Raw genomic sequence first — 57671 nt, 5'->3', positions numbered from 1 at the left:
AAAATAGGTGCATAGGCCGCTAGTGGAGTATACTTACTTGCTAAGTGTATTGCTTTGAAATTATCATCATCAGGCAGTTCTTCTGCAAACTTCATGATGGCATCATTATTTATACCGCAGTAATAACATCCATATGACATAACCTCAATAATACTGTTATTTTCTTTTATTGGGCTCGACAATACTTTTTCGGCAGAAATTTCAAAAAATGTTTGCTGACTTTGACTATTATCTTTAAAGGTCTCAAAAATAAAAACATGATAAAACATGACTGTTGTAAGCACAGAAATCATAATGACAAACAAGGTATATATGATAATCGTTAATTTAGATATTTTTCTATTATTCATTACAGTTTTACCATTGGATTGAAAGCAAAGCATGCAAAGAATCCCTCCTCAGCATGCTTTATAATTATTACATAACAACTAGATTATAAAGGGCATTTACCTGTTGCAGGTTGTGCTTTATAACTTACTTCACCGTGCTTATCAGTACATTTTGTGATCTGTTGGCAGGTTGTCAGGCCAGCGCCTACTGTTACAGTATCAAATGATGTTTCACACACTGGCGCTGTTCCACCAATAACTTTTGATGCATCTACTGTATTTAACAATTTCATATAATTTCCTTATTTATTTTTAGCTATTAACTATTAGCTATTAGATAAAATCAATTTAAATATTTCGCCTTAATAATTTTGACTAAGTAGCCAATAAGGCGGTTTGGATTATATGCATAACAATAATATAAGTTCAATTTAATGGGTAGCTATTCAATCCTAAACCCTGCCTATATTCATGTTATAATTATCCTTATTAGGGATTAACCAGTTTTTCGGTTATTACTTAACTCCACCCCATCATTTATCACAGATTAAATATTGGAATAATGACAGCATTGGAGTAAAATCAGATAATTGTATTTATTTTTATTTTTCACTAATTTCATGAGTGATATATATAAATATTAACAATTAGAAATATTGTTTTACTGATTTAACACATCTAAAAATTTAAATATTTAGGTCAATACAATCTATTACCCCTCATAAGAGTAATAATTTAAAAAGGAGTATTCTAAGGGTTAATAAAAACACCAGTTAAAATTTCACTTACATACTATCAGATACTTTTCACCAAGTTGTCATATTGATAAACATAACCTTAATAATATTAACTTGCATTAATAACATTAATTACAAAGGTAATTGATTTCATTATTTTCTAATGTGTATAAATAATAATACACTGAAAATTAACATGAGGGAGCCATAAAGACTAATGTTGAAATAGTAAAAAAATGGAGGCAATAAACTGCCTCCTAATTAGCGAATCATGAAAATGAAAGTTAAACTTTACTTACCTAATAAATATAGCTTAACAGAATAAACATAACAATAATTAATTTCCCACATCTTCATTTAAAACAATGTCACTTGAATTTTATTTATTAACTAAAAAAATTAATTATATACTTAAATATATCATATCCATATACACAAAAAATCATAATAATATAGATTCAATTTTGGTTATATATCTATTATTAAAACGCCCCAAACAACCTCGCATGAAATAAAATCATGCTTTATAAATGAGAAAACTAAAATGGCACATGACAAAACTATAATATTACAAAATAATAAATCATTAGGTTACTTCAATAAACTTATTGTTTCTAAAGGAAATAACTCTCATTTTAATAATAACAAATATAAAAGTGATACAAGCGGTACATTGGCAGGTTCAGTTCATTATGTACAGAATTGTATAATCCCAGCGGGAAAGCATATTGCTGATGATATTCAACCAAGAATAATATCTAATCGAAAAACTATGTTTCTATTCCAACCTAGAGAATTCATAGCGCATAATGATGACGTCAAGTTATTTGTTTTTGATAAACAAAAACGTATTATATTTGAAGCTAAGATGAAAAATCCAAATGAGCTAACGTCAACTTGTGAACCAATCTATGCCAATATTAGTCCTCCCCAACCCCATCCTAATGAAGTTACTATCATTGTTAGTAATGATAAACAATTGCATCAGTTAGATGACCCCGATTATTTTAATGATATTATTCTTAATCATGATACGGTTAAAATAATCACCAGCGATGGTCACTATAATTCATCATTCAAAGTTGAGTCAGATGAAAAATATTCGCGAAAAAAAATCATATTTCAATGTAAATCAACTTATCGATTTTCAGTATTTTTCAATGGTAGAAATGTTGAGTTAGCTACAGGTGACGAACTTACACTCGTTAATGTAGATGGCACTTGGTTCGAAATAAATACAGAAAATAACTGTGACCAATTCCTATCAAAAATAGACTATATTGGTAATTGTTGGTCAATTATAGTGCCAAGCCAATTTATTAAGCCTAATATTACCTTACAATTTACACATCAAGATAAAAAAGGAGATATTGAATATATAGATATTGGTGCACCTAATGAGTTACTTCTCCATACTATTGCTATTGGTATGTTAACACCCTATAGGGACAAATTCGAATTTCAACAAATGCATGAATATCATCAGCAATATTTTCAACAAGTCCCCTTATCTCGCTTAACGGTAACAACCTACGATCCTATTTATTTAACCGAACTTATGTTGCATGATGGCCGGCTACTGGTAGGTATTGCTCCTGGTGATGGGGGTTGGCACACCGGCATTATGCGGGAATACATAGCAAAATCGTTAATTGCATCTGGAATTAATTTTGCCAACTACGGCTTTTTCAATGCAGGAAGAGACAAAGCGAGTAACATGGTAACACCACAAATAACCGTACACACCTCTATAGGAAAATATGAAAATGGGTTACAAGTGCACGGCGGTTCTGGTGGTGCAGGTATGGCGACATTAGATGACACTATTCGTAATGAATTTAGTCATGAAATTGGACATAATTATGGCTTAGGGCACTACCCCGGTGGATTTTATGGTTCTGTCAACGCCGTTCCTAGCCAGCGAAATTCAACATGGGGATGGGATAGCCACAATAATTTTTTTATTCCCAATTTTGAAAGCGCAACACGAAATAAACCCACGTATTTAGAAAATGAAGGTGAAGGGTTATTCGCACTCCCTTATAAGGAACACTCTCTCGGCCATGATGCAATGGCTGGGGGGTCACCTATGTATGAAAAATACAATGCATTTACCTTACATACTCCTCATTCCCTTAACCAAATTCAACATTTTCTTGAAAGTAAAGCTGTTTTTAATGTTAACTCGGCCACAGGGTTTTCTCGCTGGGATGAAGAATTACAACAAATGAGAGAGTACCGTCATACCACATCAAAATATATTTATAGTGATGTCCCCATAGAAAATGGTAAAGATATCACCGAAGAGCAATTAATAAATATTTTCCAGTTTAATAAAGAAGCTATGATCCACTGTTATAATGGTAGACACGCACCTAATATTATTTTCCCTACCCCCAATAATTACCCGGATTATTTAATTACTATTGATACTTCAGCAAGTTATAGTATTACTCTTCATCTAAATGATACTCAGAAAATTATACATAATAATGAAGTACTACATTATATCTCTGATGGCCGCGAATGGATTATGCATGATGATGATGCACTTCTTAAGGATTTGGTCCCTTACAAGCAAGGTGTTAAGGTGATAACCTTATTAGGGTTACATGACCCCGAAAATAAATTGCCAAGTTATATTTACCCTGCCCTTAATGGTTCTTATGGGATGGTCTATCCTGATGATAGTAATAAACTCGATACAGATTTAGATTACCTCGAAGTCAGCCTTATAACTGGAAGATGTTTACAATTTCAGTTAGCCCCCATTCAAATTAATAGAAATGAAATGAACCAATTTCACGTGAATATCGAAAGAAGTTTACACCCCGTAGAAGCTAGGGTCATTCATAATGGCTCAGTGATTACAAGCCGTAAGATTAATTTAGGTAATGATGACCTAACCTTTACTATCAATTCTAATTAGTTGATAAACTCCTCGTTTATATAAACGAGGAGTTTATGTGGAGAATCACATCATTATATGGAAATAAAAAACTAATACCATTATAGCTAAACAAATAGCAGGTCCAAATGGAATGTAACTTTTTTCATCAATATCATAGTACTCAGCAAACTCTCCTCGATCCGGTCTATAATTAACAGACCTAACAACTAAATAAGTTAATAAACCAAATAATACCGATAACAAAATAAGCCAAGGGATCGCAAATAACCCAATAAAAGTGGCGCCTGCAGCAAACAGTTTGGCATCACCATCACCGAGCCCATCTTTACCTGTCGACAATTTGAACCCCCAAATAACTATTTTAATCACTGACCATACGAGCATACAGCTTGTGACAGATTGCAAAGGAGTTATATTTGTCCAGCTCATTACAGAACTTAATAACCCGAGCCAAATTAACAAATAGTTTAGTTCATCTGGAATAATTAACCATTTAAGATCAATGAAAAATATAACATAGCAAACGGAACATAACCCTAAAAACATCACCAATGTAGCGAGTTCCCTATCAAAATAATAGTAGAAAATAACCAAACCAAAAAAAAAGCCAAAAATAAATTCTGAAAGAGGATAAAGTTTCGATATAGGGCAATGACAATGTCGACATTTCCCTTTTAAAATTAACCAGCTTAATATAGGAATATTGTCCCGTTTATATACTTTATTTTTGCAAGTTGGGCATCGAGAGCCAGGAAAACTTAATGAAAAATTCCCCACCTCTCCCCGTGTAAATATTATAATAGGCAAACGATATATTACTACATTGATAAAACTACCAACACAACAGCCTATAATAATGGCAATCACAGTATAATAATAATGAATAAACTCTAACATACTAGTCACAAATCTTCATTATTGAACCGTCTTTTTCATATTTTTTTTGATCAATATATACATTATTATAAGCGTTGATACTGCCTCTAAAATAGGTTATTTTATATTTTCCTCCATGCCCCCATCCCAGATCTCTATCTATTGCATCAATATTGGTATAAATAAAATCTGTTTTTTTAAGGTTAATATCATAAGCACTTAATTTTTTATTTTGACTTATCGCATTGACTAATTGAGCAAAATCCAGATCTCCCGCTTTAAATGCATCCCGTTCTAATTGGTATGCTCTAGAATAAAATGGGTTAGTCGCAAGGTCTCTAATAATAGGGCTTCGGTTCCAGTCCATTGCTAATGTGTATTTTTCCCCTAATGTTATGCTACTTAATACACTTGCATTACCATATAGCGTCTTGTCAATATCATTATCTGATGCAGATTCCGACCCCCAAGAACTATTACCTTGTCCAGAATAAGTCACACTTGTTAATTCCAGTATAGGCGGAACAGATGATTTTGGGTTATAACCTGTTTTGGCTTTCCACTCAAATGTAACTGTAGGTGCCGGTCTCCCTTTTAGTTCGGGTGGAGATGCTGGTGGGTTTGAATCATAAATATGAATTGTCAGTTTTTTTATTGCGCGTCCGGGTAACCAAATAATATCGTCAGGTTGTCGAAAGTATTCACCACCGCCATAAGTAGTTGGTGCAGCTTGCTGCCTTGGAAAATAGTTAGCGTTGTAAACACCTCGATTTTTGATATAGAGTATTTGGCTATTATAAGACTCAAAAGTACGTTTCCGATCAGTTTTTGTCGGTTTTCCCAAACCTGCATCCGAGATTGACATACCACTGTACTCTCTTGCGCTCATCGGTATGGGCGAAACCTCTTTTTTTGTAGAATAATTCCCAAGTAACGGCGTTCTACCATCAGGTTTCCGTATCGTATCCATTGCAAAAAAGTTAGCAATTTTTATAGGAATACCCCGTTCTTCTTCAGTCCAATATTCTGCAGTAACCGATACATTTACTCGATTACTAAATTTAGATGTTAAACCAAAATCACGTAATGTAGAAATAAATATAGGTAATGGCGTCGATGTATTAGCACAAACCGACATTATTGGATTAGAAGCAGTGTTATTAATATAATTAACACCTTTTGTTGTTTTAGCAACCGCTATTATGGGCAGCAGCAACACGGTACAAAAAATTACTTTTTTCATTATTAACCTCTCACTTACATTTGGGACATCTTAGATAACTGATCTGATAACGAAAATAGTGCAATAAACACCCAGATGACACAACCGCCTAATATTAATGTTGAAAATGATTTTAATAATCCTGCAAGCTTATCCATTTTGTCATTAATATTAATTTTTGACTTTTCAGATACTGATGTTAATACATCATGAAATGATGGTAATGCGGAATACAAACTAATATTCAAAAGCTCATGTACATTTAATAACCCTGTATTCAGCGCTTCTCCGTAGTTTTGACCTTTGGCCATATTAACTTTCATAATATTAATATGACTTTTTAACCATCTATTGGCATTTAAACTCAATATTGTCAATGCATCATTAATAGGGATTTTATTTTTTAACATCCCTGACAAACTATTTAATATAATAGAAGCATTTAATTGTTTGAAAGTAGAAAATGGTACTACTCTGTCCATAAACCTATCCCTAAATAACCCAGTTACATTTGCCATAATAACCCTAGTTATTATCGTTAATAGGATGACTGCTACTAAAATATAAACCCATAACCCATTATATAAAGCCAAGCCAAATTCATATAATGAACTGGTCACAACAGGCCAACGCGTAACCGGTAGTACTCGTTCAAAGGCAGGGAAAACTTTGACCGCATAACCTGCTATCACAATTAAAGATAAAGCCAACATAATCAAAGGAAATGTTATTGATTTGATGACTTTTGACATTAATTGGTCTTTATATTTAATAACCTCAACGATACTGGTAAAGCCATTGGCAAGTGCCCCACTTTTCTCTGAAGAATAGATTAAACTTAATTCACTCTTTGGTACCATCCCATCAAAAACGGATGCAATAGATTCTTTATTCGCCATTTTGTCTAATAAATAATTCAATTTATTGACAAACCCTTTGCCTATAACCGTTTCCCCTTCTTTTTTTAGTTTTATGATTGAATCATAAATCGGAAGGTTAGAGTTAATCATATCAGCACAAAATTGATATAAATATAATCGCTGAGATTTAGTGAATTTTTTCAAAAATTACCTCCATATCTTCTGCTGGAATAGCGCCAAATTCATGAGTAAACCAGTGGTAACAAACTTTATTTTCAATTACTAATAACAGCGTTTTTTCTTTAATTTGAAACCCCTCACCAATTCCTTTTCCAATTAGCCTTTTTTTACGCCAGTGCATATACGCTTCAAGCCAATTATTTTTCGCTATTGCAGATAATTCATCAATTGATGGCCGCATATATTCGATAACGAGTTTACGTCCTTTGATACCCGTATATTTGCAATGCTGGCAGCCATCTTGGTTAAGCACTGATATTTCAATTTCCCGGGAACCGAAAATGGCAAGCTCTGATTTTTTACAGTGCGAACATAGTACTGGCATTAACTTTTGACACTGTAGGCCCGCAATAAAACCAGGTGTACACAGTTTGTCTCCTGTAATACCGAGTGCCGATAGCCGCTGTAATAATGTTACAATGCTCCCTGCGTGAACGGTTGTGAAACAATAATGGCCACTTTCAACTGCACCAGATAATGCATTAGCTGAAATTTTATCTCGTATTTCACCTATCATAAGTACATCTGGATCACGACGTAATGCGGATTTAATCGCGGAATGAAACCCTCCACCATCGACATCTAATACTGAACTTTGTTTGGTACCATAGATATAATATTCAACGGGGTCTTCCACCGTTAAAAAACAACCTTTGTTGTTAAACCGATTTATTTGTAGCCATTCAATAACTGTCTTTAATGTTGTTGATTTCCCCGACCCCGTTGTTCCTGCAATAAAATAAGCACCATATGGATTACTTAGTATTGATTTAATATCTTCAATTTCTACCTCAGATAACCCTGTACTCTCCAATTGAGGGTTAGGGTTAGTATCTATAGAAGCAGGTATAATTCTCAATACACAATGATAACAATCACTTGTCTCTCCAAATATTGGGAAATGTGCATAACGAAACCGGTATTTTTTACCTTTCAAATCATACAAAATATTGGCACTTTGCGGTTGTTGGCGATTCCATGTTGTCTCTTTAGTCGTCGCTTCAACGTTATACAATACAAACACCAATTCATCACAACTAGCAGATGTTAACTGAGAATATAAAATTAAAGAGCCATTAACCCTAAACTCTACTTTTGAAATAACATCCCCACGAGTAATATGTAAATCACTCGCCCCAGTATCAACGGCAACCTGCAATAAACTTTCTAGTTCTTTTTGGACATCACTGGTTTCATATAATAGGTTACTGCTCTTGTCTCGAGTTGCTTTTTCAATAATTTGGTAATATTGAGATTCAGTACTCAACATAAACCCACAAATATTTTTCTTATAAACTGAACGCGTATAATATAAATCCATATATATACTCTCTAGTTTATCAATCTTAATTTTATTGATAACTAAATACTTGGATTTATTATAATCAACAATGATTAAATTTTTTTCAAGCAACTCAAAGTGGCATTTTTCTAATGCCTTTACCCCACCTTCAATACAATTTATGTTAATAAAATCAATTGATTGGAACATTATTAATCTACAACTTTATATTGATTGTTTTTTAGAATAACTCGATATCGCATTCCATTCATACTAAATGGTTTATTCTCACTAACAAAAGAAATGCGGCTATTCTCACTATTCACCACCCCTATTTTTTTTATACCCGCAACATAAGAAATCATAATAACTTTTGGCTTATCCATTGGTTTAACGGGAGTATCCATCAGTTCATTAATTCGTTGTTCCTCGACATCATTATCCATTTCCTTGGTTGCTACAGTTTCTTGACTAGGAGACTCATTTAAAATTTCATTGACCTCTTTTAGTTCTTTTTTTAACTTAGCTAGCGTAATTTGATTTTCAATATGTAATTTTTCTGATTCAAATTGAAGATTTCGTTGCATTAAGTCAACAATATTTTTTTGTTCAACTGATACTTCTTTATTTTCAATGCTTGGTAATTCCATACTTTCTGCTTGCGGATCTGCATAAGCGAACTGTAGGCTTATACCTAATGTTAAAATAGAAAACATTATCTTTTGCATGCAAAAACTCCTGTAACTTTAATATTGTTAACATCTAATTTCTCTATTGATTTAAAAACATAATAATCAATATAAGGTTGACCGTTTAATAAGTAACTAATTTCCAATGGGTTATTTTTAAAAGTCATTTCAAATTTTGCAAATAACAAATTATGGCTATCTGGATACCCTGAATATTTACTTTCTATATTTGACACAGAGGAAGATGGTAATTCATTTAATTTTATCTTTTTTTTCTCGTTATCTTTTGATGAATTGTATGCATAAACATAGTTTATATAATCATTACAAGTAGGTACATGCAATTTTGCCTCAGGAGAAGTTATTTTATTTTCCAATCTATTATCAGTATATTTCAATTGTAAATTAGAAAAATCCAAGCTATCTGGGCTAATAATCCCTTCGTAGCGTTCATTGAAAAAAAATTTATCTTGAACATTAAAAATAGCACCAGGCTTTAATTTGTATGAAAATTGACAGTTATCTTCATTACAAGTAAACATATCCTCATTGAAGCCACTTGCTGTAAATGCATAACTACTGAGTAAAATTTGTTTTAATATAATGATAAGATCATCAGCTTGATACCCATGAAACTGAGATAAATAAAAATTTGTAATTTTCTTTTTATCATTGAGAACTAACTGCTGCTGTTGTTTTTCTAATGCCTCTTTTTCTGTTTTTTTATAATGTAAATAATACATTACACCAGAAATGGTTATAATTAATACTATTACAATACTAATGATTAGCATATACTTACTTTTCAATAAGCCATGCTCACGCCAGCCAGAAAGAATATCTTTCATACTAATAACCCTAATATAAGGATAGAATATAAATAATGATTGTGAATATGCTTATCCCACAAGCAATTGCCGCTGAAACTTTAATGATTGTATTACGATACTTTTTTTCCTGATTCAAATACTCTTCATAAATTGCATCAAATATATCATTATTAATAACCGTCACATCTAAAGAGCCATATATTGATGTATCTTTTTGACTCAAAATATAGGAGAGCATTCCCTCCGTTATGATTGTATCTATTGGAGAGATTACACAATCATCTTTAATGCATATTAAATAATAATGTGTAATATCACCCTCAACTATAGGAGCATAAAACATGCCATCGCCATAAAGTTCTTTAATATATAAAGCTAATATTTCGTGTAATTTCACTTGCTTAGGAAATAACACTTCCTTCATACCATTACGAGTTTTATACCTAATTTTCCTACATTTTTTTTTGGTTGACTCAAGCCAAAATCGATGCCGATGCTCTTCTGTTTGGCTCGAATCAATCCATATACCACCAATAGTCAGCTTATTCTTTAGTAACTCTGCTAATGTCATGGCTTACTCATTAATTGAAAAGTAATTGTCTATCCCTACAATCATAATAATAGTTGAATTCGCATCTTCACTTTTTAAGATAGCTGATAAAATACCTGCCTTTTGTCCATCAGATTCTGTATTTTCATCATATTTACCAACGATCAGTAAATCACCCGGTTTAATTACAGAAGTATTAAACATTTCCGTTGTTGTATAATTAGGCAGTTGAACATTATCAAATTTTTCTATGCCAATCAGATTTTTACGTGTAAATCCACTAGCAACTTCAATTTTCCCATCAGATAAGGCTCTCGGAGTAATAATAAAACTGCTCCCTGTCACAATTTGATCGGTTGTTAACTGATTCTCAGTAATATCCATATTGGCATTTTTAGTTGAAGTCATGCCAGATACATAATGTTGAGTCTTAGTTAAATTTAGCGGGATTGGCATATTATTACGAGTAATAAAAGACCCACTTTGCAAAATTTTACTTCCAGTTAAATTATAAACAGCGTCAAGTTGTGCGGCTAAGCGAAATTTGGCATTTTCACCACCATGAAAATTTGAATTAGCATTAAGACTTCCAGTTAACTTAGTCAGCAAACTTTGATTAAACCCGACTTGCGTACCACCACTGTTGTAAGAAAAACCCAACTCTGCTTCTAAGTTTTTAGATTTTGACTTGTCGAGTATATAAATTTTATAGCTAACAACAAATTGACGGCTATTTGCTTGTTTGTATTGCTCTAGAACCTTATTGACATGATTGTATTCTGATTGCCTTCCAACAAACGTCAAAATAGATGAGTCTTGAAATATATTATATACCCCTGAAGAGATATATTTATCCATCATATCTTTCACATCTGCCCAGAACGAGGATTTAAATGAGGTTGTTGATTTACCTTTTAATCCGCTAGATGAGGCTGCCTCATTACTTGATATATCTAAACTAGCTTCATAGTTATTATCTGTCCCATAATAATCAAGGTTGATCGCAAAGTTTGAATATAATTTAACCTCTAGTAAATTATTCTTCTTCAGTTGAATACTTACATCATACAAATTTGATAAATAACCAATAAATTCGTCTAGATTACCTTTAAAATTAATAGTATATACTGTGTTTTTTAATATATCCTCACCAGCCGTAGCTTTCTCAGCCAACTCTTGAGGAGTACTCGCATCAACTTTATAGGTAATTTCCATTTGTTCACCTAACATTTCTAATACGGTATAAATGTTAACAGGTGCATAAGTTGTCAAATTAATTTCTTTATCGAGTACTTTTTTCTGCTGACGATCGTAACTGACTTCTTTTCCTAAATATGATGTACCTAGAGATAAAAATGTCTCTTGTTTGCTACTATCAATATCTTGAAGGTCAGTTACTCTATCAAATAATTCTTTGTCATTATATTTTTCTTCAAAAAAACTACTACATCCTTGAAGTAGTAATGGCAATAGAATATAAACCAATTTACACATTTTCATTTTATTTTCTACTTATCAATTATCAATCACGAGAACATTGTTTTCTTCATAAAACTTCAAATAAAACCCTGCTTTTTGGTAAGACAGTTGTTTACCTAATTTTTCTAAAACTTGTATCCTATCTGTACCATCAATTGTGATCTCATTAAAAATGACAATATCTTTTGGGCTATTCCAAATAAAATCAATGCCATTAAATTTTGTCCACTCTTCAATACTTTGGCTTAAAAGCTCATTTTTCTTAAGTATTAAATGACTCATAACCTCCCGTTGCTCTTCACCCTCTTTTTTATCACCAGTCATTTGTTCTATATTGATATTTTGCTGTTCAGTTTTTGATGAATCAGAAACCGATTTAATTTCTTTCATCGGTTTTAAATTAACCCATCCTTGTTGACCTATTGTTGAGTTAGCAATAGAAGAGAAAGCTAAACTACATAAAATAAACACGCTCATTTTATATTTCATTATATGAATACCTTATTACTAATCATATGAAGTAGAATAATCCCCTTTAATTGAACTGCACCATTCAACTGCCATAATTGATAATGATTTAGGGTTAACATAAGTACTGGAATCCCCGTTCTCTGGATTATTTACACCTAATGAAGCACTTATAATCCAAGTCGGTTGAAATGGTGTCGTTGCTGTGCCAGCAATGCTGCCATGTCTAGCCTGTAATACGACGCCTGCAGATAACCCTACGTTTTTTATTTTGTTTATTCTTGTACTCGACTCGTGAGAGAGGTCAACATCTAAAATATTTTTTTCATCATCAAATACAACTGGCGTCATTGATGAAACTGCGACTGTCAACCTTGGCCATAACCTTACGTCATTAACTACCGGACATAACTTTCTTGGTATAGTAATGACCCCATCCTCTTTGAGATCATCTCCAACATAATTCTCACCAACAATCATGCTCTTATTATTGCCTGTAAAACTGTGATAACTTACTTCAGGGACGGTACGATATTCTTTGACTAATTTAGAGCCTTCATAATGACTATCTTCAATAACTACATTAGCGACCAATGTTCCTGCTATTTGATTGCCTTTATTATCTTCTTTGGTGAGTATAAAATTACTGTCATCTAAATATTGAGCATCCGTTATACTGAAGTCTCCGGGTAATTCTTTCAATTCTAAACAAACAGATTTTGCTTTATTTTGAGTATCCCAACATAAAGCAGGCATTTTTTCATTTTTATCTGGAGCGCCACTCGTTAATACAAGTTTATTCTCATCTTTTGCTGTCAAACAAGGACCATATTGACTATTTTTTGTATTCCAACATAATTTATCGGTATTAACAGAACCATCGGATTTTAAATATTTCCCTGCTTTACTATTGAAGCTAAAACGTATTCCATAATTATAATTATCATTACTTAAAGTATCAGCATTTAGTGCTAATTCTCCAAACTTGATATTTTGATCATTTTTCTTTAATAATTTCCAGTTAGTATTTTCATTATGTTTTTTTTCTTTAAAAACTATATCAGCTTGAATTAAATATAGGGACTTATCTTTAAATGATTGCATAAAGTTATTATATAAATTGTCAATGTATAAATTTTCTTCTTCTTTTTGTGGGTGGTACATTGCGATAAAATCAGTTCGCTCAATTGTTTTTCTTTTGGTGTCACCAATAAGATCAATTCTTTCTATAGATAAAACAGGCTGTTGGCTAATTAAAGGGTCAATTGTACATTTCAAAAATTCTTTTTTTAGTGATAATTCAAGTAGGCTTCCTTGACAAGTTTCATCGGTAAAGTAATTACGTTCACTTCCAATGCCACTTCCCCAATTAAAGTGTAAATTATCATGAGTTAATTCATCTTCAATTTTATAGTTACTCACACGCTTACTGTATTCTGGCTTTTTATTTCCTATTTGAAATAAAGGATTTCGCTTGAGGTTCCCATCTATTGTTTCTAGTTCGTCACTATTAACAAAGTCTATAAAACGATACATTTCATCAACGATTGTATCTGAAATTTGTTGGCGACGGTTATCTTCAATTCTATTAATAATAAAGCGGCTCAATGGAACCATTATCACACCAATTATTCCAAGGACGATAATAACTTCAAGTAATGAATAACCTGCTATTTTACTTTTTTTCATCTTTATTTCTCAAAACCTCTCTAATTAAAGAGAGGTTTTATTAGCGAGTTATTAGTCTCTATTTATTAACGACTACCTAAAATAACTGCGTTAGTTGGCGAATCGACACAAACTGTTGCGATGTCATCTGGCTTAATGTTTTTATTACCATCGGCATGCAATGAGCGCAGGATAGGTGAATCATCTGTTATTTCTACAGCGAGATTTTTTGCTGTTGCAGTCAAGCTACTTGCTCCAGCTGCTGCTACACCGACTTCAACGTAATCCCATAAATTTCCTGATTGGGAAATAACCGCACGGCACTGCTCTTGATTAAGTCCATTTAATTCCACAACAAACCCACGCAGCCCCGTTGCTGGCTGCCCCGTTACTGTCATGGCTCCAGAGATCGCAATAAAGTTATTAGAAATATTATTACGCGCTTCGTCTGTCGAAACTTTGCCTAACTGAACTAAGCGTGCCACAATTGCTGTAGATTCTTTTGCGTCTTTAATTGACTCAAATGTATAGTTCGCAGAATCTGTTCCTGCCTCTGCTGGGTAACCTGGAGCGCGTTGATAAGCTTCTTTAGCTGCAATACGTATTGAGTTTGTATTGCTCACTAAGTCTGAGATTGCACGGCTATCGAATGCACGTTGTGCTAATACGACGACACCTGCTGCAATTGTTCCGACAATGCCTAATACAATGATAATTTCGAGTAATGTCATACCACGCTGATTTTTTACTTCGTGATATTTAGATACTTTTTTTAGGAGTTTCATTTTTAAATTTTGAGTCTGCTGATACACTTTGAACATAGTTATTCCTCAAATATTGATTTGATATATTTTTATAAATTCAATAACATTGATAAATTATATATTATTTAAATTAGTTACTCTCTTTATTAATAGTAACTCTATTTATTACCTTTCAAGATTTTATTTTGTTTATATTAAATGTTTATTGGCCGTATCCTTTTATCACTACCTCTCATTGCAATAATTATTAGTTCAAATTATTTTTCAGTCAACATGGTTTTATTATTATAAATTTAATTGTCGTAATCACCTTGTAATCTTTATTAACTTTTATTTAATATCTTATACATAAAGCATATTTAATATGTATGCACCATTTATCTATTCAGTATATAAACACCCACCGATTAGGATTATTCCTAATCTATTTTAATTTAATAAGAAATATTCAGTTACATTATTTATGAAAATACTACCGATTAAATATATACAATTAAATAATATTAATATATTTTACTCTTTATTCGGCTAAATACTCCTATTCGGGATAATAAACGTGCTTTGTATATTGCTTATTTATTATCACTTGAGTAATTCTGTTTTTTAGTCGAAACACTACTTTTACTACCAATTACCGCTATTACTATCGTTAGTTGTATGGTAAATAGCCCTGATATGAGACTATAAACATGACATATCCAAAATTATCCTTTACTGGCACTTCATTTAGCTCTAATCATGAGTCTACTATTAATTCAAAACCTGCACCAATTGCTAAACAAGATTTGAAAAAGGCAAAATTAATACAAGTTCCTATGATATATATTGATGCATTTGAAAATATTAAAAATGAAGGGTATACCTCCCTCTCCTTCTCTTCATATCTAATCGAAGCGTTAAAAGAAAAAATCATTTGTGATGTCTCTCGATTAGATTCATAGAATTATATTTAACGTTTTAACCTAATAAAAAATCGCGTATTTATTCATGTTCAAATACGCGATTTTTTATTTTTAACTACACTAACAAATAAAATAACCTACTAACTATTCTTACTAATAATTAGTTATCGATAACCTTTTTTATGGTTTGCCGAAGACCAACTGTAAGTTTGGTCACTTGGTATTAATTTATCTTTTTTCTTTTGTGCTCGAAGTTTCTTTGCTTGCTTATCAACTTCAATAGATATTTCGGTAATGATTTGCTTTTTGACTTTATTTTGCTCAGAGTTGGTTAATTCACGGCCAAGTTTTTTTCTTTCTTGCGCCAACTTACTACGAACTTGCATCTTTTGAGTTTCGGTCATCTCTTGGATGGTTAACATCTTCATTGTCTCGCCCCTTACTCATATTGAAATACCCAACATCAATATAGCATCATTATACGCCAAAGTACTATTAAGCCTTTTTAATCTTAACATTAAGTGCCAAGTGATAAGATTAGGAGTATAGTTAGCCTTATTGCAACTTTAATGAATACCACAGTTATTATGGAATTAACTCCCTCTTCAAAAAATATTCGGCAATTACTGGCGACTGACAGCACGTTAATTGATGTCAGGGCTCCTATCGAATTTCAACAAGGTTCGATGCCAAGTGCGATTAATATCCCTTTAATGAATGATGATGAACGCAAAGCAGTTGGCACTTGCTATAAACAAGAAGGGTCTCATCAAGCACTCACATTAGGGCATCAGCTTGTGAGTGGTGAGATAAAAGAAGCACGCTTAGCTGCTTGGAAAGAAGCCTGTCTCAGCCATAAAAGTGGCTATATTTGCTGTGCTAGGGGGGGAATGCGGTCGCATATCGTTCAATCATGGTTAAAAGACATTGGTATTGAATACCCTCTCGTTGCAGGAGGCTACAAAGTATTACGGCAAGCCGCAATTGATGCAATCAATGAATTAACACTACGGCCTATAATTTTAATTGGTGGCTGTACTGGTAATGGCAAAACAACGCTTGTTCATAACTTAGCAAATGGGATTGATTTAGAAGGAATTGCTCATCATCGCGGGTCGTCTTTTGGTCGCACATTACAACCCCAATTTCCTCAAGCCACATTTGAAAATCATTTGGCAGTTATGCTACTAAAAAAAGCAGAACATCATAACCGCTGGGTTTTAGAGGATGAAGGTCGTGCAATTGGTTCTAATAGCCTACCCAGTGTACTCAAAAGTCAAATGGACTCTGCTACTATTGCGGTGGTTGAAGACCCCTTTGATGTACGGCTCGAACGCCTTAAACAGGAATACTTCGACCGTATGACACATGAATTTCTTAATGTATTTGGGGAGGAAAAAGGCTGGCAAGAATACAGCGAATATTTACACCACGGTCTCTTTGCTATTCGTAAGCGTTTAGGTTCACAGCGTGCAATTGAATTAACTCGCTTATTAGATCTTGCTCTTGCAGAACAAAAAGTGACAGGTGACACTCAAGCACACTATTCTTGGCTATGCCCTTTACTCAATGAATATTATGACCCTATGTATCTCTACCAATTAAGTAAAAAACAACAGCGGATTATTTTTCGTGGAACTTATGAAGAAGTTGAATATTGGCTAACGTCTCAGCACTGATTTTAGATCCATATCATACAAATCCCATGCTCAAAACGGTGAAACTGTATAGTTGTCATCTGCTATCTTTTAACAACAAGTTCAGTTACACCTTGGTAAATGAGCCTTGATGCTAGCGTACCTAGTACTATACCAACCGCTTTTCTTACTATTTTATGAATGCGTGAATACATTCTTCTGACTGACGTCATCGAGAAAGTTTGGCATAAAATAATTCGCCATATTAATGATGCGATGATAATGCCGAACCAAATGACGAGCTTGGTCCATAAAGGAGTAGAAGGTGAAATAGTTGTTGAGAAAATACTCATGAAAAACAAAACTGTTTGCGGATTAGATAAATCAGAAATCACCCCCCGCCTGAAATAAACACCGGAAGGAAAGCTTTCGACAATGTTTTCTGTAGATAAATTAAGCTGCGTCCTATTTTTAAAAACGGTTATGGCATAGTAAAACAGGTATAAACCACCAAGAATTTTGATCAATGAAAATAATGAGCCAAATTCAGACATTAGGGTAACTAAACCAAATAGACCTAACCCGGAATAAATCGCATTACCCAATACAACACCATAACCACAAGTTAACCCCGCTTTTTTACCCGAACTTAATGTTGTTTGCACAACAATAAACAGGTTTGCGCCAGGGTTAAAAAAAGTTAAGACAAACAAAAATAGAGTGATAATAATGCTGTGCAAAGGGTCCATAATTTTGTATTCAAAAATTTAGGGATAACCATTATAGACATAAGATTATTAGCAACTCTATTTTAATTTGCATGTTTTCTGAGCTAAATCAGCAAATTTATTTCCTATTATAGACTTAATGACTTTTTACGGTGTAATAACCATTTGTCTAACTCATTTGCAAATTGCTGCCTATCACGTTGATTTAAACTTGCAGGCCCCCCTGTTTGAACGCCACTTGCCCGCATGGTATCCATAAAATCACGTATATTAAGGCGTTCACGGATCGTCGCCTCACTATAACGCTCCCCACGCGGATTCAAGGCAGAAGCTCCTTTTTCCATCACCTCTGCGGCTAACGGTATATCCGCCGTAACAACAAGGTCGCCTACTTGTGCACGTAAGACAATTTCATTATCCGCAACGTCAAAACCTGCAGAAACTTGCAACGTTTTTAAAAACGGTGATGGTGGAACTGTTAAGCGCTGATTGGCAACAAACGTTATTTGCACATTTTCCCTATCCGCCGCACGGTATAAAATTTCCTTAATTACTTTAGGACAGGCATCCGCATCAACCCAAATTACCATTATTGTATCCAGAATAGTCAAAAAATAGGGCTCATGATTATAACAGAGAATAGAAACAACGAGTGTGGATTTATAAGCGAGTCAACTAGAACAGATGAAAACAGGATACAATATTGACAATTTCATCACTATTTTATGTCAGGTTACCCCACCATACTCAGGGTTTTAAAAATAAACGTATTTATTTTCTGTATTGGTGTCTACGCCATCATAATTTTGTTGCGGCCAGTCACAGTGGCCTCTTCTTTTAAGTCTCAGATAGTATATCGACAACAGATAACACCAACCGATAACATTAACTAAAGTAGCTCATTGAACAGCCCGTTACACGTAAAAATAACAGGATAGAGCAACCAATAAATAAGGTTATCGACTGGTTTACTGACTGTATTTTTAACTTAATGTATGAAAAACTTGTTTAAATTTATCGATATCTTGCTGGGTTGTTGACCAAGCCGTACAAAACCGTACGCACGTTGTTTCCGTTGTGGGGTTACCAATTTTGCTCAGTTGGTAATGCTTTAATAAATTATCAGCAAGGCTGTTTGGTAAAATAACGAAAACTTGGTTTGATTCAACGGGAGCTAAAAACTCAAATCCTTGTTCCTCAAAAAATAAGGCTAACTGAGATGCCATCTCATTAAGGTGATGACCAAGCTCAAAATATAGCTCATTATTAAACAGTGGCTCAAACTGTGCGGCCAATAACCAACCTTTAGCTTGTAACCCCCCTTTTTGCTTGATGCTATAACGAAAATCAGATTTTAATGCTGGGTTCAAAATAACCAGTATTTCCCCCGTTAAAGCCCCTATTTTTGTACCGCCAATGTAGAAAACATCTGTGACTGCAGCAATATCTTCAATGGTTAAATCACTTGCTTTAGACATTAACCCCGATGCAAGACGTGCGCCATCTAAAAAAAGGAGTAACCCATGCTTATCGCAAACCTCACGTAATGCAAGTAACTCATGTTTACGGTAAACGGTGCCTATTTCTGTCGAATTACTGATATACACTAATTTTGGCTGCACACTGTGTTCATCATTATGCTCAGCCAGCACATTCGCAACCAGTGTTGGCGTTAATTTCCCTGATGGTGAGCTCACCGTAATCACCTTATGCCCCGTTGCTTCGATCGCACCAGTTTCATGCGTAGCTACATGCCCACTATCAACAGCGATCACCGCTTGGTGCGGGCGTAAAGCATGGGAGATCACGGTTAAATTGGTAACAGTGCCGCCATTAAAAAAATGAATATCCGCATCAGGTTGTCCAATACGTGCTTTAACTTGCTCAGTGACCCGAGAACAAGTTTCATCTGTGCCGTAACCTTTAAAACGTTTTCCTGCTAAGTCATTCAGGGTTTTCATCACTGCTGGATGGGCTATTTCATTGTAATCATTTAAGAAGCTATACATTCATTCACCTATTAATACTGGACAAAACCATTTTATAGCCACTATTTATAGGTGTATCTTATTAATTATTCAACAAAATTTTTATTGGGATGCGTTTCAAGTTGCTTACGTAGCTTTCAATTTTCTGAAGCTAAATATGCAGCTATTTATCACCTATTTCCCCCCTTTAGTTGGAATACAACCGACACTAGTTTTGGGTACGGCGAAAAGTTAAATTAAAGCGATAAGGGCCAAGTAGTGGGTGAGTCCCTGCTTTAATACGCCTTATACCATGGTAATTTAACCGTGATTGTCCTCCCCAAACCACCACATCGCCATGTTCTAAATGGATAGCTTGTTTAGCGGCATCCCTTGTTATCCCTCCAAAGTCAAATAGCGCAGGTAGCCCCAAAGAAAAAGAGACAATTGGATGAGAATAATCGGCTTCATCTTTATCTTGGTGCAAAGATAATTTTGCCCCGATAGCATAACGATTAACTAGGCAAGCATCAGGTTTAAACCCATCAAAACCGACGCTATTTGCAGCTGAAGTCGCTAACTGACGGAAAATAGCTGGCATTGATAACCAAGGTAAATTAGTGACAGGGTCACGCTGACTATAACGATACCCTTGTTCATCCGTTACCCATCCCCAATCCCCACAATTAGTCATCGCAACTGACATGTGATAACCACTTGGTGTTTTCATGTGCCTTAAAGGATTCGCCTTGAGTACAAGGTTCAAATCCTTCAATAACCCTTGGCTATGCCCTAATAAAAAGCCTTTTAATAAATAAGCATCAGGGGCAATCTGAATGGTGTTTTCTTCTTCGGAAAATAGCATATCGACCACTTCTCATTATTAGCTGCTAATAAAAATAATACTGCTGCCCGCTATACTACCCCAAAGCTTTCGTTAACACCGGATAGTGTCGCTTTTGCTAACCATGTTACTGAAAGATGTTCTTTACATTACTCGAATAGCTTTGCTCACGTTTAAACGCAGACCTCATGTTATTTAGATGGAAAACATTGACTAAACATATAATCTAATATTAGACTAAAATTCCAATGCAAGACCACCGTTGTGATAGATAACAAGGTAAATATGAACCAATCAATTAAATATGCGAATGCCTCTACATTAATTCCCCCTAAAGGGCATTATTCTCATTGTGTTAGCGCTAATGGGTTTGTTTTTATATCGGGGCAATTACCTATTGATGCTTTGGGTAATGCCGCCACAAACATATCTTTTACCGAGCAAACCAAGCTTGTGCTCAATAATTTGCAAGCCTGCCTAGATACCGTCAATTGTACTAAAGCCAACTTGGTGCAAGTCCGTATTTATATTACCGATATGAATAACTGGAATAGTTTTAACCAAATTTATGCTGAGTGGATCGGTAATTACCGCCCCGCTCGTGCTGTTGCTGGGGTTGCAGAGCTCCACTTTGGCGCCGCATTAGAAATCGAAGCCACCGCTGTATACGCTTAAAATTTGATAATTTATTGAGGTAATATCATGACTGAGTTAACTTTGCCAAGCTATCAAGATATTGAAGATGCCGCCCAACGTATTTTAGGTTTTGCCCATAAAACGCCTGTATTAACATCAACCACTGCAAATAAACAATTTGGGGCTGAATTATTTTTTAAGTGTGAAAATTTCCAGCGTATGGGTGCATTTAAATTTAGAGGCGCATTCAATGCGTTAGCACAATTAAGTCCAGAACAAAAAAAAGCAGGTGTTATTGCTTTTTCATCAGGTAATCATGCTCAAGGTGTTGCTTTGGCCGCACAGTTACTCGATATCCCAGCAACAATTCTAATGCCAAATGATTCCCCTGCAGTCAAAGTAGCTGCCACCCAAGGCTACGGGGCTAAAGTTATACACTTTGATAGATATACCGAAAACCGCGAGCTACTTTGCCAACAACTCGCTAAGCAACATGGGTTTACCATTATCCCGCCCTATGACCATCCACATATTATTGCTGGCCAAGGTACTACTGCTAAAGAACTCATAGACGAAGTTGGGCCATTAGATGCCCTTTTTGTGTGCTTAGGTGGTGGTGGTTTGCTCTCAGGCTGTGCTATTGCCACAAAGCAACTACTCCCTGATTGCCAAATATATGGTGTCGAACCACTTGCGGGTAATGATGCACAACAGTCATTTTATCGCGGTGAAATTGTACATATTGATCCCCCAAAAACCATTGCAGATGGTGCCCAAACCCAACATTTAGGCCATTATACTTTTGAAATTATTAAAAATATTGTCAATGATATTTTTACCGTTACTGACCCGCAATTAATCGACTGTATGAAGTTTTATGCTGAACGCATGAAAATTATCGTTGAACCAACGGGTTGCTTATCTTATGCAGCAGCTCTGGCTAACAAAGAACGACTGCAAGGTAAACGAGTGGGGATTATTGTCAGTGGAGGGAATGTGGATATTCATCACTTTGCTCAGTTAATATCCTAACCCCATAATTGCCTATCACCTATTAGATACATTAAAAATAGTTTAAAATTAGGGTTTCGATACAAGATAATAAGGGGGAATAATGTCAGACCTAAAAGAAAATTCATTACTTGCGCAAATAGATATTATAGCAAAAGGATTAAGTGAAACATTTGCCCCTTTTTGTGAAGTAGTGGTTCATGATCTTAAAAAACCTGAACATTCTATTCTCTCTATTCATAACAATTTATCTGGTCGCCAAATTGGTGAACCTACAACAGAGTTAGGCCTTGCAAGAATTGAGTCTCCTGATTTCCCAAATATCATAGCCAATTATACCAACCAGTTTACGGATGGACGCCCAGTAAAAAGTACCTCGATTGGTATAAAGGATGATTCTGGGCAATATGTCGCTGCGCTTTGTCTTAATTTAGATATGACGCTATTCAGGGGAATGCAAAGTATGTTGTCTCAATTTATCGAAGTGGGAAATAGCCCTATAAAAGAACATATTGAACCCAATGGCACAGAGGCAATTCGCATCCGTATTGACCAATATGCAGCTTCGTTAGCTACCACAGCGCGTACTTTAAAAGTTGAGGAACGGAAAAATTTAATTGAGATATTACGAAATGAAGGCTTACTGGATGTAAAAAAAGCAATGGAGACTGTTGCTCAACACCTTGGGATTTCAAGAGCCTCGGTGTATTTATACGCTAAGAAAGCAAGTTAGTTTTGCTTCCTTAGCCATTTACTTTTTTTAAAATACTTTTAATGCTTATTGGGTAAAAATCATTTACATCAACACCCACATTGATTGCACGTGAACCCAATATTTCTAAGCGTTTACGTTGCTCAGGGTCTTTACCTGAATTATGTACATGCCCATATAAATGAATAGCGTCACGGAAAAAACCTTGCCATTCTAAAATTGGGTAGTGAAATAACACAAATTTTTGCTTTTGGTATTCCAATTCATAGTAGCTTCGTACCCATTCAAATAAGGTCGTGTCAAACTCTGGATCATCCAAAAATTTATCATGGTTGCCCCGTATGAGATATTTCTTCCCAGCTAAACGACGTAATATTTTATTTGCATCACTGCCGTTCCCTTTATATAAAAAATCACCCAATATGTAGATCTCATCATAGTCCGTAACATAAGCATTCCAGTTATGAATTAAAGTATCATTCATGTGGTTAGTGCTTCGAAAAGGTCGATCACAAAGATTAATTATATTAGAGTGACAAAAGTGCGTATCTGAAATAAAGTAAATCATATAAAACCCGAAAAAAGATATTAATTGTCATTATGTTAAAAATGATAGTATTCAAATAAATATGCGCTATCCCCTACATCATAACGTACTTGTAATTAATAACCTTACAGAATTGACCTAAAAATCCAATTCCTCCTACATAGAGGTTAGCGTTAATTGTTGATAGTTTTTATCTGTTTTTATCACTCGCATTGGACGCGAAATTGCGGCATAAATAATACAACATTCAAAATATCGGAAACAAAATGACCAATCCTTCCTCAATTTCTCTTTTCTATGATTCATTTGGTGTAGCGAAAAACCCTGCTGTTGTGTTGATCCCAGGTTTGGGTGGCCATAATATCAGCTGGACTTCGGCGTTTTGCCAACAAATTGCAGATGCAGGCTTTTATGTTATACGTGTTGATAACCGTGATTCAGGATTGTCTTCCCACATCGAACATTTTCCACCAATCGTTTTAAGTGAATTGATTGGAAAAATGCAAACTGGGGAACAATTTGTTATTCCTTACACTTTATTAGATATGGCTGAGGATATAATTCGCCTACTCGACTTATTATCTATTGATAAAGCACACATAATTGGCCGCTCAATGGGGGGGATGATTGCACAGTTGGTTGCTGCGAATTACCCGCAACGTATACTATCCCTTTGCCCAATTATGTCTTCATCAGGGAACCCCGACCTGCCACAAAGCGAACCCGATGTAATGCAAATGCTGATGAGCCCAAGCCCCAACCCTAAAGAAAATTTAGAGGGGTACTTAAGCGGTCAATTAGCATTTTACCAACGCATTAGTTCCTCTATTTGCCCATTTGATGAAAATTATTATCGGGATTATGTACTGCAAGCGCTTGCTCGAAATTATTCCCCAGAAGGAACTAAACGGCAAATGGTTGCTGTGGCTATGACGGGTGATCTTCGGCCTTATATCAAAAGTATAGATGTACCAACATTAGTTATTCATGGTTCCATTGACCCTTTGTTCCCATTAGCTGCAGGTCAGGATATCGCAGAGAATATAGTGAATGCAAAATTAGAAATCATTGAGGGTATGGGGCATGAAACACCTCCGGCTCTAAACTCGCAAATTGCAACTCTGATTATTACTCATTTAAAGCAGAACCAAGTTTAGCTTGGTTAGTACCTATTTATGGCTCTATAACTGAGCCATAAATATAGGTGATTATAACCATCCTTGTTTTTTATGTTGCGCACAAATGGGGCAAATATTGATGTTTTCTTCCCAAGATGAAAATGGTAGATGGCAAGTATGGCACTGACCATCATAATAGTTAAAACTAATCGGTTCGCTATTTTTAGCCGTATGCGCGTGGACATGAATAGATTGCGGGAAACAAACTACTTGGCAGCTCATACACCCCGTACACCGCTTTTCATCTATTAAAAATTGGTTATTTTCGATGTTTATCGCATGTTCATCACAAACTTTTGCACAAGCACCACATAAAATACAGCTTGCTGTATCAAGCTCTACTCTAAACCAGCTATCCTCAGGGTAAAATTGTTTCCTTGCATTTAACCCCGTTTTTACTTGGCCTTTATCTAACGGTTTCTCGTCCAATTTTTGACGGAATAACATCATTCGACGCCCAGTATCCACCTGTGCCGGCTGTACAATACGTAATTGCCAAATCGGTTCTTGTAGCGTTTTTAACTTTAAATTCAATGAGGCAACTGTTGGCAGCCACTTGTCTACCAAAGGCTCTGCTATCTGTATGCCGCGAATGCCATATTGCCGGTGCCAAACAATTAACTCATCTGCATTGGCGACAGGTTCATCGTGGTTAACCACCAAAAAGTCACCTTGATAGGTTCGTTCATGAGGAGCAATATTCTCAATAGCGTCAACAGGGCAAGAAAATAAACAGTTACCACATTGAAAGCACAGTTCATTATCAATTGCAGCTGCCATATGGCTAAAAGACACCGCACCAACCGGACAACTCGTCGCACAATTGTCACAAATACTATTTTTTAATCGTTTTCTGACACAGTTATTATTAATTGTTGGCTCTGGTGGAAGTTCTAGATTAATAAAACGTCTCATCATTCTGCACTCCCATCGTAGCAATAAATACGAATGTAAAAATCAACATTCACCTACTCAACGCTCACATTTTACCATTAATCTAAGGTTTATTTTAGTACAACACATTGTAGATAAAGATGATTTAGGCTAACTAATATGTCAAAAAACATAAAGATTTAACTATTTCAATCACCTAGTAGGGCGGGAACTCATTTATAGTTAAAAACTTTATGTTTTTTTAGCAATAATAACTTATACAGTACTAGTTTATTGGTGCTGCTAACAATGCATTTCTCATATAACTTTCAACGTGCGTGACTGGGTCCCAGCCAGCTTGTATTAGCGCAATACTTTTACGACCAAAACTACTGATTTCATCTTGTATACGCATCCCTGCAATTGTATTAGCTAAATACTCCAACTTTTGTTGTGTACTAAGTTCATCTTGACCACCTAGACTTTTATAAAGGCGAATTTCCGGTGCTTTAGTATTGGGGTATTGAAGTATTGTTACCCTCCTTCCCAATTTTGACTGATAAATAAACTGAGTTGCATTACTTAGATGATTAGGCTCTTCTCGGGTAGGTTTTTTGTCAAAACCAATCAGATGAATCGCATTATCACCACCGCGACTATGTATTGTATTCCAACCTTCTATTTCACCATTAATGAGAAAGCTATTTTTCCCTTTTAACTCTGTTAGCAAACCATTTGCCCCGTTGATAATGTAAACATCATCTCCATCCCCTGCCGATAAGTCATTTTTACCTTTACTTGCATAAATAGCATTATTTCCAGGCGTTTTATCCGGTACGGAAACGACACCCTCTTCCGCTTCGGCATAAAACACCCGCCCATACCCGCTTCGGTCCCAAATATTTTGTTTTGCACCTTTAGTTTTTACAACAAGCTGACTAAATGTGGAGTTTTCAGGAATACGAATATCCATTGACTTGAGATCAATAGTTGGTAAAGGTTTCCACCCGTTAAGCATGCCTTTAAATTCATCCATAGGCTGCCATGTAGTGTTTAAATTTAAGTCGTTTTTATATTTTCTCTGTTCTGCTAAATAACGGATTAAAGAAACCATATCTTTTTTAGCATAATTTGGCAGGTGTGTAGGTAAGCTGTCATAGTGATGAGCGTGGTTTATATTCATATTACTATCTGGTAATACCTTTATTTTCACAGACCGAAGATTTGATTTGGACTTATAACGATGAAAAATAACGTCATCTTCACTGATAACTTCGTATTCTGATTGGAAATTAAATAAATGAATATGGTTTTCGCCACTAGCATCATGTATTGTAGTTTGGCCGGCTTCTAAATCCCCATTTATAAGGTAATGGTCATTACCGTCTTTACCATCTAAAATATCATTACCTAAATCTGAAAGGAATAAATCATTTTGATCTCCACCATAAATATGGTCATCACCCTCCCCACCATATAGAACATTTGCCCCACTAGTCACGACTACTATGTCGTTACCTTTTCCTGCATTGACGATACATCCAGTGATATTATCATTTTTAATGAAATCATTACCATCGGATGCATCGATAATAGGAAAAGGAAATTGATATCCCATTGGGATATCAATATAATCGTCTTGTTCAGTCGGTAAGTTTATTATTTTTGCAGAGACAATTTCTTGTTCTTTTTTACTAAAGTCCACATGGAAATAGTTATTGTTTCCATCTTGAATACGAATACTACCGTGTTTTTCTAATGAATAATTAATAAGTTTAATTTCTAACTTAACATCATTAAATCGGTTATATAATAGGATAGATTGGCCTATAACCTTTAACCTAAACCCATTCTCATAAGGTAGCGAAATATATGTATCACCAATGTTATCACTTACTTTATTTATATTCGAATAGTCAAAAACCAACTGACCTTGAAAATATTGTTCTGGGCTTACCTGATAAAAATCTTGGCCTTCAGTAATAATAATCCGGCTATTTCTATTCACCATCAATAGTTGGTTATCACCAGAGGTCCCTTGATAAGTCAAATTTCGAATAGAACCATGAAGTTTAAAACTTCCCCATTTACGAGGGGTATATATACGGTCGCCAATACTTAACGTATTTGTTTCATCATTTATATTTACAGTTTCATTACTGTATTTATATATGGCATCTTGTTCTTGTTGGTAGGTGATGTCAAAAATATCTTCTTTAAGGATAAGGAGTTTCTGTGCATCTAAGTCTTTTAATTTACTATTTAATAAAAAACCATCTTTGGTATGTAATTGATATTGATGATTTATTCTTCTAGTATCTTCATACTTAGAATATACATTTTTAAGTTCAACTTTGACGCTTACTATTTTATCTTTAAAATTTGATGATTTACTACAGATGACTATTATTATATCATTACCACTAACATATACCTCTTCAATTTCACTTAACAAATAACCTAAGGTTACTCGACTTCTACTTTTTGTTGTTTCCGTAATCGTTGCTGTTAAATTAAATATTTTTTTGGCTTCATTTTCAGGGATACTTCCCCAATCAAAACGTCGTAAAAAGTAGCTATCATTACCTTCTCCACCATTTATTACGCCGTGTTCAAATACCAAATGGTCATCCCCCCCCATAGCATTAATAAAAGCACAAGCTGAAGCAGCATCTAATGTATTACTTTCATCATTGCCCACTAGAGTCGCTTTTGAATCTCGGCTTCCTACTAAAAAAACATTACTAATATTACGTAAAACAAGATCTTTCTGTTTTTTATTGTAAAAGGTAATTTTTGATTTAAGTGAGTTAAGGTCTATATAGATATAACTCCCAATTCGTATGTCATTAATAATTAAAGTATTATTCCCACCATTTCCATCAAAATATAAATCATTGATTTCATTACTTGATGAATCAAATAATAGTGATAAATTTGCCACATCATCATGATTTCCACCAGCTAAAAACTTAGCACCGGAACTAATAGTAAAAGAATTTCTTGCATTTTTTTTACCAATAGTAATATCAGTCCCATTACCCGAATTAAAATTAATATTTTTTTGCTTAGCTTCTTCCTCATATTGTAATCCAATATTTTGCATGCCTTCATAAATAATATCAGGAACTTCACCTAGTATTTTTTTTGCAATTTTAACTGGATCAGCAATAATTTGTTCACCTAAAATTTCAATTGGTACGTGACTGTCAAAGTCTGGATGATAAATATTACCATGATGATTCCTTGCCCTAAAGAACCTTAATTCAGAGGCGGCTAATGTGCTTAATTGAGTAACGACTGGTTGCTTTTTTTTATTCTTGTATTTTTCATTTAATTTAAATCGATACAGAAACTCTTTTAATAAATCACTATCATATTCTGTATTGAGTATAAGAATGTCATCAGCTTTTTTCTCACCAATGTCCTTATAAGAGACACCTGCCTTCTTCTTAATAAGACTAAACTTACAGCAAAAATGAATTTTACGTGTTCCTTTTCTGATTTTTACCCATATATTACAGTGTGAATCATAATCATAATTATTACAAATATAATTAATTTGCTCTATCGTATAATGAGGGCCAGTATCATCACGTGCAATGTTTTTAAGAATATAGTTGTCATCACCCCCTTCAAATACAGTGCTATTGATGATTCTAAATTTTGGCCGATAATAAATATAATATTTTTTATGTTCTGTAAGTATCGGCTCACCTACAAATTGCAGATGTTCTTCAAACCCTTGGTAAAGATTGTTCGATTTAAAATTATCTAGATCCTGTTGCCAATTTACATTTTTAAAATGTGCTAGATGCTGCTTATAGCTAATTCGATTTAATATATCGTCAGAAGGAGAAAAACCAAATGCCGCGCGTATCCCTTCTCTAGCTTTTTCATCCCAATCTAAAGAGCTTCCTAATTCCTCTTCGATTCTCTCTACGGCTCGTATACCTGTATAAACCATTCCACCTATTAATAATGCACCACCAACAATTAAACCAACAACAGGTATTGTTGATGACCCTATGATGATACCAATGATGGTCAGGCTACCAACAACTATATTTGCAATAGACAACGAGCCGTTAACAAGTAAATCTTGCCGCTCTTTTGCATCCGTTATTTTGTCTAACTGCTCAAAAGCTTCATAAGCCTGATAAATGTCTAATCCGATCCCAATTAAGTTAAATATGATTGTGACTCGAGCGGCTAATTTAGCCCCTGAATTAAATGACCCAGCCTGTTTATATGATAATCTCAATAAAATAGGCTGCAAAATCATGTCACCATAATTAAAACAGGCGGATGCACAAGCCATGGTCAGTTTTTTGGTAATTAAAGAACGTTCATCTTCCGTAAGGTCTGGGTTATCTAAACCATCAATCAACTGATAAATCCCATTAAGTGTAATAAAAACACCGACTCCCCCCGTAACTTGACCGGCACCATTAGCAATACGGGCATAAGCGGGTAATTTTATTCCTTCATTATGTAATGACTTAACCCCTTTAGATACAGTACGCTTATCTCCAAAATCTAATTTTTGAATAATTTTTAATTGCTTTAAAGCAATTTGTTGACTTTGCATCATGTCATTTGAGTGTATTTTTTGCTCAATATTACTATCTTTGATTAATTGTTGTGTCACCTCAAGAGGTTTAATGTCTGCCTCTAGTTCTGTCGATAAGGTTAATTTTTCTACTAATACATCAGCATTAAATTTAATTTTCTGCACCCATCCTTTATCCTCCACGTGTTTTGCGTGAATAGGTACATTGTCTATCATCGCCCCTAGTGAGCGTAATTCTTTTATCGATGTTGTAACTTCTCCCAGTTGAAGGGCCACATTTCTATTGATCTCTAAGTTCTTTTTATATACCGTGTTTTCCAGTTTCTCTTCACTTTGTTTTACTAACGTACGGTAACCCTCTCCGCTCGCATCAATATATAATGCTGTTGCTCTTAGCCCTTCATCTGAATCAGTTAAAAAACCCAACTGTTTGCCTCTAGTTATCACCCTACCATCAAGTTGTTGAAGCTCTTGTTGCATATAGTGTTGAGTTATTTTCAATAATCTAGCTCGAGCAACGGCAAGGTTAGGGTCAGATATTACTAATTCAATGCCTGATTCATCCATCAAGTGAAAAGTATAACTCTCCACTTTATATTCACACTTAATCATAATTTTAGATAAAGGACTTTTAATACAAACTAAATAATCGTTATTTATTTGATTAAAAATAGTCTCAAAAGATTGATTACTTGATGTTGAAGCTATTTTCTCTATTCCCTCATTTTTTAACTGGTAGATATCATTATAACTTTTTAAAATTTCCATTTCATGGCTAGATGCATTACCTAGCCTATGCTTATATTTAATTTCTTCATAAATATTATAACAATCTTCTGCCATTTTTTCATTTTTGAAATAAACATTATATAATGATGTGGATGTTTTTTTACCTTCATAATGAAATTCATTAAATTTCACATAATCATGATAAAACAATCCCCTACTCATCTCCTTTACATAATTTACTGTAAGTTTTCGTTCATACTCCAACTTACACATTAACCCATATGCTTTTTTCAACGAGCCATTATTAAATGCTTCATTATCTTCTTGGTAAAGATATATTAAATCTCGAAGTCTTCTTTTGACTACTCCTAGTCTATCATTAGATTTTAACGTAAATAATAATTCTTCGTGATCATATTTATTCCCTCGTGGAAATAGTGATTTCAATCTATTTTTTGAAGACTCACCCAAATATGCATTAATTTCAGGGTTAGATTTTAGCGCTTCTAATAATATCATTGATTCTTGTGCTTGTTGTACCAAAGAATATTTTTCATTATCCTGAAATAGAATATTCCACTCTTTTAAACCTTTAACATTACCCTCACTTTTAAAATAGCTCATCACTCTTTTATTAATTATCGGGTCCATTCTAATCATTGATATTTTTTCATGATTTAGATTTCCATCATCATGGGTTAAATAACCTATTATATACTTATCTTTTTCTATATCTATCTGGCTTGGAACTATTTTTTTATTAATTAGTTTTAATGTTAAACCTTCTAATCTTTCGTTATCATTTAACTCCTTCTCATTTAATGTCCATCTAGTATTTACTGTTAATTTATTTGGCTCATATAGCCCCGCATTAATTAATGTATTTTTTAACTTTTCAGAAGCAACTTTAACCCCTTCGGAGGTTAAATCATTTGGATTATCCGTTAAAACTAAGGATACCGAATTATTAAAATCCGAATTATAATCTTTTCTTAATTTTTCCATTACATCAGTTAGGGGTAATAATGATTCATTTATCTCTAATGCGCTAGTAATAAACACCCATTTTTTTTGCTTTAGCCCCGTAAGCTTGTTAATATCACCATATTCAATACAACCATCAGCCACACCTTTACCTACTTGCATAATAAGGGTATTTTTAGGATTGTTAGAAGCTATTTTCTCTGCCTGTAGCCTACCACTCTCACTACCATTTACCCGTAATATAATGGTCGCCAGGCCATCATCAACAACTTTATTTACTCGATTATTAATATTTTCATCATTTACCATACGCCATAATGGGGGTTCTTCAATACCAGCACTGGCAAGTAGGTGACAGATCCTATCGTAAAAATCTTCATCAATAATGCGCTCATACCCCTTGAGCTCTGATTCTAAAATAGCGTTTGCTTTATGATTAAATGCTAATGTCTTTATTAGATCACTGTTAACCACTCCATTTTTTTTATAAAAAGCCAGTAGATTAGTATTTTTACCTTCCAAAATTTGCGAAATTTTTAATTCCCCACGTCGAACTTCATTTATAAAAAATAATGGTGCAGGAAACCCATTTATATATGTTTTTTTCGATGAAGGATGTGTTTTATATTCATATTTAAAATTCTTAGTTGAAAATTCCTCACCCTTAATTTTAATTGATTTTACCCCTATATGGTTCACACTCTCTCCAATGGACCTATTATAAGCCACTATTGGAATATTGATGCCTTTTCTATTTAAAGCCAAATGAGTATTTAATGCAAAATTTTCATTAATGCCACCTCGAGCCAATTTACAACCATATAGAACAATTTTATTTGGCTGTAAGTTTTTTAATGTGTTATTTTTTAAAAAAGAGACTCCACTGGCGAACTCTTCAGGTAGCGCACCTTCAAATGTTACTTTACTACCTATATTATTTGTGTTCTTTACATGTAAACCATGCCCTACAAACGTCCAACGAATATTCTTGTTTTCACCTACTTCAATCGCTGATTTTAAAATACGTGCTTGCTTGCTCTCCAAATCAAATTGGACTAATGTAGTATTTTCCGAATGTTTGACGTATAGCCCAGAAATAACATCTGCTGTAATTTCATCACTACCTAATTGAATAACAATATGATGATCATAATTAGAGCTTAGATTTTTATGAGTTAACCCTACAATAGATTTTTCAGGGTTATATTTATAGTCTAAGTACTCAGTCTCTGATAAGTTTACATTTGAATTAGTTCTATGCCTTTCATATTCATCTTTTTTTACCTCATTTAATTCAAAGACACATCTAAGGAATAATTTTTTCATTTCATCTTCATTTTTAGTATATATTTCCTCCATAATTTTAGGATCTTTAAACATATAAACAAACTTATCTTTGCTTATATAAAAATATTCTTTATATTGCATTAACTCAGCTGAATTAGCTTCAATAAGGTTAATGACTCTCCCTTGATTTTCAATCCTTGTTTGTAAACAAATAATTTGTTCTTTTTTTTGGATTTCATATTTAATAGTTTTAGATTTAATATCATAATTTTCAAAGCTGAGTAAAAACCGCCCTTGTGAATCCAACTTCATTACAGGTTTTACTGAATATTTATCTGTGTTTTTACCTTCAATCATGTCATTGACGTAACAAATGAATTTTTCTTTTGTCATAAAATTTAAATTATTTGGCATATTGTATCCCTTTTATTTGGTTTCATCATTATTGATAAAGTTGGCATTTAAAATACCAAATGAAGATAAAAATCAAAATTCGCTGAGGTTAAATAAGACTAACTTTTTATTTTTTACTTCTACTTATCATCAGCATGTAAAAATAATTATATTGAAGAGCGGTTTCGCTTATATCATACAAGTCGAAATTATATGCTGGTTATATATCACTACCATAGCTATATAATTTGTATCTAATACATTTAGGCGCTAAACTTGATTAGTTAACAAAAACCAAGTCCACCTACTTTTAAGGCTAAGGTTTATCTATGAATAACTTTGAATTTTATAACCCAACACGTATCGTTTTTGGTAAAGATAAAATCGCTGAACTTGACAGGCTCATTCCACAAAATGCAAAAGTTCTCATCCTGTTTGGTGGCGAAAGCGCCCGAAGGACAGGTACATTGAATGAAGTTGAGCAAGCATTAGGCACGCGTCAATTTGATCTGTTTGGTGGAATTGAAGCTAACCCTCGTTATGAAACGTTAATTAAGGCCGTTGATAAAATAGAGAAAGAAGGCTTTGATTTTTTACTTGCCGTTGGTGGTGGGTCTGTCATTGACGGTGTTAAATTTGTGGCAGCAGCGGTTAACTACCCTGGTGATAAGTGGGAAGTTGTTACCAACAGAGGCTCTACAATCAAAACAGCTTTACCTTTTGGTACCGTTTTGACATTACCAGCAACAGGTTCAGAAATGAACAAAGGCTCCGTCATTACAAGGGAAGAATTACACTCAAAGTTAGCATTTATGAGCGATTATGTTTTTCCTCAGTTCTCGATTCTTGACCCTGTAAAAACATTTACCTTACCTCCTCGACAAGTCAGTAATGGTGTTGTTGATGCCTTTGTACATATTGTTGAGCAATATTTAACCTACCCTGTTAATGCTAAAGTACAAGACTCATTTGCTGAAGGTTTACTAAAAACGTTAATAGACATTGGTCCTAAAGCACTTGAAACACCTCATGACTATGATATTCGCGCTAATTTAATGTGGGTTGCAACATTAGCATTAAATGGGTTGATTGGGGTTGGCGTACCGCAAGATTGGTCTACCCACATGTTAGGCCATGAAATTACAGTGTTATATGGTTTAGACCATGCACAAACATTAGCTATCGTACTTCCTTCAATGCTGCTCGAAAAACTACCACAAAAACAGGAAAAATTAGCCCAGTACGCAGAAAATGTGTGGGGGGTTACCGCTGGTTCTCAATCAGAGAAAGCCATCAAAGCTATTGAGCTGACAAGAGCGTTTTTTGAAAAAATGCAAGTAGGCACACGTTTTAGTGATTACCAGCTTACCCAAGATGTCATTGAACCATTAGTCAATAGTCTAAAAGCACATGATATGGTCAAGCTGGGTGAACACCAAGATATTACTTTGGACGTTAGCCGCCGAGTGTATACCGCAGCCTTATAACGGCTATGTAAAGGTTGTACCTTCAACCTTTTTAATGAAGCCCGTTAATGTTTTCTTGACCACATTTGCATTGATAGGTGATTATTTCTAATAAACAAAATAATCACCTACTTAATTGTAATTTCAAGTATGTCCAAACCAGTATTACATGATTTTCTTTGCGCTAACCACCTAACCTTGTAGATTGACTCAATCTAGGTTTATCGGTTATTTGGAGGGGAGATTTTTAATCAGTGAACCACTGTAATACCACCCCCCATCAAACTCGCTAAAGCCATTATTAATCATAATTAGGTTAATCATTTACCTTGATTGAACGCCCATTTGTTTGCATCCATACCTATAAAACTACATCGGCCATAATTAGCCTAAGTTACTCATATTTATCTATCTAGCATATAACGTTTAATTAGATATAAGGGCGCTTTAATTACCAGATTTTTAATTGTGAATGGTAGATTAGCATTAGCAAAATATTGTTTTCGATTCAGAGCATTATTCCCCATTTCTCACTGCTCTAAATTTATGTATTTTATAGCTTACAGACCCTTTTATACAAAATTTTAACAACAATTATGAGTTAGGTTGTGAGCCAATGCTTTCTAAATTTAATATATCAAACAGCGCATTACTTGCATCGTCACTACTCTTAACGATAGGACGTGGCGCAACATTGCCCTTCATGGCAATTTACCTAACTCGAGAATACCAAATGGCAATTGATATTGTCGGTATAGCCATGTCACTGGCAATGGTTATAGGTGTTTTATTCAGTATGGGCTTTGGTATGCTTGCTGACCGGGTTGATAAGAAACGCTGCATGTTATTTGCTGTGTTAGCTTTTATTTTGGGGTTTATCGCTATCCCCACAGTAAATAATGCTATTTTAGTTATCGCGTTCTTTTCTCTTATTAACTGCTCATATTCTGTGTTTTCTACGGTCTTAAAAGCCTATTTTGCGGATACACTCACAGTCTCTTTAAAGGCAAAGATATTTTCCTTAAATTATACCTTTATCAATATCGGTTGGACTATTGGCCCCCCCATTGGTACTTGGTTATTAATGTACAGTATTAACTTACCATTCTATTTAGCCGCTATATCAGCTGCTCTACCAATATTTTTTATACAACGTTTTGTACAAAGCATAAAACCAACGCCATTAGAAAACGGAAACATACGTAAATGGAACCCACTGAGTATGCTAAGTGATCAAGTCTTAGCATGGTTTATTTTATCCACATTTTTGGGTTCATTGGTTTTTGGTACTTTTACCACTTGGATTTCGCAATATGCAATTACTGTGGCAAGCAGTGATTTTGCTCAGGTTGTTATTGGGGTAATTTTACCTGTGAATGCAGTCGTGGTCGTTACATTACAATACACCGTAGGGAAGCGTATCACCCCGGATAACCTAAAAAAATTAATGACCTTAGGCAGCTTATTCTTTATTTTAGGCTTAGCAACTTTTATGAATGCACATGAAAATTTATACCTCTGGGCGGCAGGCGCTTTTATTTTTACATTAGGTGAATTAATTTATGCCCCAGGAGAATATATGTTAATTGACAGTATTGCACCGGAAGGCATGAAAGCGAGTTATTTTTCAGCCCAATCCCTTGGGCTATTGGGCGGTGCATTTAACCCTATGTTAACTGGTGTTGTTCTTACTGAGCTTCAGCCACATTTCATTTTTATTATTCTCATGTTTATTACCTTTCTGGCATGGTTATCCATGTTAAACGGGATGCGATTACGCAAAAAACAATTATTACGCACCGTATAGTGCGTTACCGTTAGTGCTCCATCATTAACGGTAACGCCTATTTTTCCTGACCCGTAAATTTAGCGTAGCCATAACGAGAAAAATTGCACTACTAATTATTAAGATGACTGAAAGTACTAAAGTTGAGAGATTATTTTCAGTCACCAGCAGTGAAAATGCAGGTATTGTAATTAATAAAGCTAAATTATTTATGCTTTCTGAAACAGATAATACTAATCCTTTATTTTTAGTACTCTCTTTAGCCAATAACGAGGTACTGACCGGTGAAGCCACCCCTAATGCTACCCCTATAAATAACAAGCAGATACAATCACCAACTAAGGGTAATTTTCCTGTAATAAATAACACTAAAGCAACCAATATTCCTAATAAAATTAGGATTAGTTTAGCCGCATCCTGTAGTTTATATTTTGCTATTTTCGCAACCAAAGCATTACCAATGAACAAGCCAATACCAAATAACCCCATAATGATACCAATCTCAGCTGTTTCTAATGCAGTTCTTTGTCTTATAATTTCCCCTGACAATAAAAAGATACTAACTGAAACCCCGTTCCATAATCCCTTTGCTATGATCAAACGTAAAATATTTGCTTGTATTAAGCAGCTCAATGAGTGGGGATAGGTATGGTTTTTTTTAGAACTCGGCAAGATAAACCATGATATAGAAAATGCGAATAAGCCACATAAACTCGTTAATATAAAAGGCGAATACCACGAAAAATATTGAACTAAAATACCCGCTAACATTGGCCCAGTCACAATGCCAACGGTCATTCCCATCATGACACTCCCCATCGCGGCTGCTTGGTTTTCTCTTTTTATTACATCGGCTATAAGGGAAAAAATAACGGGAACTAATGCCGCTGATGCCACTCCCCCTATAACGCGGAAAATTACAGCAACCGAAAAATTAGGCGAAAAAATAATCGCCAAACTATCTAGTGATAATAACAATATTGCAGTGAGTAAAATTTTTCGCTTATCTATTCGGTCAGAAAGGTAACCAATTAGAGGTGCTGTGAGTGTATATGCCAATGCATAGGACGATATCAGCCAAGGAATTTGTTCAGACGAAACTTCAAATGCCAGTGCTAGTGGCGACATTATTGAGGACAACATAAATTCTGTAGTCCCAACTAGATATACAATAACAGCAGATAAAAATAATACATTACGATTAGAGGTCATAGTATCCCCTTACGAGTGAAGTAATTAATATGATTTGAGTTTTAGATTTAATAAATTGAGTCTAAATTTAATGAATCGAAGAAATTAGATTTTGGGCTATAAGATGTCAAAATGAACGCAACTCGGCTAAAGTCACATAGTTTGAGGTGAGTGAAATGGGGTATTCTAGGTTAGTAATTAGGTAGGTTTCATCTAATTTAACACTAATTACGAGGCTAATGCAACTTTTAGTTTAACCTTATGGTTAACTATTTCTTATATTTAATTACCTAAACAACCCTCTTCTTAAATACAAATTATTAACATTTCGGTGAGTATGTAATAATGCTTATAAAAGTAACAATGTAATATTTAATTTATAATAAGCCGCTTTTACATCAAAAAAAAGCCCAAAATTATATTTTATAATATGCAAGAAATAACCAATAGATGCTTGTATACATGATTATTAAATGAATTTGTGTAAGTGATTAATTTAACAATTACATGAAAGTATATTTAGACTAGGCAAGGATGTATAAATATGAATATAACAACTCGATTAAAGATAGTTTCATTTTTACAATTTTTTATATGGGGATCTTGGTTAGTTACATTTGCGTCCTATCTTTTCAACACCCTACACTTTAAAGGTGGTGAAATTGGGTTAATATTCAGTGCATTAGGGATATCCGCTCTATGCTCACCAGTTATCATAGGGTTTATTGCAGATAAAATTAATAACCGTAAACTAGTTTATATCGCTTCTCATTTTATTTCTGCTTTATTCTTACTCGCGATGGCTCATAGTCATTCAATAACCCTACTGTTCATTATGACATTAATCCACCTAATGTTTTATATGCCAACAATTTCAATCTGTAACAGTATTGTTTTTGAAATGTTAGAGGAGCAAAAGCTTAGCTCTGATATCTATTTCCCTAAAATACGAGTCTATGGCACAGTTGGCTTTATTGTCGCTATGTGGACTATTAGTCTATTAAAACTTGAAATGAGTTTTTATCAATTATATATCAGTGCTGCTGCATCTATTGTTTTAAGTATTTTTTCTGTTTTCTTTATATCGATTAAAAGAGTTAATACATCAAAAAATAAAAAAATTAGCTGCCAAAATATTATTCAGCTATTTAAAAAAGGTAGAGTCGCTGTATTTCTATTTTTTGCTATGCTACTCGGTTCTGTATTGCAAATAACCAATACCTTTGGTGTTCCTTTTTTGCAAGATATGGCTCTAGCTCCTGAGGCTAAGGGTTCTGTTTTCTCTGCGTATCCAACCATATTCTTATCAATATCACAGTTTTCTGAAATTATTTTTATTCTCCTTTTACCTATTTTGCTGAAAAAAATTAAAATTGAAACGATCCTATTGCTCAGTATGATTGCATGGATTTTACGCTTAGGATTATTTGCTTATGGTGACTTCACCTCCATAGGCACCATCGCCCTCTTCTTATCAATGGTTGTGTATGGCTGTGCATTTGATTTCTTCAATATTGCGGGAGCCCTATTTTTAGAAAAAGAAATCGCCCCTGAATTTCGTTCCACAGCACAGGGCGTTTTCACGACTTTAGTTAATGGGTTCGGTACTTTTTTAGGCGCCGTGCTTTGTGGTTGGGCAATTGAACTCAATACAGTTGAAGGTATTGTAGATTGGAAAACTTTTTGGCTAATATTTACCGGGTACACAGCAAGTTTTACGGCTTTATACCTTATCTATATGTTGTTCACTAAACATAATAAGGCTGAATCTATGTAATTGTTCATAATCACAAGCTCCCAAAGATAAACCTAAATCAACTTTACTCATGACTGCTAATGGGCTGTAGAACGATAAGCTAAGCGATTAGTACTTTAATTTTAAAGTACTGATTAATTTTTTGGGGGTCGTCTTTTACACCATCGACTCACATTAAGCTTTAGTTAACTCATCATAAAAGATGACCAATACTAAATGACTTATTATTTAAATCATTTACGTTGAGATTCTTTTAACAATAGTGCTTGTTTACGATCTATTCCCCAGCGGTAACCGGAAAGGTCACCATTATTTCTGACCACGCGGTGGCAAGGTATCGCTACAGCTAATATATTTGCAGCACAAGCACTCGCAACTGCCCTAACCGCTTTAGGTTGGCCTATTTTTTCTGCTATCTCACTATAACTTACTGTTTTACCAGCGGGTATATCACGTAATGCATGCCATACCCGTTGCTGAAATGCAGTACCTCTAATATCTAATGGTAGGTCAAAACCAATTTCGGGTGCTTCAATAAACCCCAAAACTTTCGCAATCACTTTTTCAAACTTATCATCACCTCCGATAAGATCAGCTTTAGGGAACTTATCTTGTAAGTCTCTCAATAGCTGCTCAGGGTCGTCTCCCAGTAAGATAGCACAGACACCTATTGGGCTTTGAGCAACCAATACAGTTCCTAATGAACAAGCAGCGAGAGCAAAATAAATTTTGCTGCCACCCCCTCCTGATTTCCAAGCGCTTGGGGTCATTCCTAGCCGCTGTATTGCCGTTTCATAAAAGCGGCTGTTTGATTGGTATCCTGCATCATAGATAGCATCAGTAATTCGTTCTTGTTGCTGAAGTTGACCTTGTAATTTTTCGTGTCGCAGACCGTTTGCATAAGCTTTTGGCGTTAAACCTGTGTGCGCCTTAAATAAGCGATGAAAATGGTAACGGCTAATTCCAACGTATTCTGCAAGTTCAGTCAGTGTCAACGGCCGATTTTGCTGTTCAATGTAACGGCAGGCCTTTTCTATTTTTTCCTTATAAAATTGGTTTAATTGTGCCGTTTCTGTACGTTGACGTTTACCGGGACGATAACCTTGCTTAATGGCTTGTTGCTCATTATCGAAAAACTCAACATTATCTCTATTCGGTAAACGCCCCGCAGCAGAAGGATGGTTATAAATTAATGATGTTTTCACACCATAAACAAAATGACCATCTGCATTTTTATTACGTTCGACTACGGCTTGCCAACGTTGCTCTGGAGATTTCCACATATTAACCATCGCTATGACCCCTATTCCACTTTAGAATTATTGCGTTAATTATCAACATTGGGCTAGCACAGAAACTCCGAACCTTGCTTTTTAATTATTCAATCGCTACTGGCTAACTACACGCCACTTCCGTTACGAGTTTTGTATTAGCATTTCTGCGAGAAATAACCAGAATAACACTGATGCCTAAAACAGCAATTAACGCCCCAATAAAGCTAATCATTGAATAGCTATAACCATGAGATAATATAACTCCCCCAATAGCGGCTCCAATCGCATTACCTAAATTAAAAGCCCCAATGTTAACAGAAGAAGCTAAAGCTTGTGCCCCCGTCGCAGCATTCATAACAAGCATTTGGATTGGTGGTACAATACCAAAACTAAAAATACTCCAAAATAATAAACCAGCACCAGCCCCGATTGAATTTACCGCGATAAATGGAAATATAGCCATACTGGACGCTAACATAATAAAAAATACAATTAAGGTACCAAACAATGATTTATCAGCAAACAGCCCTCCAATATAATTACCAATGGTAAAGCCAATACCAATAATTACTAACATTATGGTGATCATTTGATCTGAAGCTTGGATAAATTCCATTAACATTGGGGTTATATAGGTATAAAGTGTAAACATCGCACTGGCACCTAATACTGTTGAAAGCATCCCTAGCAATACCTGAGGTCGTCGCAGAATAGCTAATTCGCTTTTCACATTCACTTTTTTACCCGTCAAATGGCTAGGTAATGCCAAAACCAAGCTAATAATCGTCAATATACCTAAAGCAGAAATCAAATAAAATGCCTGACGCCAGCCTATCATTTGAGTTAATTTAGTCATTAATGGTACACCACCAATATTCGCTATTGTTAGCCCCATAAACATCGCTGCTATTGCACTGGCTTGTTTACCCGTTGGTACTACACTAGCGGCCACCATTGCGCCTAACCCAAAAAATGCGCCATGATTTAAGCTGGTAATAAAACGAGAAAGTGACAGTGTCACCAAATCAGGTGACATGGCAGATAATAGATTCCCTATAGTGAATATTGACATTAAAAATATTAAAGCCATTTTCGGTCGTCTATTTGCTAAAAGTAATGTCATGATTGGCGCACCAATCATCACCCCTAATGCATATATCACTACAATAGAACCTACTGATGGTATGTCTACCTGAATATTTTGCGCGATATAAGGTAACATTCCCATCGGTGAAAACTCTGTTGCTCCAATAGCAAACGCACCTATCGCCAAAGCCAATAATGCTGTGTTTATTCTCATTCAAAACCCTTATTAAAATACATTATGAGTGCTGATTAATAACCCGAATTCTTTCATATTGAAACACAATGAAAAAGGCGTTAAGGTGAAAATGACTTTTGCCGGAAATGCAATAATGAAAATAACATTTGAAGAACTGCAAACCTTTATTAGTGTTGTCGATTGTGGCTCAATTACCGCTGCTGCTGAGCAGTTAAACGTCACTGTCTCAACTGCAAGTCGTCTATTACTTAGGCTTGAAGAAAAAGTGGACACCACCTTAATATATCGCACAACACGCTCAATAAAACTCAGTGATGAAGGTGCTGCATTTTTGCGAAAAGCGCGAGAAATTGTTAACCTCACTCAAGAAGCGGAAGAAATGCTATCTGCCCGCCAATCTATTCCCTCTGGCGTATTACGCATTGATGCATCAACCCCGTTTCTCACTCATGTTATTGCACCATTAGTCCCTTTGTTTTATCAGCATTACCCACAAGTTGAACTTGAAATCCATAATTATGAAGGGATAACAAATTTATTAGAAAAACGGATTGATGTTGCCTTCCGTATTGGTACGCTTAAAGACTCTTCCCTTAACGCCACCTTACTTGGGTATAGCCAAAAACGGTTAGTCGCAAGCCCATCTTATTTAAAGCAATATGGCGTACCACAAAATATTGATGAACTAAATAAACACTGCATATTAGGCTTTACACAGCCTGATACCTTGAATGTATGGCCGATAAAAACCAACGATGAAAAATTGTTGAAAGTTACGCCTAATATTGCAGCTGCAAGTGGCGAGGTCCTATTTCACCTCGCTGTTCAAGGGGCCGGTATTTTATGTTCAGCAGATTTTGTTACGGCGGATGCGCTTGAAAGTGGGCAATTATTACAAATTTTGGAAAGTAAAACTGTGGTGACTCGGCAACCCATTAATGCCGTGTATTATCGCAACCAAACCGTTTCCCCTCGATTACGCTGTTTTATTGAGTTTATAAAAAAATATTCAACTAAAATTGAATCCTGAATCCTCTATTCAGCAACCTTGTCTTTTTTATGTAATGCGTTTTTAAACCTTGTTAACGTCATACCCGTATGGCGTTTAAAATAACGGCATAAATAGGACGTATCCTCGAAGTTTAATTCACTCGCTATTTGCTTAATAGATAATTCACCAACCTCTAATAATGCTTTAATTTCTAGAGTAACTTGTCTATCAATCAATGCTTTAGGTGGGTCATTAAAAAAGGCTTGGCTGATTTTCGATAAATAAAAAGGGGTAATTGCTAATTCATTCGCATAAAACTTCACCTCTTTATGTTGTTTGCAATGAGTCGTAATTAAATCCCAAAAGCGCCAACACAACTGTTCTTGTCGGCTTCTTTCCATCGGTTTATTTAGTTTATTTTGAGCCCCATTGCTAATCTCTAAAAATAGATTTTGTAGGTGATTTTTTAATTGCAATTGCCAATATTCGCCACGGCTTGATACGATTTCAAATAAAATATGCCGCCAGCTTTCAAGTACTGTTTTTTTCCCAGCTGGGATAGTAATAATCGGATATTCATTAAAAAATGAAAACAATTGGTTTGGCAATGAATAAGCGATTTCAGTTGCAAATTTTTTCTCAATCAATAGATACTCAATCTGAAAATTGCGTGATTTAGCCTTTAACATCGCAAAAGTATCATCATATAACACCATGATATCACTTTTGCCAACAGTGTAATGTTTGAAGTTAATATTAAATACCGCTGCCCCTTGCCTGCATATACATACAGTGACATAAGATGGCCTTATTGGGGTCAATTGCATTTCATCCATATTCGTATTACCCAAACAAATCACATCCAATAATTCAATTTGATGTTTTTTTATACGAAGCATCTTTTCCTCTTTCACCTTCGATTTGTTTAAATCATAGCAAATGAGTTGTCATTTGTACCCAAATTGGAGATGTATTGCCCTTTTTTGTTTTTCATAAATACCTAAAATAGCCTCCAATATCAAATAGGCATGATAAGGAGCTTTAGGATGATACTTAATACCAACAGGTTAGTTTTGCGCCCTTGGCAAGAAACAGATGCAAGTGATTTATATTTTTATGCAAAAGATAAACGAATTGGCCCAATAGCTGGTTGGCCCCCTCATCAAAATGAAGAAGAAAGTCGAATAATTATAAAAAATATTTTTATGCGTGAAGAGATCTATGCTGTTACGCTAAAAAATGACAATCGAGCTATCGGTTTAATTGGCCTATCCTTTAACCACGAAAGTAATTTCCCGATTGGTGATAATGATGCAGAAGTGAGTTATTGGATTGGTGTACCATTTTGGGGAAAAGGTTTGATCCCAGAAGCAATGTCTGAAATCATGCGCCATGCCTTTGTTGACTTGAAATTAGATAATTTATGGTGCGGGTATTTTCAAGGCAATCAACAATCTAAAATAGCCCAAGAGAAATGTGGGTTCAAATATCATTCAACCCTCGCCCCACAGTATATTGAGCTCATTGCAGAAACTAAAACAGAAGATATTAGCCGAATTACAGCCCAAGAATGGCTATCATTACAATAATTGTTTATTACTCACCAAGCAGCCATAAATTCAATATGGCTGCTTTTCATTGGTTACTGTTCCCCACGTTTTTCAAACTGCATAAAATTATTCTACCCTGTTGTTATTAATGCTATGATTTTTCGATAATTATAAAGTTATAACATTTTTATTTTATAAAGGATCACAGGTAAACACATGCAGGACTATGGTATTTGGACAATTATAACTCCCATTGTGACCATTATTCTGGCTATATTAACTCGCCAGGTAATGCTTTCATTAATGTTGGGGATTTTAGTCGGTTTTACAGTTATTCATGACCACAATCTACTTTTAGGTGTTCAAGGCACTGTCGATGGGATTATTCATACTTTTTCATCCGCAGGTAATACTCGCACCATTGTCTTTATGGTAATGATAGGCGGTATCATGCGCTTGGTAGTTGTCACTGGTGGTGTTCGTGCCCTAGTTCAATTACTCACCAATAAAACTAAATTAATTAAAAACCGTACAGCCACACAACTGTTAGCGATAATCATCACATCTCTTATCTTTATAGAAAGTTCAATAAACCAACTCGTCGCCGGAGCATCGACTAAAAATTTAGCAAGGCAGTATGGTGTTGCTCCCGAAAAAATGTCCTACATCATTCAAACAGCCTGTGTTTCGGTGTGTTCATCAGCCATAATTAATGGCTGGGGTGCAGTCATTATGGGGTTAATCGGTGTGCAAATATCTCAAGGCCTAATTAGTGGCGAACCTTTTGATATTTTAATTACCTCTATTGGTTATAACTTGATGGCATGGTTATCCATTATCACAATCTTGTTCTATGTATTTACTAATATTTCATGGGGCCCCATGAAAAAAGCAGAAGATAAATATCAACAAGATTTTGCCTCAGGGAATATCTCTCAGCACCAAGGGCAAAATGACGAAGATGAAATTATTGATCACCCAAACGCACATTCTTCATTAAACTTTTTTATCCCCATTTTATCTACTGTGCTTATGGTACCTATTGCGCTTTATATCACAGGAGATGGAGACTTTAGTAAAGGAAGTGGTTCAACATCTGTATATTGGGGAGTTATGTTTGGAACAGCAGTGTCTTTCTGCTGGTTTATTGGCCGTCGCTTACTAACTATTGATGATTTCTTTAAAGAGCTCTTTATCGGCTATGCCAATATGCTGAAAATTAGTTCTATTATGATCTTAGCGTTCTTAATGGGGAATGTTTCCGCTGAATTAAATACTGGCGCCTATATTGCCGAAGTCACTCATGGCGTTATGGCGCCAGGTTTCTCTATTGGTTTTATCTTTATTATCAGTGCCATCATGTCGTTAGCGACAGGAACATCTTGGGGAACATTTGCCATTATGATCCCCATTGGAGTTCAATTAGGTTTATCCGTAGGAATGCCTGTTGAGTATATGATTGGCGCTGCAATTTCAGGCTCTATTTTTGGTGATATGACATCACCAATTTCTGCCGATGCAATTGTTGCTTCGATGGCAACAGACTGTGAACATATTGAGCATATCCGCACACAAATGCCATATGCATTAGTCACTGCCAGCATTGTGCTCGCCATTTACCTTTACCTTGGTTTCTCTTATTAATTTATTGGGAGTTTAAATGTCTCTTCAACAACAATTAAGCCAATATGCAAAAATAGATTTACTCAACGCACCAACTCCGCTTAACCGGCTTAACAATTTATCGCGTAAATTTCATCGTGAAATTTATATTAAGCGAGATGATATGACCCCCTTAGCGATGGGAGGTAATAAATTACGTAAGCTTGAATATTTGATGGCAGATGCCCTTGCAAAAAAGGCTAAAGTCATCGTAACTGCAGGGGCGATACAATCGAATCATGTTAGGCAAACCGCGGCTGTTGCTGCAATGTACGGTCTTGAGTGTGTCGCATTATTAGAGAACCCAATTCAAAGTGATAACCCTAATTTTCTGCATAATGGGAATAAATTACTAACTGATCTATTTGGCGCCCGTTGCGTCATGTGTGATGAATTAACTGACCCACAGTCACAGATGGAAATGTTAATTGAAACATTAGCGCTTAAAGACACCTATATTGTTCCGGTAGGCGGTTCAAATGCATTAGGTGCATTAGGGTATATTCAATGTGCTATTGAAATCGCGCAACAAAAGCCAAAACATATTGAATTCGATAAAATTATCGTCGCTTCCGGTAGTGCGGGAACCCACGCTGGCCTCGCTATCGGGATACAAGAATTATTATCTCAAAGCCAGGTTATCGGTGTCACCGTTTCAAGAAAACAACAAGACCAATCCCCTAAAATAGAGAAGCTACAAAATGAGCTAGCGCAAATGTTTGCGCTTACTCAAACACCAGAAATCCAATTATGGGATGATTTTTTTGCGCCTATGTATGGAATGCCAAATTGCCAAGGGTTAGAGGCAATTAGACTGTTAGCTCAACAAGAAGGTATTTTGTTAGACCCCGTTTATACGGGTAAGGCAATGGCTGGGTTAATTCATTACTTAGAAACGTCAACCGAAAATACCCCCGTATTATTTATACATACTGGCGGTGCTCAAGCCTTATTTGCTTATTCAGATATTAGCCAAAAAATTAAATAACCTACTTTGTGCAAAAGGGCTTATCTGCCCTTTTATCTTGCTTGCATAATCCTTTATATCCAAAAATGCTCTTCCCCCTCACCTCTGTAGCTATCTCACTGCATATTGCTATAAACTGATGATATACAGGAGATAATATTTATGACTCAAGTTTCTATTACACTGAGAAAAGCCACTGAACAAGATGCATCAATACTTAGTGATATAGGTATCAACAGCTATTGCCACCATTTTGCTGCTTTATGGAATAATCAAGATGAGCTATTAGATTATTTAGACCAAGAATATAGCCCAGTTAAAATTATTAATGATATCAACCAACAAAATATTGAATGGTACCTAATAGAACATAGTTCTCCAATCGGGTTAGTTAAGTTAACTCACCAATCTTCCATACCTGAATCCTCAATAACAGGAACACTACTCAACAAACTCTATTTCTCACCCGACGTCACAGGTAAAGGTTATGGAATGATCGTTTTCAGATTAATTGAAAATATTGCCAAACAATCTGGCAGCACAGCATTATGGTTAGATGTTTTGGCTAGCAACGCGAGAGCCATCAAACTTTATCAGTCAAATGGATTACACATCCTGAAGGAAGTGTTATTCAAAAGTAAAACTCAGCAAACACTTGAATATATTATGAGTAAAACACTTTAATTTATTTAATCAGGAATATTTATGAAAAATACTATCCTCATCACCGGTGCTACGGGTCAAGTCGGTAGTTATTTGACCCAGTCATTACATGAAAAAGGATACCAAGATGTCGTTTTAGCTATTAGGGTTCCAAACAAAATAACTAACACCAGCTATCGTACCGTTGTCATGGATTACGATAAGCCTGAAACCATTGAAAATGCTTTGCAGGGTATTGATTCTGTTTTCATGATGACTGGCTATACCATTGATATGCTTGTACAAAGTAAAATTTTTATTGATATGGCAAAAAAATCAGGGGTTAAATATATCGTTCATTTAGGTGCTTGTGGCGATGATAATGCGCAAGTTGCTCATTGGGCTTGGCATCAGTTAATCGAGCGTTATATTGAATGGTCTGGAATGCAATATACTCATCTTCGCCCTGAATCTTATATGCAAAATCTATTAGGATACCAAGGGGATAATAACTTACAAAAAGGGATATTACGTTCTTATTTTGGCCATGCTGTATTAAGTTGGGTTGATTGCGCAGATGTTGCCGAATTAGCTGCACATTGTTTACTTGCTCCTGAAAAACATACTGGTCATATTTATCGTCTTGGTTACGAAAATAAAAATTACACTCAGATTGCTGAACTCATTACAGAACAATTAGGTATAACTTTTCAGTATCAAGCAGAAAACCCAGATGAATTTTGGCAACATGCCCTAAATAACAATCTAGAGCTTGCCTATATGAAAAGTATCTATGACCATTATGTAGATTTTACAAATGGTAAGTTAGATCGCACAGGTATTGTTTTTGATAATTTTCAAACCATCACTGGTAAGCCCCCAACCTCATTAAAGCAGTTTATTTTAAAACACCAAAGATACTTTATATGAGCCTCACCCAGCTCACTATGTAATAGTGGGCTAACATTTATTAGTGAACATTTTACCTATAACGATGCCCTTCCTCCAGCTAACAGAGACAGCAAAAATCACAAAAATTTCTTTTGCAAGTGGCCTATGGTATTCGCTACAACCAAAAGAGGCTTTTGATTAAAATAGTAAGCAACTCTAACTCATAATTAATAACTCTATTTTATTAGCCTATAACTAATAACATACAAAGATTGCTCTGTTGGGTAAATTTCTCTAATCAGTTTTTTCAATGTATCTAATGTCATCGCTTCTTGCTGAGCATGGTATTCAGAAATATCATCGTAAGAGATAGGCTGTACCGAAAGAATTTCAATATCCGTATAGTATTTATTTGTTTCTAATGCATATACTTTAACAAAACTACCTGGCACATAATGGCTTTCGCTTTTATCACGAATAGTGATAACTTTTTCTCCTGATACGACTAATGGCAGTAAACGTTCAAAAAACGTGATGGTCTCTGGTGCTGCACTCTTCATATTATTCTCCTTATATTGTCAGTGAAATACCTTATCATAAAAACCAATTTTTAAATCCATCAGTAAATGCAATGGTTCCAATCGTGCTGTCAGAGGCTCAAGCACTATAGCGATTGAATTGTATTATATACAATGTAACCCAAAAGCAACTAGCCGTAATAAATCACAGGGTCTACAATGAATAACAAAGAAGGTTTATTTTACCAACAAGAAAATCATTTTTGGTCAGCAATTTGCTTAGAAACCGCTCATATTGACGACCATGTCATCGCTTATTTTTCTGAGCTTCCTCTGCCTGTTTTTAATTTTATTTATTTACATAAAGACGCAACTATTACAGGCTTTGAAAATGCACGACATTTATTTAAGCAACGCTCTATACCTTATGTACTAGTCGTTCATGAACAAGCACTTCATCAAGTCAAATCTGAAATTGCCAAATTAAGTTTAATTGCTGATGGTGAATCAACGGCCATGTTTCTTCCTCAAGCATCATTATCTCAATATTCTATAGCACTACCGCTTGCCGCAGATTACCGAATTGAAACCTGTAATGAACAATTAACTAATTGGGCACAACCTTTAATTACAGCTTTCCCAATTGAAGCTGAAGGAGAGGAAAACGATTCAACCGTCATTAACGAATACATTCGTTATCACCAAAGAGCTATGGATAAAAATACAAATATGATGCATTTCGTCTTATTTGATAAGCAACAACCCGTTTCTACTCTAACCTTAACTATAAATGAAAAAACTGCTCGCCTTGATGATATTGGAACTGATGTTCAATACCAAGGCAAAGGGCTAGCGACTCAATTAATTAAACATGCTCTTTTCTTCTGTCATCAGCAAGGTATAGAGCAATGTGTACTCGAAGCATCATCAGATGGGCTATCTATTTATAAGAAATTAGGTTTCGAACCTATATTCAATTACTACAGTTTTATTGCTGAGTAATCTAATAGTTACACTTTAAAAATTAAGGTGTAACTATTCATCATAGGAAAAGATTAGTTATTGATTGTTTGGTACCAACTCTGAATATCCCTAATAATTTCCTTGGTATGTAATTGCCCTTTATAATCTTGGAAAAAATGGTCTAACCCTTGATATTGCTTAAAGCTCACATTGGTATTATGGTTTTTTTGTATCATTTTTTCCGTAGCATAAGCATCAACGTTGGTGTCGGCCATAGTTTGGATAACTAAGTGCGGCGTTTTTATCGATTGAATTAATTTTAAATTATCAATGGTTAACATTTCATACCACCACATGGCTCCATGACCACTCACGAACTGGTCTTTTCTTAATTGCTTTTGTTTGACGGCTTCTGCAAACTGTTTAAAACCCTCAATAGAATTATCGACTTCGTCGGCAGGGGTATTATTCTTAATACTGTATAAAACGTCATTAATAAAAAATTGCCCTCCAACGTTAATAGCGACGGAGGCAGTTATAAAATCTACTTTAGACGCAATCAAATTAGTGACTGTTGCCCCCTCGCTCCCTCCTAATAAAATAATATTCCGGTAATCATTTTTTAGCTGCTGTAACACCGCAATATAATTATCCGCCCTTTCTAAAGGGGAATCTTGGGACATATATTCAACGGGGCAATTTTCTTCCGAAACTGGGTTTCCATCAATACCAACTTGCCGAGTCAAGCCTGTTTTTTCAACTAATAAAATATCATTCTTAGGGAATGCGATAGCAAAATTTTTTACCATATTAGGGTTGTTTGTCACGCTTATGCAATCAGACCCTTGCAATAATACTAACAAATCATTTGAGTTTAGTGCTTGTTGCTTAATAACGTAATAATCAACTTTTTTTCCTTCATGGAGTAAAGTTTGCTTTTGCCAGTTATCTCCCTGTGCAAATGCATTTAAGCTGTAAATAGAAAACAAGAAAGCAACAATTTTTAGCTTCATAATATGCCCAAATAAATTTTAGTCAGGTGATTATATTAAACCATCCTGTAAATTAGGTGCTAAAAATGCCTTAATAAAGATATGAATTTAGAAAAATGATAAATAACAATAAAAGTCTAGCCACCGATTAAGCAAGCTATCTTCTATCCAGAGTTCCCAAACTAGTTTTTCCCGCCTAATTATTGTTCATACTGACCTAACTAGTCTTATTGACTCATAATACCTGAGAATATTATTCAGTGATGACACTAACCACAAAAAAATTTATTTTTGCGTTAAATTCGCACTAGAACCTTATGATATTGTTTTATTAGTCCCTATGATTAAACCTACTGATGTACACTTAAAGGCAAGTACTTTGATGGCAAAAGAGCCATTATTGTCTTTGATTGCTCTATTCTCCACGAGCAGATTCTCGCTATTTTAAATAATGGTTAATTTTATTTATCTTATTGTAAAGTAATTAAAAATGCACTCTACCCAACAATTAAACGTTAATATTCACGCTGCGCCAGCCAAAAAAGAACAAGTTTCTACACGAATTATCTTTTTTATTGCAGGTTTTGTAACCGCTGCGTGGGCCGCTATAGTGCCTTATATTAAGATTAACACGGCAGCAAATGATGCCACCCTTGGTATGTTACTGCTCTGCTTTGGGGGTGGTGCTCTCGTTGCCATGCCAATGACTGGCGCTCTGGCTGCAAAATATGGTTGTCGGCGATTAATGGTTTTTTCAACAATTGCGTTTTGTTTACTCTTCCCTATTTTATCTTTCATATCGCAAATTAATTTGTTAGTAATCGGCTTATTACTGTTTGGTATTTTTATCGGTTTAACAGATTGTGCCATGAATATACAAGCCGTGATCGTCGAAAAATCATCCGATAAACCCATCATGTCAGGATTTCATGGGTTTTATAGTATTGGTGGTATTGCGGGGGCCGGTACGATGAGCCTAATATTACTCCTCGGCGCTTCAGCGGTGCTTGCATCAGTTATTATCTCTGTAATTGCATTCATTTTACTCATGGTTTGCTATAACGGTCTGCTCCCTTATGCCAATGCGCCGTCAGGGCCACTGATTGCGGTCCCTAAAGGGATTGTGCTCATCATCGGGATTGTTTGCTTTGCCGTTTTTCTTTCTGAAGGTGCAGTATTAGACTGGGGAGCCGTGTTTCTTATTGAGCATCACGGTTTAAAAGAAACCTTAGGGGGACTTGGTTTTGCAGCCTTCGCAACCATGATGACTATTGGCCGGTTATTCGGCGACAAGATTGTTATGCGAGTAGGTTCTGCACGTGTGGTTTTTTTAGGGGCTTTGATTGCTTGCTCTGGTTTTGTTATTGCCGTTTTATCACCGTCTTTAACATTGGCGATCATCGGCTTTGCTTTAGTCGGTGCTGGTTCATCCAATATTGTTCCTGTCATGTTTTCCGCTGCTGGGAAACAAAAAACTATGCCTGAATCACTAGCTGTCCCGGCAATTTCAACCTTAGGTTATTTAGGTATTCTTGCAGGCCCTGCCGCAATCGGTTTTGTTGCCTTTCATCTATCATTAGCCACCTCATTACTGATGATCTCTGCATTACTTATTATTATCGCTTTCGTGACACGTTTTATTCGCGTGTAATCGATTTAACATCATAAGGTGATTGACCAAAGTCAGTCACCTTATGATGCATTCTTAATCCAGTTCTACTGTCCCGCTAATACAGTTAACAACATCACCGGCAACCCAGATCCCTTCATCATCAGCGGTTACATAAATTAACCCATTGCGCCCAATGCACTGACCTTGACCAGCAGTATATTGTTGCGGTAATTTCCCCTGAGGGATTAACCACTGTGCAGCCACCGCATTAAAACTTCCCGTCACAGGGTCTTCTTCGGCTATGGAACAACAAAATGCCCTAACCTCTAATTGTTTATCATGACCTTCAGGGCAAATGGCACATAATCCAATGTCATATCCCTTTAATTGGGAATAGTCAGGTTCAATGTGCAATAGTTTTTCAACAGATTTAAGTTCAATACCAAGCCAACCAGGACCATTATCGAGCCACTTGCAGCCAACGACATCATCATCTGTAAGCCCAAGTGCTTTAAAAATTTTATTTTTTTCTTGTTGTTCTATTTCACCACCACGAATTAGTGGTGGCGCCATAAATGCCAGCTTACCATTTATTCGTTTTATTGTTACTAAGCCCACTCCGCACTCTTGGACTATGGTGTCTAGTGGTCGACCATAAGTTTGCTGCCATACAAAACAACTGCCTAAAGTTGGGTGCCCAGCAAAAGGGAGTTCACCTTCCGTGGTATAAATCCTCACACGGTAATCCGCTTTAGGTGTTGTTGGTTTTAATAAAAAGACGGTTTCACTTAAGTTAGTCCATTTTGCAAATTTATTCATTTGCTCTTCTGTTAAATCGTCAGCCCCTACAACAACAGCCAATGCATTGCCATCCATTTTTTTAGATGAAAAAACCGTTACTTGCTCAAAAATGTACTTCATTTACTTTCCCTATTTTACTTCTATGCTGCATCAATGTTCGAATAATAATGCGCCATTAATGAATTAATCGGATATAATTAAAATAATAGCTTATTAATTGTTGCCTTAACTTTATAGTAGTTTTCATTATATGGCGACTGTCTGGGTAATTTATGCATTCTGAACATAAAAAAACTATTGTTATCGTTGGTGCTGGCATTGTCGGAGTGACACTCGCATGGTATTTATCAAAAGAGAGTGATAGCAAGATTATTTTGCTAGATAAAGGCCATGTTGCTCAAGGGGTAACACAGCACTCTTTCGCATGGTTAAATGTTTCATATGGGCGACCAGATGGTTATAGCCAGCTTCGTCAGCAAGCTTTAGCGAGTTGGCATCAGTTGGAAAAATTAACCCATGGTGAAATAAAAATTAATTGGTCTGGTGCTATCAGTTGGCACAAGACTGATAAAGAAACCCAAGAATTCATCAATAGCCACCAATCTCAAGGTTTTAACATCCAAGCGTTAAACCGTATTGAGTTGCAAGCGATGGAACCTAACTTAAAAATCTCACCTGCTATTACTGCTTTTTGCCCTGATGAAGGTAGCATTGACCCTGTCAATACCACACAAACCTTGTTAAAACTTGCTATTAAACAAGGTGTAACATACTTACCTGAGCACGAAGTATTATCCTTAAATGTTAGTGATAAACGTATTTTAGGAGTCAAGACTAGCGAGGGTAATTTCATCGCAGATCAAACCGTCGTCACTGCGGGAGTTGGAGCAACTGGTATCATTAATTCATTAGGAATAACGCTGCCAGTTTCAGCATCTCCTTCAATTATTGTCCATTTTACGAAACAAGATACCGTCAAAATGGTTCAACATATCATTTCAACACCCGCAATGGAGCTTCGCCCAGAGACTTCTGGTAAAATTGTTTGCGCTGAAGATTATATTGATGAGCAGCCTATACATAGTGCAGTCAATATCGCACAAAATGCCCTTACAACAATCAAGAATTCATTTATAGGTAGTAATACACTAACTCTTGATAAAACTTTCATAGGAATGAGACCTATGCCTAAAGATCAGATGCCAATTGTTGGAAATGTTGCTGATTTTGAAGGTTTATATATTATCAGTATGCACGCAGCAATTACATTAGCGCCTTTGATATGCCAGTTAGCTCAAAGTGAAATATTACATGGTGTAAAACACGCTGCTTTAGGCCCATATCGATTAACTCGTTTTGCATCAGGTAACTGACAAATGAATATTCCGCTTTATTACTTAAGACACTACCAATCGATCGAAAAAACGTTTTGGACTTCAATTTGTGAACATAGTATTCAAATAGCACAGCATACCATTTGCTACTTGACGCCCTTAAACTCCCCTGCGTTTAATTTCATTTATCTGCAACCTGACTCCACCAGCCATGCATTTATGCAGGCACATAACTTATTTATATCACAAAGAAAAAACCACACATTAGTTATCCCTGAAGAAATGTTGCCACAAATTGTGCAACAGGCTGAATCATTAAACTACAAACGTGACAGCGTCACAACCGCTATGGCGTTGACCCTTGCAAAACAGAATGAGGTCACTCTGCCCAATAACCAAGTTGATATCGTACTGGCTAATCATGACTTATCGCTCTGGGCCGCTCCTCTCGTGGCTGCATTTTATTTATCTGAAGAACACGATGAAGTCATTAAAGAGTATGTTCGTTACCATGAAGATGCATTACAGCAAGGTGCGCCACAATTTCACCTCGTATTGCTCGTCAATGGTGAGCCAGCGACTTCAATGACAGTGACCATAGAAGGTACCCTTGCTCGTTTCGATGATATCGGTACTGAGCCGAAGCACCAAGGCCATGGGTATGCTTCACAACTTATTGATTACGCCTTAGCATTTTGCCGCCAGCAAGGTGTCGAACATTGCTTCCTTGATGCCTCAGAAGCAGGGTTTGACCTGTATAAAAAATTCGGTTTTGAGCCCTTGTTCCGCTATATTAACTATGTCTGGTGTAAATAGTTCACGTCATTGGCGTTATTTGCACGACCTCCCTGAGCTGGAACCATTGCTTGTACAGTGGTTCCTTCAAGAGTGGCCCTCCCATTATGGTCCTCTAGGTAAAGGTGATGTTTGGCAAGATATTGCTTCCTATCGCCATCGTGAAGGGGTCGGTATGGGGATCATCGCCTTTGAACATGATATACCTTGTGGTTTTATTGCATTGAAAAGTGATACTTTTTTTTCTGATAACACCGCATTTCCATGGGTTGGTGCTGCCTTTGTTATCCCCAGAAAACGAAATCAGGGTATCGGGAAGTTTTTGTTTGAACAACTTGAATGGGTTATTGATAAACAGCAATACCCTCATATTTTTTGTGCAACCACAGTGGCTGATAACTTACTTATTCGCTGTGGATGGCAATTAAATTTATCATTAAGTCAGCCTTCTCTACGTATTTACCACAAATATATCTGACATTTACATTGCATGAAAATTAATATCATTGGTACCAGTGGCAGCGGTAAAACGACTCTTTGCCAACAACTTGCATCGCTATTAAACGTGCCTTCAATCGAATTGGATAGCCTATATTGGCTGGAAAATTGGCAAGGTTCTTCGGATGAAGCGCTTAACCAGAAACTAAGCGCAGCCTTGAATGAATCCGTATCAGGCTGGGTGCTCGATGGAAACTATACACGGACTCAACCCATTAAATGGAAAGAGGTTGATATGGTGGTTTGGCTGGATTACTCATTACCTCGAACCCTTTATCAGTCTATTATACGCACGTTATCACGTATTCGTTCAGGGCAAGAACTGTGGGAAAATACAGGTAATAAAGAAAGCTGGAAGAACGCCTTTTTCAGCCGTGATTCGATTATTTTATGGCAGCTAAAAACATACTACCCAAATAAAAGAAGAAACCTAAAACATATGGCTAATATCAATTTGCGCCATATTCAGTTTGTTCGGCTGACTTCGCCAAAGGAGACCCGCCTATTTTTTGAACATATAAAGTCGCAAATTTAGGAGAGATTAATAGGTTAACGCTGGTAGTCTGGGATCACCTCAGTAGCCATAAAGACTACCGAGGTAGTATAAATCAACGATTAAATTTCATCACATGCTGTTTTCAGCATCGCCGTTTGTTGGAACTTTTCAATGCCTAACTCAATCAAACGACTAATTAATTGCTGATATGTCATACCGCCTTGTTGCCATAGCTTAGGATACATACTGATATTCGTAAAGCCTGGCAATGTATTGATTTCATTAATAACTACATCAT

51 protein-coding genes (2 of these 51 cut by a window edge) are annotated in these 57671 nt (G+C 35.4%); 22 read left to right on the top strand and 29 right to left on the bottom strand.

The genetic code is table 11. The annotated features are described in order from the left end of the window. On the bottom strand, positions 1-350 hold the 5' portion of the coding sequence (locus tag ACHB7C_RS03450; protein WP_042844330.1) for a DsbA family protein. Its footprint begins 331 nt before the window's first position; only the first 350 of its 681 coding nucleotides appear in the window; it begins with the start codon at positions 348-350; the stop codon falls past the left edge of the window. Between the two features lie 83 nt (positions 351-433). Next, positions 434-622, bottom strand: a complete 189-nt coding sequence (locus tag ACHB7C_RS03445; RefSeq protein WP_166685961.1) for a DUF4762 family protein — start codon at positions 620-622, stop codon at positions 434-436. A gap of 1312 nt (positions 623-1934) precedes the next feature. Here ACHB7C_RS03445 and ACHB7C_RS03440 point away from each other — a divergent pair. Then, entirely contained in the window at positions 1935-3995 is a 2061-nt protein-coding gene (locus tag ACHB7C_RS03440) for a M66 family metalloprotease (protein WP_166686539.1), read from the top strand. A gap of 45 nt (positions 3996-4040) precedes the next feature. On the opposite strand, the gene ACHB7C_RS03435 is transcribed toward ACHB7C_RS03440, so the two are convergent. The 11 genes from ACHB7C_RS03435 to ACHB7C_RS03385 all read right to left on the bottom strand — a co-directional run bounded on the left by ACHB7C_RS03435 (position 4041) and on the right by ACHB7C_RS03385 (position 14962). Beyond that, positions 4041-4844 carry an A24 family peptidase gene (locus ACHB7C_RS03435; protein ID WP_217008307.1) on the bottom strand — a complete coding sequence of 268 codons (804 nt, stop codon included), beginning with the start codon at positions 4842-4844 and terminating at the stop codon, positions 4041-4043. A gap of 31 nt (positions 4845-4875) precedes the next feature. Next, a complete protein-coding gene (locus tag ACHB7C_RS03430) occupies positions 4876-6096 on the bottom strand; it encodes a hypothetical protein (protein WP_129465923.1) in 1221 nt (406 codons plus the stop codon). Positions 6097-6110: 14 nt separating this feature from the next. Beyond that, entirely contained in the window at positions 6111-7139 is a 1029-nt protein-coding gene (locus ACHB7C_RS03425; protein WP_042843760.1) for a type II secretion system F family protein, read from the bottom strand. Next, positions 7123-8496 (bottom strand): ATPase, T2SS/T4P/T4SS family, encoded by a 1374-nt coding sequence (locus ACHB7C_RS03420; protein WP_210814873.1) that lies wholly within the window; start codon positions 8494-8496, stop codon positions 7123-7125. The genes ACHB7C_RS03425 and ACHB7C_RS03420 overlap by 17 nt, the downstream gene beginning before the upstream one ends. Positions 8497-8669: 173 nt before the next feature. Further along, the gene (locus tag ACHB7C_RS03415) at positions 8670-9185 is read right to left on the bottom strand and encodes a hypothetical protein (protein ID WP_166684941.1); all 516 of its coding nucleotides are present in this window, start codon (positions 9183-9185) and stop codon (positions 8670-8672) included. Further along, positions 9173-9994: a hypothetical protein gene (locus ACHB7C_RS03410; RefSeq protein WP_042843762.1), complete on the bottom strand. Its 822-nt coding sequence runs from the start codon at positions 9992-9994 to the stop codon at positions 9173-9175. The genes ACHB7C_RS03415 and ACHB7C_RS03410 overlap by 13 nt, the downstream gene beginning before the upstream one ends. Positions 9995-10004: 10 nt before the next feature. Next, positions 10005-10547, bottom strand: coding sequence for a hypothetical protein (locus ACHB7C_RS03405; protein ID WP_395346397.1), 543 nt, complete (start codon positions 10545-10547; stop codon positions 10005-10007). Between the two features lie 3 nt (positions 10548-10550). Then, the gene (locus ACHB7C_RS03400) at positions 10551-12026 is read right to left on the bottom strand and encodes a type II and III secretion system protein (RefSeq protein ID WP_198861418.1); all 1476 of its coding nucleotides are present in this window, start codon (positions 12024-12026) and stop codon (positions 10551-10553) included. A 15-nt stretch (positions 12027-12041) separates the two neighbouring features. Further along, complete coding sequence (locus ACHB7C_RS03395) at positions 12042-12494, bottom strand: TcpQ domain-containing protein (RefSeq protein WP_052219277.1); 453 nt, start codon at positions 12492-12494, stop codon at positions 12042-12044. An 18-nt stretch (positions 12495-12512) separates the two neighbouring features. Beyond that, on the bottom strand, positions 12513-14162 hold the full coding sequence (locus tag ACHB7C_RS03390; protein ID WP_349483536.1) for a prepilin-type N-terminal cleavage/methylation domain-containing protein: 1650 nt from the start codon (positions 14160-14162) through the stop codon (positions 12513-12515). Positions 14163-14227: 65 nt separating this feature from the next. Next, positions 14228-14962 (bottom strand): type IV pilus major pilin, encoded by a 735-nt coding sequence (locus ACHB7C_RS03385; RefSeq protein WP_210856228.1) that lies wholly within the window; start codon positions 14960-14962, stop codon positions 14228-14230. A 632-nt stretch (positions 14963-15594) separates the two neighbouring features. On the opposite strand from ACHB7C_RS03385, the gene ACHB7C_RS03380 reads away from it, so the two are divergent. Next, entirely contained in the window at positions 15595-15846 is a 252-nt protein-coding gene (locus tag ACHB7C_RS03380; protein WP_042843768.1) for a hypothetical protein, read from the top strand. Positions 15847-15971: 125 nt separating this feature from the next. Here ACHB7C_RS03380 and ACHB7C_RS03375 read toward each other — a convergent pair whose 3' ends face one another. After that, a complete protein-coding gene (locus ACHB7C_RS03375) occupies positions 15972-16235 on the bottom strand; it encodes a DUF3811 domain-containing protein (protein ID WP_042843769.1) in 264 nt (87 codons plus the stop codon). 159 nt (positions 16236-16394) lie between these two features. Between ACHB7C_RS03375 and mnmH the strand changes: the two genes are divergently transcribed. Further along, entirely contained in the window at positions 16395-17486 is a 1092-nt protein-coding gene (gene mnmH / locus ACHB7C_RS03370) for a tRNA 2-selenouridine(34) synthase MnmH (protein ID WP_071548847.1), read from the top strand. A gap of 62 nt (positions 17487-17548) precedes the next feature. On the opposite strand, the gene ACHB7C_RS03365 is transcribed toward mnmH, so the two are convergent. From ACHB7C_RS03365 to alkB, 4 genes are all read right to left on the bottom strand, one after another. Continuing rightward, entirely contained in the window at positions 17549-18193 is a 645-nt protein-coding gene (locus tag ACHB7C_RS03365) for a LysE family transporter (protein ID WP_210856063.1), read from the bottom strand. 107 nt (positions 18194-18300) lie between these two features. Next, the gene (locus ACHB7C_RS03360) at positions 18301-18762 is read right to left on the bottom strand and encodes a YaiI/YqxD family protein (protein ID WP_042843771.1); all 462 of its coding nucleotides are present in this window, start codon (positions 18760-18762) and stop codon (positions 18301-18303) included. Between the two features lie 393 nt (positions 18763-19155). After that, a complete protein-coding gene (locus ACHB7C_RS03355; protein WP_210856065.1) occupies positions 19156-20181 on the bottom strand; it encodes a low specificity L-threonine aldolase in 1026 nt (341 codons plus the stop codon). A gap of 187 nt (positions 20182-20368) precedes the next feature. Beyond that, positions 20369-21004 (bottom strand): DNA oxidative demethylase AlkB, encoded by a 636-nt coding sequence (gene alkB / locus ACHB7C_RS03350; protein ID WP_071548093.1) that lies wholly within the window; start codon positions 21002-21004, stop codon positions 20369-20371. Between the two features lie 264 nt (positions 21005-21268). On the opposite strand from alkB, the gene ACHB7C_RS03345 reads away from it, so the two are divergent. From ACHB7C_RS03345 to ACHB7C_RS03335, 3 genes are all read left to right on the top strand, one after another. After that, complete coding sequence (locus ACHB7C_RS03345; protein ID WP_166686532.1) at positions 21269-21658, top strand: RidA family protein; 390 nt, start codon at positions 21269-21271, stop codon at positions 21656-21658. A gap of 27 nt (positions 21659-21685) precedes the next feature. Beyond that, on the top strand, positions 21686-22651 hold the full coding sequence (locus tag ACHB7C_RS03340) for a threo-3-hydroxy-L-aspartate ammonia-lyase (RefSeq protein WP_395346391.1): 966 nt from the start codon (positions 21686-21688) through the stop codon (positions 22649-22651). An 82-nt stretch (positions 22652-22733) separates the two neighbouring features. Further along, positions 22734-23363, top strand: a complete 630-nt coding sequence (locus tag ACHB7C_RS03335; protein WP_129465915.1) for a transcriptional regulator — start codon at positions 22734-22736, stop codon at positions 23361-23363. A 10-nt stretch (positions 23364-23373) separates the two neighbouring features. Here the strand turns inward: ACHB7C_RS03335 and ACHB7C_RS03330 are convergent, their stop codons facing one another. After that, the gene (locus ACHB7C_RS03330; RefSeq protein ID WP_129465914.1) at positions 23374-23910 is read right to left on the bottom strand and encodes a metallophosphoesterase; all 537 of its coding nucleotides are present in this window, start codon (positions 23908-23910) and stop codon (positions 23374-23376) included. A gap of 245 nt (positions 23911-24155) precedes the next feature. Here ACHB7C_RS03330 and ACHB7C_RS03325 point away from each other — a divergent pair, with 245 nt between their 5' ends. Then, positions 24156-25046 carry an alpha/beta fold hydrolase gene (locus ACHB7C_RS03325; RefSeq protein ID WP_210831781.1) on the top strand — a complete coding sequence of 297 codons (891 nt, stop codon included), beginning with the start codon at positions 24156-24158 and terminating at the stop codon, positions 25044-25046. A 51-nt stretch (positions 25047-25097) separates the two neighbouring features. On the opposite strand, the gene ACHB7C_RS03320 is transcribed toward ACHB7C_RS03325, so the two are convergent. Together ACHB7C_RS03320 and ACHB7C_RS03315 are read right to left on the bottom strand one after the other, a co-directional pair. Further along, a complete protein-coding gene (locus tag ACHB7C_RS03320; RefSeq protein WP_071548846.1) occupies positions 25098-25982 on the bottom strand; it encodes an ATP-binding protein in 885 nt (294 codons plus the stop codon). A gap of 244 nt (positions 25983-26226) precedes the next feature. Beyond that, complete coding sequence (locus tag ACHB7C_RS03315) at positions 26227-33927, bottom strand: C80 family cysteine peptidase (protein WP_395346388.1); 7701 nt, start codon at positions 33925-33927, stop codon at positions 26227-26229. Between the two features lie 308 nt (positions 33928-34235). On the opposite strand from ACHB7C_RS03315, the gene ACHB7C_RS03310 reads away from it, so the two are divergent. Continuing rightward, entirely contained in the window at positions 34236-35393 is a 1158-nt protein-coding gene (locus ACHB7C_RS03310; RefSeq protein WP_071548089.1) for an iron-containing alcohol dehydrogenase, read from the top strand. Between the two features lie 595 nt (positions 35394-35988). After that, complete coding sequence (locus tag ACHB7C_RS03305; RefSeq protein WP_105881025.1) at positions 35989-37179, top strand: MFS transporter; 1191 nt, start codon at positions 35989-35991, stop codon at positions 37177-37179. Between the two features lie 24 nt (positions 37180-37203). Here ACHB7C_RS03305 and ACHB7C_RS03300 read toward each other — a convergent pair whose 3' ends face one another. Further along, positions 37204-38370: an MFS transporter gene (locus ACHB7C_RS03300; protein ID WP_129465911.1), complete on the bottom strand. Its 1167-nt coding sequence runs from the start codon at positions 38368-38370 to the stop codon at positions 37204-37206. A gap of 523 nt (positions 38371-38893) precedes the next feature. Here ACHB7C_RS03300 and ACHB7C_RS03295 point away from each other — a divergent pair. Then, a complete protein-coding gene (locus ACHB7C_RS03295) occupies positions 38894-40126 on the top strand; it encodes an MFS transporter (RefSeq protein ID WP_129465910.1) in 1233 nt (410 codons plus the stop codon). A 212-nt stretch (positions 40127-40338) separates the two neighbouring features. Here ACHB7C_RS03295 and ada read toward each other — a convergent pair whose 3' ends face one another. Both ada and ACHB7C_RS03285 read right to left on the bottom strand, forming a co-directional pair. Next, positions 40339-41397, bottom strand: coding sequence for a bifunctional DNA-binding transcriptional regulator/O6-methylguanine-DNA methyltransferase Ada (ada, locus tag ACHB7C_RS03290; protein WP_048607206.1), 1059 nt, complete (start codon positions 41395-41397; stop codon positions 40339-40341). Between the two features lie 103 nt (positions 41398-41500). Continuing rightward, entirely contained in the window at positions 41501-42679 is a 1179-nt protein-coding gene (locus tag ACHB7C_RS03285) for an MFS transporter (RefSeq protein WP_042843779.1), read from the bottom strand. 115 nt (positions 42680-42794) lie between these two features. On the opposite strand from ACHB7C_RS03285, the gene ACHB7C_RS03280 reads away from it, so the two are divergent. Next, on the top strand, positions 42795-43691 hold the full coding sequence (locus ACHB7C_RS03280; protein WP_071548845.1) for a LysR family transcriptional regulator: 897 nt from the start codon (positions 42795-42797) through the stop codon (positions 43689-43691). A 5-nt stretch (positions 43692-43696) separates the two neighbouring features. Here ACHB7C_RS03280 and ACHB7C_RS03275 read toward each other — a convergent pair whose 3' ends face one another. Beyond that, the gene (locus ACHB7C_RS03275; RefSeq protein WP_166684932.1) at positions 43697-44551 is read right to left on the bottom strand and encodes an AraC family transcriptional regulator; all 855 of its coding nucleotides are present in this window, start codon (positions 44549-44551) and stop codon (positions 43697-43699) included. Between the two features lie 147 nt (positions 44552-44698). Between ACHB7C_RS03275 and ACHB7C_RS03270 the strand changes: the two genes are divergently transcribed. The 5 genes from ACHB7C_RS03270 (at position 44699) to ACHB7C_RS03250 (ending at position 49403) form a co-directional block, all read left to right on the top strand. After that, positions 44699-45241 (top strand): GNAT family N-acetyltransferase, encoded by a 543-nt coding sequence (locus tag ACHB7C_RS03270; RefSeq protein ID WP_042843782.1) that lies wholly within the window; start codon positions 44699-44701, stop codon positions 45239-45241. 177 nt (positions 45242-45418) lie between these two features. Then, positions 45419-46846: a Na+/H+ antiporter NhaC family protein gene (locus ACHB7C_RS03265; protein ID WP_048607201.1), complete on the top strand. Its 1428-nt coding sequence runs from the start codon at positions 45419-45421 to the stop codon at positions 46844-46846. A 16-nt stretch (positions 46847-46862) separates the two neighbouring features. Then, a complete protein-coding gene (locus ACHB7C_RS03260; RefSeq protein WP_395346382.1) occupies positions 46863-47852 on the top strand; it encodes a D-cysteine desulfhydrase in 990 nt (329 codons plus the stop codon). Between the two features lie 141 nt (positions 47853-47993). Further along, a complete protein-coding gene (locus ACHB7C_RS03255) occupies positions 47994-48515 on the top strand; it encodes a GNAT family N-acetyltransferase (RefSeq protein WP_042843786.1) in 522 nt (173 codons plus the stop codon). Positions 48516-48536: 21 nt separating this feature from the next. Next, positions 48537-49403 carry an SDR family oxidoreductase gene (locus ACHB7C_RS03250; protein ID WP_166684929.1) on the top strand — a complete coding sequence of 289 codons (867 nt, stop codon included), beginning with the start codon at positions 48537-48539 and terminating at the stop codon, positions 49401-49403. Between the two features lie 197 nt (positions 49404-49600). Here ACHB7C_RS03250 and yqfB read toward each other — a convergent pair whose 3' ends face one another. Then, on the bottom strand, positions 49601-49924 hold the full coding sequence (gene yqfB / locus ACHB7C_RS03245; RefSeq protein ID WP_042843790.1) for a N(4)-acetylcytidine aminohydrolase: 324 nt from the start codon (positions 49922-49924) through the stop codon (positions 49601-49603). A gap of 177 nt (positions 49925-50101) precedes the next feature. On the opposite strand from yqfB, the gene ACHB7C_RS03240 reads away from it, so the two are divergent. Next, positions 50102-50884, top strand: coding sequence for a GNAT family N-acetyltransferase (locus tag ACHB7C_RS03240; RefSeq protein ID WP_395346380.1), 783 nt, complete (start codon positions 50102-50104; stop codon positions 50882-50884). A 53-nt stretch (positions 50885-50937) separates the two neighbouring features. On the opposite strand, the gene ACHB7C_RS03235 is transcribed toward ACHB7C_RS03240, so the two are convergent. Continuing rightward, entirely contained in the window at positions 50938-51858 is a 921-nt protein-coding gene (locus tag ACHB7C_RS03235) for a S9 family peptidase (RefSeq protein WP_166684928.1), read from the bottom strand. Positions 51859-52327: 469 nt separating this feature from the next. On the opposite strand from ACHB7C_RS03235, the gene ACHB7C_RS03230 reads away from it, so the two are divergent. Then, positions 52328-53488 carry an MFS transporter gene (locus tag ACHB7C_RS03230; protein WP_198861410.1) on the top strand — a complete coding sequence of 387 codons (1161 nt, stop codon included), beginning with the start codon at positions 52328-52330 and terminating at the stop codon, positions 53486-53488. Positions 53489-53542: 54 nt separating this feature from the next. Here the strand turns inward: ACHB7C_RS03230 and ACHB7C_RS03225 are convergent, their stop codons facing one another. Further along, positions 53543-54370, bottom strand: a complete 828-nt coding sequence (locus tag ACHB7C_RS03225) for a PhzF family phenazine biosynthesis protein (RefSeq protein ID WP_042843793.1) — start codon at positions 54368-54370, stop codon at positions 53543-53545. A 152-nt stretch (positions 54371-54522) separates the two neighbouring features. On the opposite strand from ACHB7C_RS03225, the gene ACHB7C_RS03220 reads away from it, so the two are divergent. The 4 genes from ACHB7C_RS03220 to ACHB7C_RS03205 are packed head-to-tail and all read left to right on the top strand — an operon-like array spanning position 54523 to position 57412. Continuing rightward, the gene (locus tag ACHB7C_RS03220; protein ID WP_042843794.1) at positions 54523-55623 is read left to right on the top strand and encodes an FAD-binding oxidoreductase; all 1101 of its coding nucleotides are present in this window, start codon (positions 54523-54525) and stop codon (positions 55621-55623) included. Between the two features lie 3 nt (positions 55624-55626). Next, positions 55627-56400, top strand: a complete 774-nt coding sequence (locus ACHB7C_RS03215; protein ID WP_042843795.1) for a GNAT family N-acetyltransferase — start codon at positions 55627-55629, stop codon at positions 56398-56400. Further along, entirely contained in the window at positions 56384-56857 is a 474-nt protein-coding gene (locus ACHB7C_RS03210; RefSeq protein ID WP_048607191.1) for a GNAT family N-acetyltransferase, read from the top strand. Before ACHB7C_RS03215 ends, ACHB7C_RS03210 begins: the two co-directional genes overlap by 17 nt. Before the next feature lie 12 nt (positions 56858-56869). Then, the gene (locus ACHB7C_RS03205; protein ID WP_042843796.1) at positions 56870-57412 is read left to right on the top strand and encodes an AAA family ATPase; all 543 of its coding nucleotides are present in this window, start codon (positions 56870-56872) and stop codon (positions 57410-57412) included. Between the two features lie 80 nt (positions 57413-57492). Here the strand turns inward: ACHB7C_RS03205 and ddlA are convergent, their stop codons facing one another. After that, on the bottom strand, positions 57493-57671 hold the final stretch of the coding sequence (gene ddlA / locus ACHB7C_RS03200) for a D-alanine--D-alanine ligase (protein WP_042843797.1). It continues 925 nt past the right edge of the window; the window shows 179 of its 1104 coding nt (coding positions 926-1104); its start codon lies beyond the right edge, outside the window — the gene reads right to left on this strand; it ends in the stop codon at positions 57493-57495.

The sequence above is a fragment of the Providencia sp. 2024EL-00732 genome, assembly GCF_044006275.1.
GTDB classification, from domain to species: Bacteria; Pseudomonadota; Gammaproteobacteria; order Enterobacterales; family Enterobacteriaceae; genus Providencia; species Providencia huashanensis.
The sequence above is the reverse complement of the archived record's forward strand: the minus strand, read 5'-3'. Positions and strand labels throughout refer to the sequence as shown.

Coding starts and splice junctions, on each gene's coding strand:
- ACHB7C_RS03225 (WP_042843793.1), bottom strand. CDS start 54,370: ATGAAGTACATTTTTGAGCAAGTAACGGTTTTTTCATCTAAAAAAATG.
- ACHB7C_RS03280 (WP_071548845.1), top strand. CDS start 42,795: ATGAAAATAACATTTGAAGAACTGCAAACCTTTATTAGTGTTGTCGAT.
- ACHB7C_RS03305 (WP_105881025.1), top strand. CDS start 35,989: ATGCTTTCTAAATTTAATATATCAAACAGCGCATTACTTGCATCGTCA.
- ACHB7C_RS03275 (WP_166684932.1), bottom strand. CDS start 44,551: ATGCTTCGTATAAAAAAACATCAAATTGAATTATTGGATGTGATTTGT.
- ACHB7C_RS03410 (WP_042843762.1), bottom strand. CDS start 9,994: ATGAAAGATATTCTTTCTGGCTGGCGTGAGCATGGCTTATTGAAAAGT.
- ACHB7C_RS03395 (WP_052219277.1), bottom strand. CDS start 12,494: ATGAAATATAAAATGAGCGTGTTTATTTTATGTAGTTTAGCTTTCTCT.
- mnmH (WP_071548847.1), top strand. CDS start 16,395: ATGGAATTAACTCCCTCTTCAAAAAATATTCGGCAATTACTGGCGACT.
- ACHB7C_RS03385 (WP_210856228.1), bottom strand. CDS start 14,962: ATGTTCAAAGTGTATCAGCAGACTCAAAATTTAAAAATGAAACTCCTA.
- alkB (WP_071548093.1), bottom strand. CDS start 21,004: ATGCTATTTTCCGAAGAAGAAAACACCATTCAGATTGCCCCTGATGCT.
- ACHB7C_RS03270 (WP_042843782.1), top strand. CDS start 44,699: ATGATACTTAATACCAACAGGTTAGTTTTGCGCCCTTGGCAAGAAACA.
- ada (WP_048607206.1), bottom strand. CDS start 41,397: ATGGTTAATATGTGGAAATCTCCAGAGCAACGTTGGCAAGCCGTAGTC.
- ACHB7C_RS03365 (WP_210856063.1), bottom strand. CDS start 18,193: ATGGACCCTTTGCACAGCATTATTATCACTCTATTTTTGTTTGTCTTA.
- ACHB7C_RS03345 (WP_166686532.1), top strand. CDS start 21,269: ATGAACCAATCAATTAAATATGCGAATGCCTCTACATTAATTCCCCCT.
- ACHB7C_RS03220 (WP_042843794.1), top strand. CDS start 54,523: ATGCATTCTGAACATAAAAAAACTATTGTTATCGTTGGTGCTGGCATT.
- ACHB7C_RS03235 (WP_166684928.1), bottom strand. CDS start 51,858: ATGAAGCTAAAAATTGTTGCTTTCTTGTTTTCTATTTACAGCTTAAAT.
- ACHB7C_RS03430 (WP_129465923.1), bottom strand. CDS start 6,096: ATGAAAAAAGTAATTTTTTGTACCGTGTTGCTGCTGCCCATAATAGCG.
- ACHB7C_RS03360 (WP_042843771.1), bottom strand. CDS start 18,762: ATGGTAATTTGGGTTGATGCGGATGCCTGTCCTAAAGTAATTAAGGAA.
- yqfB (WP_042843790.1), bottom strand. CDS start 49,924: ATGAAGAGTGCAGCACCAGAGACCATCACGTTTTTTGAACGTTTACTG.
- ACHB7C_RS03330 (WP_129465914.1), bottom strand. CDS start 23,910: ATGATTTACTTTATTTCAGATACGCACTTTTGTCACTCTAATATAATT.
- ACHB7C_RS03335 (WP_129465915.1), top strand. CDS start 22,734: ATGTCAGACCTAAAAGAAAATTCATTACTTGCGCAAATAGATATTATA.
- ACHB7C_RS03260 (WP_395346382.1), top strand. CDS start 46,863: ATGTCTCTTCAACAACAATTAAGCCAATATGCAAAAATAGATTTACTC.
- ACHB7C_RS03445 (WP_166685961.1), bottom strand. CDS start 622: ATGAAATTGTTAAATACAGTAGATGCATCAAAAGTTATTGGTGGAACA.
- ACHB7C_RS03320 (WP_071548846.1), bottom strand. CDS start 25,982: ATGAGACGTTTTATTAATCTAGAACTTCCACCAGAGCCAACAATTAAT.
- ACHB7C_RS03265 (WP_048607201.1), top strand. CDS start 45,419: ATGCAGGACTATGGTATTTGGACAATTATAACTCCCATTGTGACCATT.
- ACHB7C_RS03400 (WP_198861418.1), bottom strand. CDS start 12,026: ATGAAAATGTGTAAATTGGTTTATATTCTATTGCCATTACTACTTCAA.
- ACHB7C_RS03315 (WP_395346388.1), bottom strand. CDS start 33,927: ATGCCAAATAATTTAAATTTTATGACAAAAGAAAAATTCATTTGTTAC.
- ACHB7C_RS03390 (WP_349483536.1), bottom strand. CDS start 14,162: ATGAAAAAAAGTAAAATAGCAGGTTATTCATTACTTGAAGTTATTATC.
- ACHB7C_RS03380 (WP_042843768.1), top strand. CDS start 15,595: ATGACATATCCAAAATTATCCTTTACTGGCACTTCATTTAGCTCTAAT.
- ACHB7C_RS03325 (WP_210831781.1), top strand. CDS start 24,156: ATGACCAATCCTTCCTCAATTTCTCTTTTCTATGATTCATTTGGTGTA.
- ACHB7C_RS03250 (WP_166684929.1), top strand. CDS start 48,537: ATGAAAAATACTATCCTCATCACCGGTGCTACGGGTCAAGTCGGTAGT.
- ACHB7C_RS03440 (WP_166686539.1), top strand. CDS start 1,935: ATGAAAAATCCAAATGAGCTAACGTCAACTTGTGAACCAATCTATGCC.
- ACHB7C_RS03420 (WP_210814873.1), bottom strand. CDS start 8,496: ATGGATTTATATTATACGCGTTCAGTTTATAAGAAAAATATTTGTGGG.
- ACHB7C_RS03295 (WP_129465910.1), top strand. CDS start 38,894: ATGAATATAACAACTCGATTAAAGATAGTTTCATTTTTACAATTTTTT.
- ACHB7C_RS03375 (WP_042843769.1), bottom strand. CDS start 16,235: ATGAAGATGTTAACCATCCAAGAGATGACCGAAACTCAAAAGATGCAA.
- ACHB7C_RS03215 (WP_042843795.1), top strand. CDS start 55,627: ATGAATATTCCGCTTTATTACTTAAGACACTACCAATCGATCGAAAAA.
- ACHB7C_RS03415 (WP_166684941.1), bottom strand. CDS start 9,185: ATGCAAAAGATAATGTTTTCTATTTTAACATTAGGTATAAGCCTACAG.
- ACHB7C_RS03240 (WP_395346380.1), top strand. CDS start 50,102: ATGAATAACAAAGAAGGTTTATTTTACCAACAAGAAAATCATTTTTGG.
- ACHB7C_RS03405 (WP_395346397.1), bottom strand. CDS start 10,547: ATGACATTAGCAGAGTTACTAAAGAATAAGCTGACTATTGGTGGTATA.
- ACHB7C_RS03255 (WP_042843786.1), top strand. CDS start 47,994: ATGACTCAAGTTTCTATTACACTGAGAAAAGCCACTGAACAAGATGCA.
- ACHB7C_RS03310 (WP_071548089.1), top strand. CDS start 34,236: ATGAATAACTTTGAATTTTATAACCCAACACGTATCGTTTTTGGTAAA.
- ACHB7C_RS03205 (WP_042843796.1), top strand. CDS start 56,870: ATGAAAATTAATATCATTGGTACCAGTGGCAGCGGTAAAACGACTCTT.
- ACHB7C_RS03300 (WP_129465911.1), bottom strand. CDS start 38,370: ATGACCTCTAATCGTAATGTATTATTTTTATCTGCTGTTATTGTATAT.
- ACHB7C_RS03285 (WP_042843779.1), bottom strand. CDS start 42,679: ATGAGAATAAACACAGCATTATTGGCTTTGGCGATAGGTGCGTTTGCT.
- ACHB7C_RS03230 (WP_198861410.1), top strand. CDS start 52,328: ATGCACTCTACCCAACAATTAAACGTTAATATTCACGCTGCGCCAGCC.
- ACHB7C_RS03210 (WP_048607191.1), top strand. CDS start 56,384: ATGTCTGGTGTAAATAGTTCACGTCATTGGCGTTATTTGCACGACCTC.
- ACHB7C_RS03355 (WP_210856065.1), bottom strand. CDS start 20,181: ATGTATAGCTTCTTAAATGATTACAATGAAATAGCCCATCCAGCAGTG.
- ACHB7C_RS03340 (WP_395346391.1), top strand. CDS start 21,686: ATGACTGAGTTAACTTTGCCAAGCTATCAAGATATTGAAGATGCCGCC.